Source organism: Pseudarthrobacter sp. ATCC 49987 (genome assembly GCF_009928425.1).
Classification (GTDB): domain Bacteria; phylum Actinomycetota; class Actinomycetes; order Actinomycetales; family Micrococcaceae; genus Arthrobacter.
Window position 1 is genome coordinate 2562265 of sequence record NZ_JAABNS010000001.1, and the last position, 57671, is coordinate 2619935.

Here is a 57671-nt window from a genome sequence, read left to right on the forward strand (position 1 = left end):
GACGCCGCCCGCCTGCCGATCCCGGGATCCGAGCTCACCCACGTGTACCGCACGCTGGAAGATGTCTGGGCCATCAACAAGGCCATCGCGGAACTGACGGAGAAGCTGGGCCGCAAGGTCAACGCCGTCACCATCGGCGGCGGGCTGCTGGGCCTCGAGTCCGCGGCCGGCACGGAACAGCTCGGCGCCACGCCGATCGTCATCAACGGTTCCCCCTGGCTCATGAACACCCAGCTGGACGAGGGCGCCGGGCAGGCCCTCGGCCGCCTGATCGAGGCCAAGGGCTTCACCGTCCACGGCGGGGTCTTCCCTTCCGAAGTCCTCTCCGACGACGGCGGCCAGGTCACCGGCGTGCTGATGGCTGACGGGCGCATCATCGACGCCGACCTGGTGATCGTCGCGATCGGCGTGAAGCCCCGCGACGAGCTGTTCCGCACCGCCAACGGCACGGCGGTTGCAGGCACAGGGACTGCAGGCACAGCACCGCTGGACACAGCGCTGTTCCAGCTCGGCCCGCGCGGCGGCGTCGTGATCTCCGACGGCTGCGAAACGCAGGTCCCCGGCATCTGGGCGATCGGCGAGGTCGCCAACTTCGGCGGCATGTGCCTGGGCCTCGTGGCCCCTGCCAACACCATGGCGGAGATCGTCGCGGACCGGCTGCACGGCGGCGACGCAACCTTCCCGGGCTTCGACACCGCCACCAAGCTCAAGCTCTCCGGCGTCGACGTCGCCAGCTTCGGCGACGCGTTCGCCCGGACCGAGCACGCCCTGGAAATCGTCTACGCCGACCCGGCCCGCGGTGTCTACCAGAAGATCGTCACCACGGACGATGCCAAGACCCTGCTCGGCGGCATCTTTGTCGGGGACGCCACCCCGTACACGTCCCTGCGCCCCATGCTGGGCCGCGAACTCGCCGCCGAACCCGGCGCCTACCTCACCGCGGCCGGCGGCGGCGACGCCGGGGACGAAGTCTTGGAGACCCAACTTCCGGACGACGCCATCCTGTGTTCCTGCAACAACGTGACGGCCGGAACCATTCGCGACACCGTCAATGGCTGCGGGGCCTGCGACGGCAACGCGCCCGTCCAGGAGCTCGGCGAACTCAAGGGCTGCACCCGCGCGGGCACCAGCTGCGGTTCCTGCGTGCCGATGCTTAAGAAGCTGCTGGAGACCGAACTCACCAAGTCCGGCGTCGAGGTCTCGAAGGCACTGTGCGAGCACATCGAACTGTCCCGCCAGGAACTCTTCGAGACCATCCGCGTCCTGGAACTGGCCTCCTTCGAGGAGATCATGGCCAAGTACGGCACCGGCGACGGCTGCGACATCTGCAAGCCGACCATCGCCAACATCCTGGCCAGCCAGAACAGCGCCTACGTCCTCGACGCCGGCCGCGGCACCCTGCAGGACACCAACGACCGAGCCCTGGCCAACATGCAGAAGGACGGCACCTATTCGGTGGTCCCGCGCATCGCCGGCGGCGAGATCACCCCGAGGAAGCTCGGTGTGATCGCCGCGGTCGCGGAACAGTACGGCCTCTACACCAAAATCACCGGCGGCCAGCGGATTGACATGTTCGGTGCCCGGCTGGAGCAGCTGCCCGAAATCTGGAAGCTGCTGGTGGATGCCGGGTTCGAATCGGGCCAGGCCTACGGCAAGAGCCTGCGCACCGTGAAGTCCTGCGTCGGCTCCACGTGGTGCCGCTTCGGGGTCCAGGACTCGGTGGCCATGGCCATCCAGCTTGAACTGCGGTACCGCGGCCTCCGCAGCCCGCACAAACTGAAAATGGGCGTCTCCGGGTGTGCCCGCGAATGCGCCGAGGCCCGGGGCAAGGACGTCGGCGTCATCGCCACCGCGGACGGCTGGAACCTGTACGTCGGCGGCAACGGCGGAGCCACCCCGGCCCACGCCCAGCTGCTGGCCAAGGACCTGGACGACGAAACCCTCATCAAGTACATCGACCGCTACTTTATGTACTACATCCGCACCGCGGACCGCCTGCAGCGCACCGCGCGCTGGCAGGAGGAGCTCGACGGCGGCATCAAGCACGTCGAGGACGTGGTGGTGCACGACACCCTGGGCATCGCCGCGGACCTCGAGGCCGCCATGGCCAGGCACGTGGACACCTACCAGGACGAATGGGCGGACACCCTCAAGGATCCCGAGCGCCTCCGCCGCTTCCGGTCCTTCGTCAACGCCCCGGGCCAGTTGGACGATTCCATCACCTTCGTCCCCGACGAGCGCGGCCAGATGCGCCCCGCCACCGCAGAAGAAAAGGCCCAGCAGCCAGTCCTGATCGGTTCTTCCATCCCGGTCCGTGCCACCACCCCGGAACTGCTTGACGAGAACGAGGTATAGCCATGCAGCTCAACATTGAACTCACCGGTCGCGAGGTCCTCGTCACCGGCTCGGACGCCGCAGCGCGCCAGGCAGTCCGCCGCTACGTGGCGGCCGGCGCCGTCGTATCCCGGCTCAGCACCCCCGGCGGCTCGCGGCACGACGGCCCCCTGCCGGAGCGCCCCTTCCTGGTCGCCGCGGTCGACGACGGCCAGCCCGGCTGGGAGGCGCTGCTGGACCGCTGCCGGGACACCGGCATTCCGGTCGCGGCGGAACCCGCCGCCGGGCCTGCCGGCCACGTCACCCTGGTCGGCGGCGGCCCCGGAACCACCGAGCTGCTGACCGTCGCGGCGGTCAAGGCCCTGCGGGATGCCGACGTCATCTTCTACGACCGGCTGGCCCCGTGCCAGGAACTGCCCGCGCTGAGCACGGCCGAGCTGGTGGATGTGGGCAAGCGCCCCGGCCACCACCCGGTCAGCCAGTCCGGCATCGAGGAACTCATGGTGGAAGCGGCCCTGTCCGGAAAGAACGTGGTGCGGCTCAAGGGCGGCGACCCGTACGTGTTCGGCCGCGGCGGCGAGGAAGTGGCCGCCTGCGTGAAGGCCGGCGTCCCCGTCCGGGTGATCTCCGGCGTGACTAGCGCCATCTCCGTCCCTGCCGCAGCCGGTATCCCGGTCACACACCGCGAGGTCAGCCACATGTTCACCGTGGTCTCCGGCCACGCCCCGCTGACCGAGAAGGAACACACCCACCTCGCGGGACTGGGCGGGACCATTGTGGTGCTGATGGGCATCGGCACCCTGCACCAGCTCGCCGCCGGCCTCCGCCGGGCGGGAATGCGCGCGGACATGCCGATGGCCGTCGTCGAACGCGGTTACCTCCCCGGCCAGCGGACCACCATCGCCGAGCTGGGCACCATCACGACGGCGGCTGCTGACTGCACCAACCCGGCCGTGCTGGTGATCGGCGACGTCGTCCGTGTGGCCGAGGCCAATCGCGGCTGCGCGGAGGCGGAAGCCGAGCTGGACCGCCTGGCCGCGTCCCTGATGGGAGCGTGAGAGCCGTGAGCGCACTCAACGCCATCGCCCCGGCCGGGGCGCCCGGTGCCGGCCCCGGCTCCGGCCCCGACCCCGCGCCGGACACCGCGCCGGACACTGTGGCGGAGGCTGTCGAGCTGCCGCTGGAGGGTTTCCGGATCGGCGTGACCTCGCACCGCCGCTCCCAGGACCTGATCGAAGCCCTGGAGCGGCGCGGCGCCGAGGTGCTGCATGCACCGGCGCTGAAGATCGCCCCCGTGCAGGAGGACGTGAGCCTGATCGAGGACACCCGGGCCATCATCGCCGCCCGCCCCGAACTGTGCATCGCCACCACCGCCTACGGCATGCGGCGCTGGTGCGAGGCCGCGGACACCTTCGGCATCGGCGAGCAGCTGCTGGAAACCCTCGGCGCCACCCGCATGTTCGTCCGCGGGCCCAAGGCCCGCGGCGCCGTCCGCGCGGCCGGGCTGGCCGACGTCGGGATCAGCAGCGACGAAACCACCGCCACGCTGGTGGACATGCTCCTGGCCGAGGGGGTACGCGGCAAGACCGTCGCCGTGCAGCTGCACGGCTACACCGACGTCCGCCAGCTCGAACGCCTCCGGATGTCCGGCGCCACGGTCCTGACCGTCACCCCGTACCGGTGGGTCAAGCCCGACGGCGAGGACCGGCTGCCGCGGCTGATCGAGGCCGCCTGTAGCGGCAACCTGGATGTCCTGACCTTTACCAGCGCCCCCGCGGTGGATGCCATGTGGAGCACGGCGCACGAGATGGGCCTGTACAAGCAGCTCGTGGAGAGCCTCAAGACCACCGTGTCCACCGCCGTCGTCGGCCCCATCACGGCGCAGCCGCTCATCGATGCCGGACTGCAGCCGCTGGTCCCGGACCGGTTCCGGATGGGCGCCCTCATCCGGCTGGTGGTGGAGCACCTTGCCCTCAACCACGTCCGCCGCCTGGACACCGTGTCGGGCCGGGTGGAACTCCGCGGCCGTTCGCTGCGGATCGACGGCGAGCCCATCGAACTGGCTCCCGCCCCCCTGCTGCTGCTGCGGGCGCTGATGGGCGCCGGCGGCACGGTGCTCTCCCGTGAGTCGCTGTCCGAACTGCTGGAACTCCGCGGTTCCGTGCATGCCCTGGACATGACGGTCAGCAGGCTGCGCTCCGCCCTGCCGGACGGCCGGCTCGTGGAAACCGTGGTGAAGCGCGGCTACCGGATCCGCGTGTGACGCACGCCATTACCGGCCGGTAAACATTGGCGAACGGCCGGCGAAAATCCGGCAACACCGGGGAAACACGCCGGAAAGATCGCCCGCCTACGCTGGGTTCCATCAAGCAGTCAGGCCACACCACCGGCCACCAGCGAAAGGGCCTCACCATGTCCGCCACCTCCACCGTTCCAGCCGGTTCCCAGGCCCGCCCCCGGATCGTCATCGCCGGAGCCGGCCCGGCCGCGCAGGCCCTCGTCCGCCAGCTCACCCGGACAACGTTCGCCGGCGGCATCACCGTGCTCAGCAACCGTGATGACGCCCCCGAGGAGCTGCTCGAACTCGCCGCCCTCCCCCAGGTTTCCGTGCGCTTCGGCCAGCCGGCCAGCTACATCGACCCGGACAGCCGCTATGTCACGACGTCGGACGGTCTGGAATTCAGCTACGACCAGCTGGTCATCGCGACCGGTTCCTCCCCCGCCGGTGCGCCGCTGGCAGGGCAAGGCCGGTGCCTGAGCTACTCCACTATCGACGACGCCGCCCGGCTGGGCGAAGCCGTCAAGGATGTCACGCGCGTCCTTGGCCGGCGGCCGCTGGGCATCCTGGTCGGCACCGGGACCGCCGCGGGCCAGGCCGAGGCAGTGCTGCGCGCCCGCGGCGTCCGTCCCATCCGCACCACGCAGCGGCCGGCCTCCGTCGTTCCCACCCTGGCCGGTTCCACACTCACGGCCGCCGGGATTGTGTTCGAGGACGGCTCCAGCATGGCCGGGGACCTGGTGGTCCTGGCCGAGGAACCGATTGCCCGCGACGCCCTCGCGGTCAGCGCCGGGCTGAAGACCGCCCGCCAGGGCGGAATCGTCATCGGCCGCGACTTCCGAACCTCCGTCCCGGGCATCTGGGCTATCGGGGACGCTGCCGTGTTCGACGGCGTCCGGCTGGGTCTGCTCGTGGCCGCCTCCTCCGCTGCCTCGGCCTGCGCGTCCCAGCTGCTCCAGGCCGGACTGGCGGAGCCCCTCGCGGAGGCTGCCTGAACACTTGCCGGGCCCCTTATCGGACGCCCTCCGGAAGGAGGCCCGTTGTGGCAAGATGGACACCTGAGAAGCCACGAAGGGACCCCATGAGCAACGTAGCCGCCGCGACTGCCGGAAGCACCACCCCCGCCAATATTGCCTCCTACATCGACCACACCCTGCTCAAGCCGGAAGCAAGCGAGGCCGAGGTCCTCAAGGTCTGTGCCGAGGCCGCCGAGTACCGGTTCAAGTCTGTGTGCGTCAACCCGGTTTGGGTCAAGACGGTCAAGAAGGCACTGAAGGGAACCGCGGTGCTGACGTGCTCCGTCGTCGGTTTCCCGCTGGGCGCCACCCCGAGCGACGTCAAGGCCTTTGAGGCCCGCGGCGCAGTGCTGGACGGTGCCGAGGAAGTCGACATGGTGATCAACATCGCCGCGGCCCGGGCCAACGACAAGGGAGCCCTCGTCGATGACATCACGGCCGTCGCCGACGCCGTGCACGAAGGCGGCGCGATCCTGAAGGTCATCATCGAAACCGCGTTGCTCAACGACGCCCAGAAGGTCCTCGCCTGCGAGGCCGCTGTGGAGGCGGGCGCCGATTTCGTGAAGACCTCCACCGGCTTCAACGGCGGCGGCGCCACTGCCGGGGACGTCGCGCTGATGCGCCGCACGGTGGGTCCTGACCTCGGTGTCAAGGCCTCGGGCGGGGTGCGTTCGCTCGCGGATGCACAGGCTATGATTGCTGCAGGTGCAACACGTATTGGCGCCAGCTCCGGGATCGCGATCGTCAAGGGTGAACAGGGTTCGTCCGCGTACTGATCCGATCCGGCAGCCGCCACAGTTTTGAGCCCCACGGGGCCGAGGAGGAACGAATGTCCAGCAATACCGTCAAGACCCAGCAGACGCCGCAGAACGAGAACAGCCTCGGCTCCAGCATCATCTTGTTCGTCCCGATGATGGTCCTCTTCGGCGCTTCCCTCTACTCGCTGAGCTTCCTGACCCTGGGCAACCCGTGGCCGATGGCCGCCTGCCTGGTCCTGTTCGCCCTGGCATTCTGGATTCCCCAGACCATCACCGGCCGCTCGGATTCCGCCGGCGAAAGCTGAAGCACCGCCCAACTTAAATGACTGAAGCTCCGGATTTCCGGAGCTTCAGTCATTTAACCGGGTCCTTCGCCGCAGCGCCGCAGGCCCCGGCGCTATGCGGCGGCCAGCAACCCGAACAGGCTCCGCACCAGCCCGGTCCCCAGCGCGACGGCGGCCGGCCAGTGCACCTCGGCCAGGGCCAGTGCCGCGCCGAACATGCCGATCATGGCGTAGGCACTGACCGGGATCAGCACGAACCATTCCCGCCGTGAGCCAGCGCGGCCCAGCAGCGGGATGGAGAACGCCCCGTTGGCCCTCCAGACGTTCCTGAGCAGCGGCAGTTTCCGCAGGAACTTCGGCGGCTTGATCACCACCGGCCAGAGCAGCGGCACTCCGCCGGTGGTGATCATGTCCCCCACGATGTGCACCATTACGCCGGTCAGCATCGACACCGGCAGCCACGTCCACTGGTGCGGCGCGAACCAGGTCACCAGCCCGGCCATGGTGAGGGCGAAGACCCAGTTGCTGATCCAGCCGTACTTCGGGAAGAGCTTCAGCGCCTTGGCGGCGATGTTAATCATGAACATGCACAGCAGCCCGGCGCCTACCGACAGCAGGCCCCAGTCGGTCTGCAGCTGGAGCTGCCCGGCCAGCGCCGCGAGCAGCACGAAGAACGCCGCGCCGAGCAGCGAATGGGTCCCCTGCCGGTGCCCGCCGGAGACGTTTTCGATGCCGACTGCAATCACGTTCGACAGCGGCGGCAGCGAGTGCGCCACTGTGCTGGAACGGTGGTCCCAGTCGCAGACCAGTGCTGTGCCCGCCGTCGCCATCCCGCCGATCACAATCCCGGTCGCGTCCAGCGGGTACCAGCCCAGCGCGTACGGGCCCGTTGACGCAACAGCCACCCACGCCGCGGCTCCCGACGCGGCGTGGTGTCCTCCCATCACCGGCTAACGCCCCGTCGGTGAGGCAGACAGCGGGGCGTCGGAGAAGATGTTGCGGATGACGCCGTTGGCCCATTCGAGGATCTCGGCGTCCTGCAGGTCGCGGCCGCCGATCCGGGCGGTCTTCGGTTTCGGGATGAGCACCGCGTCCAGGGCGGGCTTGGACTGCGATCCGGGATACATCCGGGTGAGCCGCATGAGCTTGGACTCCGGCAGCTGCGCCGGGGAGAACTTGATGAAGTTGCCCTGCAGGGCGACGTCGGACAGTCCGGCTTCGCGGGCGCCCACCCGGAAGCGGGCGACGTCGATCAGGTTCGTCGCCGGCAGCGGCAGCTCACCGTAGCGGTCCACGAGCTCGGCGAGGACCTCGTCGATCGCCTCGTAGGTGATGGCCGAGGCGAGCTTCCGGTACGCCTCCAGGCGCAGCCTTTCGCCCGGCACGTAGTCGTGCGGCAGGTGCGCGTTGACCGGCAGCTCGATCTTCATCTCCGCGGCCTTCTCCTCGGCCTCGCCCCGGTATTCGGCCACGGCCTCGCCGACCAGCCGGATGTAGAGGTCGAAGCCGACGCCCTGGATGTGGCCTGACTGCTCCCCGCCGAGCAGGTTGCCGGCGCCGCGGATCTCGAGGTCCTTCATGGCCAGCTGCATGCCCGCACCGAGCTCGTTGTGGGTGGCGACGGCCTTGAGCCGCTCCAGCGCCACCTCGCCCAGCGGCTTTTCGGACGGATAGAGGAAGTAGGCGTAGGCGCGTTCGCGGCCGCGGCCCACCCGTCCGCGCAGCTGGTGCAGCTGGGAGAGCCCGTATTTGTCCGCGCCGTCCACGATCAGCGTGTTGGCGTTGGAGATGTCCAGGCCGGTCTCGATGATGGTGGTGCAGACCAGCACGTCGAAGCGCTTCTCCCAGAAGTCCACGATGATCTGCTCGAGCCGGCTCTCGGACATCTGCCCGTGCGCCACCTCCACCCGGGCCTCCGGGACCAGCTCGCGGATCTTCGCCGCGGTGCGGTCGATCGTGGACACCCGGTTATGCACGAAGAACACCTGGCCTTCGCGCATGAGCTCGCGGCGGATCGCCGCGGAGGTCTGCTTGTCGGTGTACGGGCCGACGTAGGTCAGCACGGGGTGGCGTTCCTCCGGCGGGGTGGCCAACGTGGAGGTCTCGCGGATGCCGGTCAACGACATTTCCAGGGTCCGGGGAATCGGGGTGGCGCTCATGGCCAGGACGTCGACATTGGTGCGCATCTTCTTGAGCGCCTCTTTGTGTTCGACGCCGAAGCGCTGCTCCTCGTCCACGATCACCAGGCCGAGGTCCTTGAACGCGAAGTCCTTGGACAGGAGCCGGTGGGTGCCGATCACGACGTCGACGGAACCTGCCTTGACCCCTTCGGCCGTCTCCTTGGCTTCCTTGGCGGCCTGGAAGCGGGACAGCGGCTTGACCACCAGCGGGAAGCCGGAAAACCGCTCGGTGAACGTTTCATAGTGCTGCTGGGCGAGCAGCGTCGTGGGCACCAGCACGGCGACCTGCTTGCCGTCCTGGACGGCTTTGAAGGCCGCCCGCACCGCGATCTCGGTCTTGCCGTAGCCCACGTCGCCGGAGATCAGCCGGTCCATCGGGATCTCCCGCTCCATGTCCGCCTTGACCTCGTTGATGGTGGTCAGCTGGTCCGGGGTCTCCACGTACGGGAACGCTTCCTCGAGCTCGCGCTGCCAGGGGGTGTCCGGGCCGAAGGCGTAGCCGCGGGAAGCCATCCGGGCCGAGTACAGCCGGATCAGCTCGCCGGCGATTTCCTTGACGGCCTTGCGGGCCTTGGACTTGGTGCTGGCCCAGTCCGCGCCGCCCATCTTGCTCAGCGCCGGGGTATCCCCGCCGACGTAGCGGGTGACCTGGTCCAGCTGGTCCGTGGGCACGAAGAGCCGGTCACCCGGGGCGCCGCGTTTCGACGGCGCGTACTCGAGCACGAGGTATTCGCGCACGCCGTCGCCCCCACCGGCGACCTTACGTTGGATGAGCTCCACGAACCGGCCAATGCCGTGCTGTTCGTGCACCACGGAGTCGCCGGCCACGAGCTGCAGCGGATCGACGGCGTTGCGCCGCTTGGACGGCATCCGGCGCATGTCCTTGGTGGATCCCGCGGAGGTCCGGCCCAACAGGTCCGCCTCGGTCAGGAGCGCGAGTTTGAGCGGTTCCAGGACAAAACCGCGTCCGACGGCGGCCGTCGTCACCTCGATCAGCCCGGCCTGGGGGTCGTCGTTGAGGGAGTCGACCCGGGCGCACGGGATGTCGTTGTCGTGGAACAGCTCGGCAAGCCGCTGGGCCGGGCCGGGACCTTCGGTGACGACGACGATCCGCCACTGCTCCCTGACATGGGAGCCGATGAAGGCCATCATCTCGGCGACGTCGCCCTGGTAGCCGCGGGGTTCGCGGGCATGCAGGTTGAGGACGTCGACGTCGGGAAGCAGCTCCTCGTCGGTGGCCAGCGACGTGATCGACCACCAGGACACCTCGTGAGCGAGGGCGGCGGAGCGGGTTTCGGTGAGGGAACGGAAGCTGGCCGAGTGCAGCGCTTCGGACGCCGCGGAACTCAAGTCGAGCGGCGCGGTGCCGCCGTCGGACGCCGTGGACCACGCCGCCTCGAGGAATTCCTCATTTGTGGCGGCGAGGTCGTGGGCGCGGGTCCGGACCTTTTCCGGTTCGATGACCACGGCCATCGAGCCGGCCGGGAACTGGTCCAGGAACGGCACCATGGAGTCCACCAGCACCGGGGCAAGGGACTCCATGCCCTCGACGGCGATGCCGCCGGCGATCTTTTCCAGCATGTCCGCGGCGGCCGGCAGTTCTGATTTCAGCGTCGCGGCGCGGGACATCACGGAGGGTGTGATGAGGATTTCGCGGCACGGCGGGGCGTGCAGTTCGGTGGGGTGGTGCACCCCCGGCGCGCTCAGCGAGCGCTGGTCTGCGACGGCGAACCAGCGCATCTGGTCCACTTCATCGCCGAAGAACTCGACCCGGATGGGGTGGTCCTCGGTCGGCGGGAAGACATCGAGCATCCCGCCGCGGACGGCGAACTCACCGCGGCGCGTGACCATGTCCACGCGGGCGTAGGCGGCGTCGGCGAGGCTTCTGACAACGTTGCTGAACGGTGCCTCCTGGCCCACCTTCAAAGTGACCGGGACCAGCTCACCGAGTCCGGCGACGATGGGCTGGACGACGGCGCGGACAGGAGCGACGACGACGCGGAGGGCGCCGCTGGCGGAAGTTTCGGGGTGGGCGAGCCGGCGCAGCACCGACAGGCGCCGGCCCACCGTGTCCGAGCGCGGCGAAAGGCGTTCGTGCGGGAGTGTTTCCCAGCTGGGGAATTCGGCGACGGCGTCGGCCGGCAGGAAGGCGCGCAGCGCCTCGGTCAGGTCCTCGGCTTCACGGCCGGTGGCGGTGATGGCCAGGACGACCGGCGCTCGGCCGTTGCCGTCCGCCGGGGTGTCCGCCGTGGTGTCCGCTGTATTATCCGCTGTATTGTCCGCTAGCGCGGCGAGCCCGTCCGCCATTTCCGCGAGCAACGCCGAGCGCAGGCCGGCGGGCGCGCTGATCTGATAGTCCTCGCTGCGGTCTGCGAAACCGCGGGAGGCTTCGGCGCGGACGCGGGCGTAGTTCCGGTCTTCGGCGAGGACGCGGCGCAGACCGGTGAGAGAGGGGCCGTTGAGGCTCATGGGCTGAAGCTCCTGAAGGGATCACGGGGATGCAGGCAACACGAATAGCCGGAATTCGCGAGAATCCCGGGTACCCCAAGCCTACCGCGCAGCCCGGAGGCCTCCGGATCGCCTGTCGGGACACCGACCTGCCGGCGCCAACGGGCGCCGGACTAGGCTGGCAGGATACGCGGCCGTCCAGACGGCCTGGCGCTCCGAATGCCTCATAGACGACAAGGAGTCACCATGACCGGCACGCCCGAAACCCCGCAGACCAAGCCCGCGCAGACTGTCACGCCGAAGACGGTGCTGGTGACCGGCACGCCCGAAACCCCGCAGACCAAGCCCGCGCAGACTGTCACGCCGAAGACGGTGCTGGTGACCGGCGCGACCGGCTACATCGGCGGCCGTCTGGTCCCCCGGCTGCTGGAGGCCGGTCACATGGTGAAGGTCCTGGTCCGGACGCCGGCCAAGATCGCCGGCGTCCCGTGGCTGGCCGACGTCGAAGTTGTCCAGAGCAGCCTTGACGACGGCGATGCCCTGCGCGCGGCACTGGACGGCGTCGATGTCCTGTACTACCTGGTCCATTCCATGGCGGCCGGGTCGGGCTTCGAATCCAAGGAAAAGGCGATGGCGCAGACCGCGGCGCGGGCCGCGGCCGAGGCCGGCGTGGACAGGATCGTCTACCTGGGCGGCCTGCACCCCGCCAACGCCGAGCTCTCCACCCACATGAGGTCCCGCGAGGCCGTGGGCAAGGTGTTCCTCGACAGCCCGGTCGACGCCATCGTTTTCCAGGCGGGCGTCGTGATCGGCTCCGGTTCGGCGTCGTTCGAGATGATCCGGCACCTGTCCGAGACGCTTCCCCTGATGCCGGCCCCCAGCTGGGTGCGCAACAAGATCGAGGCGATTGCGGTCCGCGACGTGCTGCATTACCTCGTCGCAGCGGCAGCGCTCGAAAGCCCGACCAACCGCACCTTCGACATCGGCTGCCGCCAGGTCCTCAGCTACGCGGGCATGATGCAGGAATACGCCGCGGAGGCCGGGCTCCCGCACCGGGTGGTGCTGGCGCTCCCCATTCCCGCGCCCAAACTCGCGGGCATGTGGGTCGCCTTGACCACGCCGATTCCGCTGTCGATGTCCCTGCCGCTCGTGGAGTCCCTCCAGCACGATGCTGTCTCCCGGGAACACGACATCGACGCGTACATCCCCCCGCCGGAAGGAGGACTCACCCCCTACCGGAGGGCAGTCGCCCTCGCCCTGGGCAAGGAGCGCGACGGCCAGGTGGAAACCACGTGGGCCAGTGCGGGCGCCGACGCCGATCCGCTTCCCTCCGATCCCGAGTGGGCCGGCCACCGCGTGTACCTCGACGAACGCAGCTACTCCAGCGACGTGGACCCGAAGCACGTCTGGACCATTATCGAGGGAATCGGCGGGCAGAACGGCTGGTATTCCATGCCCCTGGCCTGGCGCGTCCGCGGCTTGCTGGACAAGCTCACCGGCGGAGCCGGGCTGCTGCGCGGCCGGCGGCACCCGCACCGGCTGGCCGAGGGCGAAGTCGTGGACTGGTGGCGGGCGGAGCGGATCGATCGCGGCTGGCTGCTCCGGCTGCGCGCCGAAATGCGGGCGCCGGGCCGGGCATGGCTGGAGCTGTCGGTCGAGCCGGAGGGAACCGGGAGCCGGTACCGCCAGCGGGCAATCTTCTTCCCGAAAGGTCTCAGCGGGCGCCTCTACTGGCTGGCGGTGCTGCCGTTCCACAGCCTGATCTTTCCTGCCATGTCGCGGAATATCACGGCAGCGGCCAAGGCCCTCCAGGACCAGGAATCGGAGCCGGCCGGGCACACCGCGTAGGATGTTTGGAGCCCGAAACGACCAGTTCCACCCCCACGGAGGACCCCCAATGGCATTGAGTGCATCCACCAACCTTCCGCACAGCGTTGACCGCGTCACCGCGGTTTTCGTGAACGAGGACTTCCTGCGCCACACGAGTGAACTCGTCGGCGGCACCCTGGAGTCCTTCGCCGTCGACGGCGACACGGCAGGCGCCTTCAGCACCACCACCGTGCGGACCATCCCGACCACCCGGATGCCGGACATTGCCCGGAAGTTCGTCGGCGAAAGCCTGAAGGTGACGCAGCTCGAGACCTGGGACGCTCCCGCAGCCGACGGCTCCCGGCTGAGCAACATCACCATGAAGGTCTCCGGCGCGCCCCTGGATGTCAACGCTGTCCAGCGCCTCGTCTCCGACGGCGGCAGCACCCGGATCGAACTGGAAGGCACCGTCACATCCTCGGTGCCGTTCCTGGGCGGCAAGATCGCCGAGGCGGCCGAGCCGATGGTGGGCAAGGCCCTGAACATCCAGTCCACCCAGGCCCAGGCCTGGCTCGAAAGCCACTAGCCCATGGCGCTTCCGGCAGTCCTGGCCGTCGTCCTGATCGTGGCCGGCCTCTGGTCCCTTGCCGTCTGGCCGCAGTTCCTGCGCCGGGTCATGAAGGATCCGAGGTCCCGCGACACCAACGGCAAAGCCACCCGCTTCCTCACCGTCCACGTCGTCCTGGTCAGCATCTCCATGCTGCTCGGGGCGGCGACGGCGGCCATCGGGATTGCTGGCCTGCTCGGCTGAAGCCGCGTGCCCGGCCCGCGCGGGGCATGAGCGTCATGCCCCGCGCCGGCGTTCTACGGTTCCAGGGATTCAACGGTTCCAGGGGTGCTACGGGATCTGGGGTTCCGGCGTGCTGGGCGCCAGCGCCTGGGCAAGGGCATCTTCTGCCGCAACCCAGGAGATCATGGCGCACTTGACCCGGGCGGCGTACTTGGAAACGCCCTCGAAGGCCGACGCATCGCCAAGGATTTCGGGATCCGCCGCCATTTTTCCCCGGGACCGCAGGACCTCGCGGAAATTGTCGATGACCGCCGTGAAGCTGCCGACGTCCATCCCCTCGGCGAGGTCGGTGAGCACCGAGGCCGACGCCATTGAGATCGAACACCCTGCCCCGTCCCAGCGCAACTGGGTGACCTTCCCGTCGGACACCGCCACCCGCACGGTGATCTCATCCCCGCAGACGGGATTGAGCTGGTGGGACTGACCGGTCGACGCGCCTGCCGGAACCGGCGCCTCGGCCAGTCCGCTCCCGGTTCGCAATTTCGCGTGTTCCAGGATGATCTGCTGGTACAGCTGTTCAAGGCTCATGCGGAAATATCCTTAGGCTCCAAAGTAGGCACGGACCCCGGCGACAGCCGCGAGGAAAGCGTCCACATCAGACGTGGTGTTGTACAGGTAGGTGCTGGCCCGGGTGCTGGCCGTCAGTCCCAGGCGGCGGTGCAGCGGCTGGGCGCAGTGATGGCCGACCCGGACCGCGATGCCCCTGCTGTCCAGGAACTGTCCGACGTCGTGCGCGTGCACGCCGGCGACGTCGAACGACGCGAGGCCGATCCGCTCCTGTCCGGGCGCCGGCCCGAGGACCCGGACGCCGGGAATCGACGCGAGGCCCTCGACGAGGCGCTGCCCCAGCAAGGACTCCCAGGCGTGGACGCGGCCCATCCCCGTCTCGGTAAGGTAGTTCGCCGCGGCTGCGAGTGCGATGGCCTGGGAAACTTTCTGGGTCCCCGCTTCGAAGCGCTGCGGGGCCGGCAGGAACGCGGCGCGCTCCATCGTCACGGTGGTGATCATCGATCCCCCGGTCAGGAACGGCGGCAGCGCGTTCAGCAACTCGGACCGGCCATACAGCACGCCGATGCCGGTAGGGCCCAGCATCTTGTGTCCCGAGAGGACCGCGAAGTCGACGCCAAGGTCCCGCACGTCCAGCGGCAGGTGCGGTGCGGACTGGCAGGCGTCCAGCACTGTCAGGGCACCCGCCTCCCGGGCCATCGCCACCAGGGTCTTGACCGGGTTGATGGTGCCCAGGACATTCGAGGCGTGACTGAAAGCGAGGACCCTGGTGGCCGGGTTGATGATGCGGGCGGCCGCGTCGAGATCCAGCCCGCCGGCGTCGTCGACCGGGATGAACCGCAGGGTGGCACCGGTCCGCTCGGCGAGCTGCTGCCACGGGATGAGGTTCGCGTGGTGCTCCATCTCGGTGACCACAATCTCGTCGCCGGCGCCTAGGGCGAATCGTGCCGCCTCAGCTGCGGCGCCCGGCAGGGACGCGTTCAGGAACCCGTAGCTGAGCAGGTTCAGGCCCTCGGTGGCGTTCGACGTCCAGATGATCTCGTCGGCCCCGGCCCCCAGGAACGCAGCCAGGGTTTCGCGGGCGTCCTCGAAGGATTCCGTGGCTTCCACGGCCAAAAGGTGGGCCCCGCGGTGCACGGCGGCGTTCCGCTGCTCATAGAACTCCTGCTCGGCCTCGATGACGCTGAGCGGATTCTGCGACGTGGCCCCGGAGTCCAGATAGATCAGGGGGTGCCCGCCCATGGACCTCGAGAGGATGGGGAAGTCATTGCGGATCCGCAACACCTCGTCGTCGGTCAGTGCAGGCAAGAGCAGGGCCTGGGACTCTGACGTGGGCACAAGAGCCACGCTGGCCTCCTCGGATCGGGTCGAATGGACTACTACCCATCATCCCACGGAACGGCACGCCCCTGATCGGCGGGTGGTTCTGCGGACGGCTCTGGGCTATCCAATGTTTTCCGGTGTTTCCCCGTGTTTCCCGGTGTTTCCCCGTGTTTCCCGGTGTTTCCCCGTGTTTCCCGGTGTTTCCCCGTGTTTCCCGGTGTTTCCCCGTGTTTCCCCGTGTTTCCCGCTGGGAGGGCCTCAGGGCCGGGGTGAATCGCCGCCCGTGTCGATGAGGTCGACCCGCCGGCTGACGCCCAGTTTGGCGAAGACCCGGTAGAGGTGTCCTTCCACGGTCCGCTGGGACACGCAGAGCCTGCTGGCGATCTCGGCGTTGGTGGCTCCGCCGGACACGAGGTCGAGGATTTCGGTTTCCCGGGCGGTGAGTTCCGCATCCTGCTCGGGACGGACAAGGTCAATGTGGGCCGCCATTCCGGCAGCAGTCATCCGGTTCTGGATCTTGCGCTGGACGGCCAGCAGTTTCCGTTTGTCCGTGGTTTCGGCCAGGCACCGCTCCGCCTGTTGGGCCGCCTCGAGCGCCAGTAACACATAGCCGGCACGCAGCGCCCGGTCACTGATCCTGACCAGTTCGGCGTCGTCAGCCTGCAGCACCGCGAGTGCATAATCGTGCAGCATACTGGCCTCCCGTCCCTCGACCGCGAGGCTGCTGCGGGCAAGACCGTCCGCGGCCCCGGTGTCCCCGTGGCGCAAGGCCAGTCGTCTGATGTCCGTCTCAATCCCCCGCAATCCCTGCCGTTTGGCCTCCGCGGCCAGGCCGGCGAGCCTCTTGCTGACCTCCCCGCCGCCCGGTGCCCCGCCGGCCGCGGTGGAGTACGCGTCAGCGAGCAGGGGCAGCGCCCCCGGCCCGCGGTACCGCGAAAGCCGGAATGCCGCCGCGTGCTCCTCGGCCTCCCCCGTGTGGCCCACCACGGAGTTGGCGTACGCGGCGACCGAATGGGCGAAGGGCAGCAACTCCCAGGGATCGGCGATGGTGAGTTCCTCGACGCCGAGAACGAGTTCGGCAATGCCTTCGGGCATGCGCCCCTGGCGGACACGGGCGAGTCCTCTCATCAAGTGCAGGATGCCGCCGCTGAGCAGCAGCCTCGAGGGGAAGTCAGCCTCGTACTCATCGAGGGCCGAGGCGAGCGCCTCCCACTCCCCCGCCCAGTTCAGGCTCAGGCTGTAGCGCACCAGGAGGTCTTCGTAGACGAGGGGCAACGCCTGGCTGGCGCTGCGCGCCCCGTGCCAGGCCTCGCGGGCCAGCCCCAGGCCTTCCGCCACCTTGCCTTTGGCACAGAGCAACTCGGCGAGCAGTGACTCCGCCGGAATCTTAATGTCGTGCCGATCCCCGGCGGCCACAACCAGCTGGCTCAGACCGCCCTCACGGTCCTCGGTGCCGCCGCGGGGCTGGCTCCCGAGGGGCTCCGCCGCCACGGCGATCGCGGCAACATCCAACCACGACGGCCCCGTTGCGGCCGGTGCTGCTCCGCCGGCGGGAACACCCGGGCCGGCGGGTGCGGCGCCGCCTGCCAGCGGCTTTGCCGGCCCCCTCAGGCGGGCGGACAACAGGGCCGCCAGGTACCGGGCGTCCTGGTTCGGGACAGGTCCCGCGAGCTGCAGGAACTGTGCGGACTGCTGGCGGTCCCCCAGCAGATACCGCGAATATGCCATTTGCAACCGTGCCTCCGGAATCATCGCATCCTCGGAAACCGCGGCCGCGGTCCTCAACGCTGTCTGCGCGTCGAGGCCAACGTTGGCGATGCTGGCCGCCTTGAGGAGCTGGTCCGCCGGCACTGCGGCTCCGCAGTCCAGCGCCCACCGGACCCGGTTCAGGAAGGCTTCGGGAGGCACCGACGCTCCCGGGGGCAGTGAGACAAAACTGGCACGCAATCCGGCGCTTCGACCCGCCGGAACCCAACGGCGGATGATCTCACCGATCAGGGGACTCGCTGGCCGGACGGTCCGGTCGGTGCCCCGGGACACTCTGATGATCCCGGCCCTTTCCAGGGCGTCGACAGCCTTGGGGCCACCGAATCCCAAGAGCTGGCCGAGCGGAAGCGGCCCCGCGAGGGCCACTATCGCGGCAGCTGTCCTCTCCTCCGGTGACATGGACCGCAGTTCGTGACCGATCAGATCAGCCACCGGGACATCGGACAAGCCGGGAGGCGAGATGAGGAACCAGATTCCATGGCGCAGCCCCAGGGCCCCCGTGTTCCGGGCGTGCTCAATCAGGGACAGCAGCATAAACGGGTTGCCGGCGGAGGCATCTGCGAACACCGCACTCGCCCAGGGCGAGACGTCGGCGCGGAGCACCTGCTCGCAGAGCTGATGCACCTCGGCACGGGTGAGCGGCTCCAGGTCGAATTTGGTCAGGATTCCGTCATCCCAAAGCGCCAGGAATTCCTCCGGGATCAACAAACCCGGCCGGCAGGTCGCCAGGACACTGGCCGCACCGGTGGCGACGGCTTGCGCTACAAGCTGCGTCGTCCCGCGGTCCAGGCACTGGGCGTCATCGATCACAAAAAGCGGCTTGCTGGGTTCGGACTTGATGCTGTCCGTCACGGCCTTCACGACCGCGGAAAATGAATCCAGGTCGTGGGCGGGCAGCTGGCCGAGATAGGGCGAAAGCGCGCCGAACGGCACGGCAGACAATGCCGGCGTTGCCGCGAGCCGGATCACGGCTGTGTGCGGGCGGAGTTCGCGGATGACCGCCCTGGAAATGGCCGTCTTTCCCGTGCCCGGGTTGCCGACGACGAGTGCGCCGGACATCCCGTCGTCGCGCAGGCATCTGACGATATCCTTGACGACGCCGGACCGGCCAACCAGCGTGGCGGACTCAGTCAGACTTTCCACCCGCAGCCCTCCCTGCGGCGGTTCCCGGACGTCCCGGGCCGCCCGGAGGAAGGGGGGCCCGGTCGGTTAGCCGAGGCGGGCGTGTTCCACTGGTCCGGAGATGACATCTTTGAGTTCCGACCTGCTCGCGACGTGGAGCTTCGCATATACCTGGTAGAGATGTCCCTCAACGGTACGGACGGAAACGTGCATCTCGTCAGCGATCTTCCGGTTGGACGTACCTGCGGCTGCCCGGACCGCCACCTCGGATTCCCGTGCTGTCAACGTCGCGTTCAAAAGTGAGAGCACGCCATTTCTTGGGTTGCCGAACCGGTCCTCCAGGGACTGCTGCGTGCGCTGGGCCATCCTGAGGGAGATGCGGTTGCCGGCGTCGTTGGCACAACTGACCGCTTTCCTGGTCACATCCCTGGCGAAAACTGCATTGCCGGCCGCATCGGCGTCCTTGGACGTTGCCAGCAGTTCCTCGCTGTCGGCGTCCTTCAGCCCTTCCGCAAGCCGGGAGCACAGGCCGGCGAACTGCCCGGTGACCTGGCCCGCGAGATCGCTGAGCTTCTGGCTTGCCTGACGGTCACCCAGCCGGGCCACCGCTGAGAGGAACTGGAGGCCGGTAGCAAGCGCCGAGGCCTCGGTGTCCATGTCGGCTTCCAGCTTCAGTGCGCGCAGGGCCTCAGTCTTTTGGCCGATTTCCGCCTTGGCAGAGAGTTCAAAGTACCGTGTGATGCGGTTCACCAGCCACGGTGCCCGGCGCTGCAGCTCCTCGATTTCCACCAGCAGGGCACCCGCTTTTTCCTCATCGCCCTGGAGCGCGAATGCATAGGCACAGGCTGCGGTTGCGAGTCCGGCAACTGCATCCGGATCGTTTACCCTCAGCTGCCAAACCCCGGACTCCAGGCGTTGAAGTGCCCTCGTGAGGTGGCCACGGTGGAGGTCGACGATTCCCTGTCCGATCTCGAACATCCCGCCGAGCCTGGCCTGCTCGTCCCACGACTCCGAGGTGCCCGCGAGGAAGTCTGCGGCTTCCCGGTACTTGGCCGACAGGAGCAGGAGCAGCAGGAACCGACCCCGGATTTCCCGGATCGAACCGTCGGACAGGTCAAGCGTGCCGGCGGCCAGAATGACTTGCCTCCCGAGTCCGACCGCACCCAGGATGTCGCCGGTGACCGCCTTCGCCTCACTCACAAGGCTCGCGGCCATGACCTTTGCTTCGCTGCCCAAGTCCGTGGCATCCACATTCTGGAAAATTTGCAGGACATCACCGTACCGGCCTTCGAAGGCGGCCAGCTCGGCATAAGCCAGGCGGACACGCTCACCAACCATCGTCAGCCCAGCCCCGGGGTCCCCTGACGCCGTCAGCCGCAGTTCAATCTCCTGCAGCCGGGCCAGTGCGCTTGCCGCCGCTGCCGGGCTGCGCCTGTCCAGCTCGGCCCACAGCAGTTGAAGGGGGGCCCACTCATCCAGGGCAAGTCCATCGCCGGCGCGCAGTTCAACGTCAGCCAGGACACGGCGTGCTGCTTCGTCATTGTGCAAGGACATATGCGCTCTGGCAGATTCGACGGCCACTTCGGCGAGCTTCTCCTTGCCCGCGATTTCCCGGGTGAATCTGAGGGCGGACTGCGGATCGGATGCTTTGTTCGCGAGGCGGGCCGCGGCCAGGGCCAGCCCGGGCTCCACGTCTTCCCCGCAGTCCAAAGCCCACGCCACTGCGGTGGATCCCGTGAACGCGTCGAGGTCCTGGTCCTGGAGAACAGCACCCAACCGGCGGCGAAGCTCTGCACTGCGGCCGGGCGGAACCACACTGGCAACGATTCCGGCCGTGACCGGGTTGGCGATGCTCACCATGGGCGGATGGTCATGGCTGACGTGGATCAGCCCGCGCTCCTGGAGCGTATCGATGTCCTGCGCCTTGGACACGCTCATGAGGGTCTGCAGCGGCAGCGCTCCGGCGAGCGACAAAAGCTCAAAAACATCGCGCTGGCCAGGGCTGAGCCGGTTCAGGCGGGCCTTGAGAACATCCCTGATTTCACCGGCCAGAGCCACCGGTTTCTCCCCCAAAACCCAGGAATCCTCGTGGCGGACAATCGTGCCGAGCTTGATCTGCTCCCGGGCCAGGGAGTGCAGGAAGAGCGGATTGCCGCCGCTGGCGTTCCAGAGGGCACGTGCCGCTGTGTGGGAAAAGTGTCCGCCGTACTCATGGGCAAGGCTGTCCGCCGTTTCGCTGAAATCGAAGGGCCCAAGATCCACCCTGCGCAGCAGGTCGTCCTTCCAGAGCCCCATGATGTCGCTCCCCAGATTAGGCAGGTCAACGCACGCTGCGAGCAACAGGACGTGTCCACCGGCGCAGAGCTGGGCAACCATCATGGTGGAGAGCTCATCGAGGTCATGTGCATTGTCGACAAAGAGGACGACGCTGCGGCCCTGGGCCCGGTTGTGAAGCAATTGGGTCAAGCCACGCAGCACCATCAGTGGGTGCTCAAGGTGGGATGCATCAAGTTCGTTGAGCAGTACGCTGAGCGCCCCGTAAGGAAGTTTGGAGGAAATGGAGCTGCCCCGGACCTGAACCACCAGGTAGTCTTCACCGAGCTTCTCGAGGGCCCGCTGGGCAACAAAGGACTTTCCTGCCCCGTGTTCCCCAACAATCACGGCCCCGCAGCCCGATCCCGAGGTCAGGGCCGCTACCACCTCCGCAACGGTCTTGTGGCGTGTGTAGTGCTTCTCGGGCCGCCCCTTCCCCGGACGTTGGGCGGCTGACATCACATCTGTTCTGCCGCTGCCCGCAGGCAGACCGGCTTCTTGCTGATACATGAGAGAGACCTTCGCAATCAAAGTTATGACTACCGATAGGTCCAACTTATTGATATAGGGAATTTTCGGGATGCGTATGCGCTACTCGATTACGGGCGTAGGGGCCAGCCCTGGGCTACGTAGTTGTACTCATAATCTTCCGGCCGTTCCGCGCCTCAAACCAAGTAGTTCGACTCGAAGTTCCAGCCCGACGGGGACCCTTTTTCACGGGTGTCTCGGTGCAGCAGCAGGTCCGGAGGCCGCCGCGCCTGGGCTGCCAAGTGCCACCGCAGGGCCCCACAGTGCGGGCGCAATGCCACGCTGGGGCTTCACAGTTCTGGCACGGCCGCCCGGCTATCGGGCGGCCGAGCCAGGACTGGGGCCACGGAAAACTTAGGGAGCCGACGGCGGCTGGGGGGAGGAACCTCGGTCTCAGAAGGTTCCGACGCCGTCGGCTCCGTCAAAGGGGTTCACGCACTCGGCGGGAACCATTCGGGAGACCGTTTCGGAGATAATTCAATGTCTGTTGCACCAGAGTGGACCATCGTTCCCCACGCCGGCGATCCTGGCAGCGTCTTCGAATTGCCTGGACCGCTTCCGCGTTGATGGCTCCACGTTCAAAAGTCCTTTGCTCGGAGTCCCTGATTCAGTCTCCTGGTTCAGAGTCCTTGTTCAGAGTCCTTTGTTCCTGGTGCTGACTACAATCTAGCGAACCCGACGGCACCCGCACACCGGTAGTCCGTACTCGAATTCGTGACGGGTTCCGACGAAACCGGGATAGAGGGTACTTGCCACGGCAGCCGGCTTCCGACAGTTGTGCGTCCCGGCTACGCGGTCCCCATACCCGGGCGGCGTGGTGCCTACTTGCCGGCCCCCCGGAGTTACGCACGCCCGAAGGGGAAAAGGCAGTGTTGCCTTCACCCGTGCAGAAGTCAGGGGCCGGAGGACCGGAAGAACCGGCTGCCCGTGGAACGCCCGGGCGGAGGCTAGGAGGAGGAGACTCCCGGCAGCTGATCGCGGCCCTTGACGTTCAGCTTGGCGTAGCTGCGGTAAAGGTGGCCTTCAACTGTCCGGATGGAAACCTGCAGCTCGGCGGCAATCTGGCGGTCGCTGAGGCCGCGGACCGCCAGCGCCACGATGTCGCGCTCGCGGCGGGTCAGCAGGCCGAGGGCGTCAGCTTCAGCTTCCTGTTCCTGGCCGGCGAGGCTGTCTGCCCGGTCCAGGCACCGCTTCCGCTGGGACAGCGCCATACGCTCGCGCAGGGTGTCACCGGCCGCCCGGTACCCGTTCGCAGCGGCATCATAGGCAAGTGCCGCGAAGCCCCACAGCTCGGCGTCTTCGCAGCTCTTGCCTGCTTCCAGATGGTCGGTGGCGAGGTCCGTCCTGATCGCCGCCGCATAGTGACAGATAGCGGCCGGCCTGGGGCCTTCCAGCGCGGGCTGCAGTTCGAGGAGCCGGACAGCCGCGTCGCGGTCTCCCAAAGCCAGGCAGAAGGCAAGCGAATCAAATTCCAGGCCCGCGGTGGAACCGTCCCCTTGGGGCCGGCCCAGCGCGCGGAGCTCGTCGACGGCCCCCGGGTAATTGCCGAGGCGCGCTTTTCCGTACGTGACTGCCATCTGCGAGAGGACGCGCAGGTAGCGTGAGACCGCCCGGGGCGCGGCTTCGTAGTCGGCGAGGAACGCCGCGGCCTTGTCTTTGGCACCGACGTCAGCGGCGGCGGCGAACCCCATCGAGGAGACCAGGGCGAAGAGCTGTTGGGGATCCGCGAGCCGCAGTGACTCCAGTGCCGCGCTGAGGGTGTTCAGGGACTGGGCGGCCTTGCCCTGGTAGAACAGGATGATGCCGTGCGCGGCGTGGACTCCCCCGCCGAACGAGATGAGGTTGGGCCCTTGCCCGGCGCCGACTCCGGCCAGGAGCTTTTCGGCGGCTTCCCAGTCGCCCCCGTGGATCACGGCAGCTGCTGCCCGCGCCACCAGGAATTCCGCGAGGAAATACAGTTCGTAGTGTCCTGAGCCCGCGGTTTCCAGGGCCTCGGAGACAGCGGCGAAGGACTGGACTGCCTTGCCCTGCACCAGGAGCCGCTCCGATGTCAGTGCCAGCCTGAACGCTGCTTCTAGGGTATTGGCCGGGGGGACGGCCTCGCCGTCGGCTTCCGTGCCGGCACCCTCCGGGTACTCCCCTGCCAGGGCGTACACCATGGCATGCATGGTGTCGTGTCGCTCCCTGGTGGCCTTGAGGATGCCATCGGCGTCGTCCGGGTTTTCCCTGCCCAGCCGCTCCCCTGCCTCCAGGAGGGCCCCGGCGCGGTCCATGATGTCCGCTGGCGAGTGGCCGAGAGCGGCCTGGACCGCAGCCCACATCAGGGTTCCCGTCAGGAGCACTGCCACGCTGAGTCCCTTGGCGAAGTCGGGCTCCAGGATGTCCCGGGCGGCCGCATAGTCCGAGGTGTTGAAGTAGGTCCGCGCTGTCACGGCCCGCGCTGCCACCTGCAGTTCAGGGTCCTTGACCAGTGCGGCGGCCTTGCGGGCCAGCTCGTCCTCATACAGCCGGCTGGCCAGGACGGCTGCCCGCAGCAGCTGCCGGTCCTCGATCTCCGCTCCGCATTCCATTGACCAGCTCACCTGACGCAGGAGGCCTTCTGCCGACGTCGGTTCGCTGTCCAAGCGCCGCAGGAGGCTCTGCCGGAGCTGGAGGCTGCGTGCCGGGGAAATCAGGTTGCGCAGCGTGTCGCCGTAGATGGAGTGCCACAGCCGCAATTGGGGGTGTGGCGCAGGCGTGACGCGGATCATCTCGTGTTCGATGAGTGCCGCCACCGGGTCCTCGCCCACCGTGGACTCAATGACGTCGCGGGACACCGGCTCCGACAGGGCGATCAGGTTCAGGGCCTGGCGTTCTGCCGGTGAACGCCGGAGCAGCTGCCGCCGCACGACGTCCGTCAAGCGGTCGCCGTGGCTGTTAAGCGGGCGCGCGAGCAGCCAGACCCCGTTGCGTTGCAGCAGCGTGCCGTCGCTCTTCGCGTCCGCGATGAGACCGTTGAGCAGGAGCGGATTGCCTTCGGAAACCTCCCAGAGGGTTTCGGCGACGCTCGGCAGGACCTGCGGCCCCAGCGTGCCTTCGAGTATCTCGTTTGTCTGATGCTGGCTCAGGGGCCGGAGGTCGAGGCGTTCGGCGATTCCCTCAAACCACAGCTGCAGCAGCGGTTCCGGCAAGCCAGGCCGGGTGGCCGAGGCCACGAGCAGCTTCGCCCAGCCGGCGGCGGCGAGTTCCACCAGGATCCCGGCGGTCGACTCGTCAAGGTCATGGGCATCGTCCACGACCAGCAGCAGGGGCTTCTGGGAGGCGCTGCGCTCGTCTTCGAGCCTCGCCCAGAAAGTCCTGAGCACGGCCAGCTGCGAAGTGGCTTCCTGCACGGGCAGCCCGACAATAAAGGGACCCAGCACGCCGTAGGGCACATTCGACAGGGACGGGCTGCCGTGGATGCGGACGGGCGTCACGGCTGTCTGCAGTTCGGCCACCACGGCTTCGAGGAGGGTGGATTTGCCGATCCCGCTGTCGCCGAGCAGGAGGACGGCGACGTGGTTGCTCCCTTGGATGGCTTCAACCGCCGAACGCAGGTCCTCCTTTCGCCCGGTCAGGACCGTGGATGCCTCCGCAGCGTCGGGGGCGGTTGCGCGCTTCCTAGATGAGTCCAAGCAGATCACTTCGCGAAGAAACTCCCAGCTTGGTGAACACCTGGTAGAGGTGTCCTTCCACTGTTCTGACAGAAATGCCGATGGCCAAGGCAATGTCCTTGTTCGAAACGCCGTTGCCGGCGAGGGCGGCAATCTGCCGCTCCCTGTCCGTGAGCAGCGGCCCCTTGTTCCTTGGCATGATCGGCAGGGCCGGCAATGAGACCGCGAGGCTCTCAAGGATGGCGTGTGCGGCGCTGGCCTTGCCGCTGAGCCCCGCAGCCTTGGCGAAGTCGAAGGCGAGGGCAGCGCACCTGGCCTGGACGGCGTCGAGTTCCATGGCCGCGGCCTGGCCGGCGGCCTCCAGCATGATGGCGGCGTCCTTCTTGCGGCTGCCCACCGCGATGGTCCGGGACAGCTCCGCGAGGGCCCCCTGCCGGAACGCCGCGATCTCCTCCAGGAACTCGAAATCCTTGGTGGTGCCGTTGACCGTCGCCCCGAGCATGGAGATTCCGGCCAGGGTATACCGGCCGGCCCGGTAGTGTTCCTCGGCCGCGCGCACCAGCCGGTCCTTCGCCTCCGGATCTCCCAGCCAGCGTGAGGCCATGTCCATGCAGAAGTCTGCAGAAGTTCGGATCGCGAAGCGTGCGGGGCCATCCGCTGACCGGGCCCGGTCCAAGTAGACGGAGGCCTGCACGGAGTTCCCGGTCTGGGCGTAGGCGAAGGCGGTGGCTGCGTAGGCCTGCCGCAACGAGTGAAGGCTCGCGCGGACTTCCAGCTGCGCGATCGCGGCAAGGAGCGGGTCGAGGGCCATGTAGCCGCGGCCCGCGTAGACATAGGCGAGTCCGACGGCCAGGTCAGTGGGCGCGCTGCCGGAGTGCAGTCCGTGGCCGGCCCGGCCGCTCGCGTCCTTGAGCATGTCGATGCTTTGGCGCCATTGTCCGGACAACAGCAGCACGTTGAAAGATCGCCAGGCAAAGTTTTCCCGGATCCGCGGTACGTTCGACCATTCCCCCAGCTGGCCGCCGATCTCGCGCATCAGCTTCCGGGCCTGGACTTCCTTGCCCGTCATGCACAGGGCTTCCATCAGGATGATTGCGGATCTGAGCCGGTGCACGGCGTTGATGTCGTCCACTTCCGCGCTCGCCGCCACGCTGAGCCGGGCCATCATTGGCTCATAGTCACCGACAAAGGAGAGGAAGTTGAATTCGCAGAGGTCCAGGCACAGTCCGGCGCGGGTCAGCTCCTGCGCCGATGCATCGGGCTGGCCGGCTTTGAGTTCTTCAAGCCGCAGCCGGGCCTGCCCGATCAGCTCAGGGACCTGGGCCGTGCGGTCCTTGAGCCAGGACATGCAGTCCACCTTCGCGGCTATCAGTTCCGCATACGCTTCGGCACCCAGCGAGCGGAGCTGGGCCTCCGAGACATCGTCCAGGGCGGCCATGGCCTGCAGGGGCAGCCCGAGTTGAAGGTAGGCGGCGGACTTCTGCAGCTGCCCCTCGGTCCATTCCGGATCCTCCGGGTTCAGGCTGCCGGCGCATTTGAGCGCGAACTTCGGGTCGAAGAGTTTAACGGCGGCGCCGGCGGCCGCCACGGCGTGGGCGGGTGCCAGGGGTGCGTCGCAGTCGTGGGTCCATGCCGCATAGGCCAGCAGGTCCTCCACGGTGAGCTCGTTCAGCTCATCCTGCTGGTGACCGGGCACCTTGTCCCGCAGTTCCAGCCTGCGCTCGACACTGAGCCAGTTGCGGACGGTGTCGCCCAGATAGCGGTCGCCGAGCGAGACAAGGTGGCGGTCCGTCCGGTCGACGACGATCTGGCCGGCGTCCTCCATGTCCGCGATGACGCCGGGGCTGTACATCCGTGCGAGCCGGGCCAACGGCAGGGTCCGGGCACAGGACAGCACCTCGATGAGTTCCCGTGCCACCGGCGTTTCGCGGGCGTACCGGGCCCGGACGATGTCTTCCAGCGCGGTGCGGCCGTCCAGAACCACCTCGTCCACCAGGGTCCAAACGGAGCCGGCGAGCACGAGGTTGCCGCGTTCGATCTGTTCCGAGACCACGGCCTGCAGCAGGGTCGGGCTGCCGCCGACAAGTTGGTGCAGCTGGCTCGCCAGTGCGCTCGATACCCTGTGGCCGAGGGCTGCCTTGAGCACTTCGAGGGTTTCGACCTCCGTGAGGTTGGCAAGCCGGACTTCGGCCAGCTGCCCGGAGGTGATGAGCCAGTAAAAGTCCGGCGGAAGGTCCGTGGTCCGCTGGGCAGTGGCGACGAGCCGCGCTGTCCGGGTCTGCACCAGGTTGAGCAGGACGCCCGTGCTCAATTCGTCCAGGGCACCGGCGTTGTCCAGCAGGATGACGCACTTGCGTCCGGCGGCGTCGTCGCGGATCAGGGAGGTAATACCGTGCAGGATGGCCGTCGGCGAGCCTAGTGAGCTTTGCGGCAGGCGGGCCAGGGTGAAAGCCAGGCAGCCGTAGGGGGTGGCCGAGCCCGGCCCGGAACTGCGGAGCTGGAGGGTGTAGACGTCGGGCCCGAAACCCGCGATCACCGTGCGTCCCACCTGGGTCTTGCCCACCCCGCGGTCGCCGGTGATGACCACACCCATGCGGTCTTCGGCCAGCAGGGCACTGCGAACCCGGTCGGCGTCGGCATTGCGCGCGAGACCGGACCACCTGTGCCGGTCCAGCGGACCGGTTACAGGTTCTTCTTCGGCGGGTGCCAATGTAGTGGAAACATTCCCCCAGCCCAGCGATTCCCTCGACATCTAGTTTCCTTCGTACCGCTTTGCGGACAGCAAACCTGAGACCGTCCGCCTAGAAGTAGCGTATCCCTATCCCCCGACATGAGAGTAGAGCGATCATATAGGCATTTCTGGAAGCTTGGAAGCAATTCGGGTCGGCGACGGCGCGATACCCCGTGGTCCGCTGCTGACGTGCCGGGGCGGGTCCGGCTAGGGCGTCTTCGCCGGGTGGAACTGCTGCTGGGCCGCGAGCAGGCCGTCACGGACCAGGGCTTCCACGGCGTCGGCCGCTGTATCGATCAGGAAGGGCAGTTCCTTCTTCTCCGGGCCGGAAAAGTCCTTCAGCACAAAGTCCGCAGTGTCCATTCTGCCCGGAGGGCGGCCCACGCCGACCCGGACGCGCAGGTAGTCCTTGGTGGCGAGGGCCTTGGAGATGTCCCGCAGCCCGTTGTGGCCGCCTTCGCCGCCGCCCAGCTTCAGCTTCACCGTGTTGAAGGGAATGTCGATCTCGTCGTGCACTGCGATGACGTGGCCGGGATCGATGTCATAGAACTTGGCCAGCGCCGAGACCGGGCCGCCGGAGACGTTCATGTAGCTCAGCGGCTTGGCCAGCACTACCCGGGGGCCGCCGATGCCGAGGCGGCCTTCCAGGACCTGGGCCCGGGACTTGTGGGACTTGAAGCCGCTCCCGATCCGGGAAGCGAGTTCGTCGAGGACCATCTGTCCGACGTTGTGCCGGTTGTGGGCGTACTCAGCCCCCGGGTTTCCAAGGCCTGCGATCAACCAGGTGTCAGTCATGGGTCAGTCCTTCGGTATGGCCTTCGGCAAGGCGGGCCGGTTCCGGGCAGCGCGGGGCTGGCGTTGCCCGGCGGAGACGACGGCGGCCGGGCCCCAAGGGGACCCGGCCACCGGAGGAATCGTGGGTGCTACTCGGCTGCGACCGAGGAGCCTTCAGTGGTGTCGGCCGATGCCTCTTCCTCGGAGACCTCAGTGGCCTCGGAGATGTGCACGACGAGGGACTCGGCGTCGGCGAGCAGGACGGAGCCCTTCGGCAGAACGAGGTCCGAAGCGTGGATGTGCTCGCCGGCGGTGCGGCCCTCGATGCTGACCTCGATGGCGGTCGGCAGGTGGGTTGCCTCAGCCTCGAGGGAAACGACGGTCATTTCCTGGTTGTACACGTTGCCCGGAGCCAGTTCGCCGGTGAGGTGCACAGGAACGTCGACGGTGACCTTTTCGCCGGTGCGGACGGTCAGGAGGTCGAGGTGCTCGATGATCTGCTTGATCGGGTCGCGCTGGATGTCCTTGACGAGGGCCAGGTGCTGTTCGCCGTTGATGTCCAGGGTCAGCAGGGCGTTGGCCTTGCGGACTGCCAGGGTGGTGGCCTTCGCCGGCAGGGTAATGTGGATCGGCTCGGCGCCGTGGCCGTAAATGACGGCAGGAATCAGATTGGCCATGCGGGCGCGGCGGGCGAAGCCCTTGCCGAATTCGGTGCGTACTTCTGCTGCGAGCTTCTGCTCAGCCATGGGTATCTCCTGTGTGGACTAGCGGTGGTCAGCAAGGGCGGAGGTCTGTTTGCGACCTTCAACGCCGGGTGGCCGTGAGGCCGCCCTTCCGAAGGGAGATTCAGACCCAGTCGATAACGGAGACCAGCACTCCGGTAACCGACTAATTTCCGCTTCAATACGGATAGTTCGGAATACCGGCGCTCTCCCTCGCCAAGGTTTCGGTACAAGGCTACCAGTGCGGGGCCGCAATCATGAAAACGGCCCCGTACTGGCGGACAGCTGAGCGGGCTCAGCTGCAGGGTTGATCGGGTTAGGCGTTGCCGTCAAACAGGCTGGTGACGGAGCCGTCGTCGAACACTTCGCGGATGGCGCGGGCGATCAGCGGAGCGATGGACAGCACGGTGAGCTGCGGGAAGCGCTTGCTGGCGTCGATCGGCAGGGTATTGGTGACGACAACCTCGCGGGCGCCGGACTCGGACAGCCGCTGGGCCGCAGGGTCGGAGAAGACGGCGTGCGTTGCCGCGATGATGACATCCTTGGCGCCGGCGTTCTTGAGCACCTGGACCGCGCCGGAAATGGTTCCCCCGGTGTCGATCATGTCATCGATCAGCACGCAGGTGCGGCCCTCGATCTGGCCCACGACTGTCTTGGAGATGGCCTGGTTCGGGACGGTGAGGTCGCGGCTCTTGTGCACGAAGGCCAGCGGCGCGCCGCCGAGGCGTTCGGCCCACTGTTCGGCGACCCGGACACGGCCGGTGTCCGGGGAAACCACCGTGATGTCGTCAGCGCCGACGCGGGTACGGATGTAGTCCGCCAGCAGCGGGATGGCCATGAGGTGGTCCACGGGGCCGTCGAAGAAGCCCTGGATCTGCGAGGTGTGCAGGTCCACGCTCATAATGCGGTCGGCGCCGGCGGTCTTGTAGAGATCGGCGATGAGGCGCGCGGAGATGGGCTCGCGGCCGCGGCCCTTCTTGTCCTGGCGCGCGTAGGGGTAGAACGGCGAAACGACCGTGATCCGCTTGGCGGAGGCCCGCTTGAGCGAATCGATCATGATCAGCTGTTCCATCAGCCAGTTGTTCAACGGGGCGGGGTGCGCCTGGATGACGAAGGCATCGGTGCCCCGCACGCTTTCGCCGGCCCGGACGTAGATCTCGCCGTTGGCGAAGTCGTAGGCGTCCAGGGGCAGCAGCTCGGTCCCGAGTTCCTTGGCGATCTCCTTCGCCAGCTCCGGATGCGCGCGCCCAGCGGCAAGCACCAGCTTCTTCTCGCCGCGTGCCGTAATTTCGCTCATTATTGCTAGCCCTCTTCTGTAGATGCCGGAGTACTGGAGGAAGTCGTGGTGGCGCCGGCGGCCTGGGCCAGGGACGCGGAAATCGAGTCCGGGCGGTTCGCAAGGACCCAGCCCTCGGCGTTCTGCTGCTTGGCGACCGAGAGGACCAGGGCCCCGGGCGGCACGTCGCGGCGGATCACGGCGCCGGCGCCGCTGTAGGCGCCGTCGCCCACCCGGACGGGCGCGACGAAGACGGTGTTGGAGCCGGTACGGACGCCTGAGCCGATGACCGTGCGGTGCTTCTTCTCGCCGTCGTAGTTCGCAGTGATGTTGCCGCAGCCGATGTTGGTGTCCTCGCCGATCTCGGCGTCGCCGGCGTAGCCGAGGTGGGAAAGCTTCGATCCCCGGCCGATGGTGACGTTCTTGGTCTCGTAGAAGGCGCCGATCTTGCCGGTCTCGCCCAGGACGGTGCCGGGGCGCAGGTAGGTAAACGGGCCGACGCTCGCCCGGGCCCCAATGGTTGAGCCGGAACCGTGCGTGCGGATCACCGTGGCGCCTTCCCCCACCTGGACATCGGTGAGGGTCGTGTCGGGGCCGACGACGGCGTCCCGCGCCACCGCGGTGGTGCCGTGGAGCTGGATGTTGGGCAGCAGCCGGACGTCCTCGTCGAGGATGACGGTGGCATCGATCCAGGTGGTTGCCGGGTCGACGACGGTGACGCCGGCGCGCATCCAGGCCTCGACCGTGCGCCGGTTGAGTTCGGCGCCCAGTGCCGAGAGCTGGACCCGGTCGTTGGCGCCCTCGACCTGCCAGCGGTCTTCGGTCACGACGGCGGCGACGCGGCCACCGGCGGCCCGGGCCAGGCCCAGCACGTCGGTGAGGTATTTTTCGCCCTGGGCGTTGTCGGTGGTGACGTGGGCCAGCGAGTCGCGGAGCACGGCGGCGTCGAAGGCATAGATGCCGGAGTTGATCTCGCGGATCCCGCGTTCGGCGTCCGTGGCGTCCTTGTGCTCGCGGATGCCCTGGACAGTTCCGTCTTCTGCCCGCAGGATGCGGCCGTAGCCGGCGGCGTCGTCCAGGACGGCGGTGAGGACGGTGACGGCGTTATGGCCGGCCTCGTGGCTGGCGACGAGTTCGGCGAGGAGCTGGCCGGTGAGCAAGGGGACGTCGCCGTAGGTGACGACGACCGTGCCGCTGAGCCGGCCGTCGGGGTGAAGCGCGTCGAGGGCCTCCAGGGCGGCCTCAACGGCCCGGCCGGTGCCGGGCACCTCGTCCTGGTCGACGATCAGGGCAGACGGGTCGACGGCGGCGATGTGGGCGGCCACGAGGTCCCGTTCATGCCGGACGACGAGGGCCAGCTCCTGCGGTCGGATGGTGCGCGCGGCGTGCAGCGCGTGGCCAACGAGGGAGCGGCCGCCGATCTCGTGGAGGATTTTGGGGGTACGGGACTTCATCCGTGTACCGGCCCCTGCAGCTAGGACGATGACGGCGGCTGGGCCGGTCTTCTCGGGGCTCACGTACGGGCTCTCCTTGCTCAGCGGCTTAGCTCATGCCCCTGCTTGGTGGATCTGGGTGTCCGGCGGCCGGGGCCAGCTGGTGCACCTCGGTTGCCGGATCCGCGCGGTGTGGGCGGACCAGACTCCGGTCGCGGCGCCAGATTCATCCTACTGGACTCACGCCGGGCCGCGCCCGGCGGCGCCGATTCCCGGCCCCGCGATGCGCAACAGTTCCGCCCATAGGACTCGAACCTATACTCCACGGCTCCAAAGGCCGGGGTGCTGCCATTACACCAGGGCGGACCATGCCCAGGCGTTGAGCCTGTGGCACGAGAGTCAATTCTGCCATACTGCGTTGCCCCCAAGTGTTGGCGCCATGCCCGTGGCCCGGCCGCAGCCCTCCTGGCGGATGTTCTGGGGCATGATGGAGCTGTGACCAACAGCGCAGGGGTATCCGGAGGGGCGGAGGGCCGCAGCGGCCGGCCCGTCCGGTCTGCCGATTACGTACCCCGGGTCCGGATGACGGGGCCCCAGCGCCGCAGCCAGCTCATCGGCATCGGCCGGGGACTCTTCGCGCTCCGCGGACTGGACGGGACCACCATCGAGGAGATCGCCGCTGCCGCGGGCGTCTCCAAACCCGTGATCTACGAGCACTTCGGCTCCAAGGAGGGCCTGTACACGCAGGTCGTTGAGTTCGAGTTCCGGATCCTGCTGGGTTCCATCAACGACGCGCTGTCCGAGGAAGCGAAGCCGCGCGTCCTGGTCGAGCGCGCAGCCCTGGCGCTGCTGAGCTACATCGAGGACCGCGCGGACGGCTTCCGGATCCTTATGCGCGATGCTCCGCCGACCCAGCCCGAGGGGGCGTTTTCCACCCTGCTTTCCCACGTCACGGCCCGTGTGGAGTACATCCTGGCCGACGAGTTCGCGCGCCGCGGCTTCACATCGGCCGACGGCGCCATGTACGCGCAGATGCTGGTCGGCATGGTCGCGATGACGGGCCAGTGGTGGCAGGACAGCCGGACCCCGGACAAGCGCGAGGTCGCCGCCCACCTGGTCAACCTTGCCTGGAATGGCCTCACGGGCCTCCAAAAGGACCCCGAACTCCGCAGCGACGACTAGCCGGACTTCGCATGCCGGGGCACCGGGGCGGGCCCGGAGTTCTGAGCCCTGCGCGGGACATGCCCTCCCCTGGCCCCCAAGAATGGACATAGTGCCACCATGCCCATCCCTGGCCTGCACCAAGGGGCATGTCCGAAGGGTTTTGAGTGGGCCGAGGGACATGTCCAGCCTGGGCCAGGACCCCAGGGACATGACGAAGCCCCGCCGGCGACGAAGCAACCGAACCAACCTAGCGCCCCGCGGGACATGCCCTCCCTTGGCCCCAAGAATGGACATAGTGCCACCCTGCCCATCCCTGGCCTGCACCAAGGGGCATGTCCAGAGGGTTTGCATGTCCGAAGGGTTTTGCCTGTCCCGCGGCGACCTGCCCGGACGCCTACTCCCCCAGCACCTCGAGCGCGGCGAGCCATTCGAGTTCGAGGGCTTCGCGTTCGACTGCGAGGTCCTTGAGTTTCTTGTTAAGTCCGGCGAGTTGGCCGACGGCGGCGGGGTCGGCGGCCGTTGCAGTCATCTGGGCGTGGATCTTGTCTTCCTGCTGCTTGAGCTTGCCCAGCTGGCGGTCGATCCGGTTCTTGGCCTTGCGGGCGTCCCGCTTTTCGCCCTCCGACGGACCGGCTGCCGCGGGTGCAGAGGCGCCGCTGGCAGCGGTCACCGGGTTGCCGCCGCCGGTGATGGTGGAGCCGGCCAGCGCCGCTTCACGCAGTTCCAGGTACTGGTCAACGCCGCGCGGCAGGGCGCGGATCTTGCCGTCGCCGAGCAGCGCCATCTGGTGGTCCGTAACGCGTTCCAGCAGGTAGCGGTCGTGGCTGACGACGACGAGTGTGCCCGGCCAGCCGTCCAGCACGTCTTCGACGGCGGCCAGGGTGTCGGTGTCGAGGTCGTTGGTGGGCTCATCGAGCATCAGCACGTTGGGCTCGCCCACGAGCAGCCGGAGGAGCTGGAGGCGCCGGCGTTCGCCACCGGAGAGGTCCTTGACCGGGGTCCACTGCTTCTCGTTGGTGAAGCCAAGCTGCTCCACGAGCTGGCCGGCGGTGAATTCCTTGCCGCCGACGTTGAAGGAACGCTTCTCCCGCTCAATCACTTCGATGACGCGCAGATCCGAAACGTCGTCGAGCTCCTTGACCTCCTGGGTCAGGACCGCGGTGACCACCGTCTTGCCGCGCTTGACCTTGCCGGACGTGGGCTGGATCTCGCCGTTGAGGAGCTTCAGCAGGGTGGTCTTGCCGGCGCCGTTGACGCCCACCAGGCCGAGCCGCTCCCCGGGGGCGAGCCGCAGGGTGATGTTGTCGAAGAGTTTCTGGCCGGGTTCGCCGCCCAGGAAGTCGAGGGAGACGTTCTCGAGGTCCAGGACGTCCTTGCCGAGCCGGGCCGTGGCCATCTTGCTCAGCGCCGTCGAGTCGCGGGGTTCGGGGACGTCGGCGATCAGGGCGTTGGCAGCCTCGATCCGGAATTTGGGCTTGGCGGTGCGGGCCGGGGCGCCGCGCCGGAGCCAGGCGAGCTCCTTCTTCACGAGCATCTGGCGCTTGCTTTCCACCACGGATGCTGAGCGGTCACGTTCGGCGCGGGCCAGCACATAGGCCGCGTAGCCGCCGTCGAAGGGGTCCATGATGCCGTCGTGGATTTCCCAGGTCTTGGTGCAGACTTCGTCGAGGAACCAGCGGTCGTGGGTGACCACGAGGAAGGCGCCCTGGTTGGGCCGCCAGCGGGTCTTCAAGTGCCGGGACAGCCACGCAACGCCTTCGACGTCGAGGTGGTTGGTGGGCTCGTCGAGCATGATGACGTCGTGGTCCTCGATCAGCAGCTTGGCCAGCGCCACACGGCGCTTCTGGCCGCCGGAGAGTGCGTGCACGTTGGCGTGCCAGTCGACGTCGGAGACGAGTCCGCCCATGACTTCGCGGATCTGCGGGTTGCGGGCCCATTCGTAGTCGGCCTGATCCCCGACGATCGCGGCGCCGACGGTGAGGTCACCGTCGAGCACGTCGCTCTGGTCCAGGTAGCCGATGTTGACTTCGCTGCGTTTGGTCACCCGGCCGGAGTCCGGGGTGGAGCGCATGGCCAGCAGCCGCATGAGGGTCGACTTGCCGTCGCCGTTGCGGCCCACCATGCCGATCCGGTCGCCCTCTTCAAGGCCGAGGGTAATGCCGTCGAGGACGGTGCGGGTTGCATACGAGACCGTGAGGTTCTCGCCGCCGAGCAGGTGTGCCACTGGGAACTGCTTTCCTAGAGAAGAATAATGTCGAGCAAATCTGGTCCGGCTGGATTGACCCAAGCCCGGTACGTCGTGCGGAGGACGACGACAATCCTATTAAAGGAGCGTATCGGAGATGATGCGCGCCCCGTGAACCGGGCCGTGCACCGCCAGGGCGTCGAGGCCATGGTGCCGCAGGTCGTTGGCCAGTCCCTCAGCCGCTGCCGGGCTGTGCGACAGCAGCGCGACCGTGGGGCCGGAGCCGGAGACAATTCCGGCGATCGCCCCCAGGGATTCACCGAGTCCGAGGGTGTCCCGGAGGCTGGGGGCCAGCTCAATCGAGGCGCGCTGGAGATCGTTGACCAGCACCCGGCTCAGGGCATCGGCATCGCCTGCCCGCAGGGCCTGGAGGATCATCGGGTCCACCGCCGTGGGTTCCTCGATGACCGCTCCTTCGGCCGAGCGCAGCCGGTCCAGGGTCCGGTACACCTCCGGGGTGGGCAGGCCGAAGTCCGCGGCCACGAGGACCCAGTCGGTCTGCGCCTTGACCAGGGCCGGCGAGAGTTCGTCGCCCAGGCCGAGCCCGACGGCGGTTCCGCCGAGCAGGGAGAACGGCACGTCGGCACCGAGTTCGGCGGCCAGCTGGGCCAGCTCGTCGCGCGACAGGCCGCTGTTCCACAGCGCGTCACAGGCCAGCAGGGTGGCCGCCGCGTCGGCCGAGCCGCCGCCCATGCCTCCGGCCACGGGAACCCGCTTCGTGATTTCGAGGTGGACGCCGGTGGAGTGCTCCGAGACGTCGGCCATGATGGCCGCGGCCTTGTAGGCCAGATTGCGCTCATCGAGGGGAATGTCGACGCCGTCGAGGTCCAGGGTGCTTGCCGGGCTGATGCTGACCGTGATGTCCCCGGTGTCCGTGCTGGTGGCGGCGACTTCCTCGTAGAGGGATACCGCAAGGTAGACGCTGGCCACGGAGTGGTAGCCGTCCGCACGCAGGGGCCCGACATCCAGTGAGACGTTTACTTTGCCGGGAGCCTTGACCCGGACAGTCCTCGCGGCAAAGCGCCCTCTCACTGCGTTCATGGCTCCACGCTATGGCATGGCGGGGTCAGGCTCCAAGCACAGTCGCGGACCTGCCTCACGTTTCCCGGGCTGCCGCGGAGGTCATTGAGCCGGGCGCTCGCGCGCCTCCGCGATCCGGGAAAACGCCGCGACGTCGATTACTTCGCCGCGGGCGGTGGGGTCGACACCGGCGGCACGAAGGCACCGCTCGGCCTCCGCTGCGCTGCCTGCCCAGCCGGCCAGTGCGGCGCGCAGGGTCTTGCGGCGCTGGGCGAAGGCGGCGTCGATGACGGCGAACACCTGTTCCCGGGTGGCCGTGGTGACGGGTGGTTCCCGGCGGGTGAAGGCCACGAGGCCGGAGTGGATCTTGGGGGCCGGCCAGAAGACGTTCATGCCGATGACGCCGGCCTTGCGCATGCTGCTGTACCAGGCCCCTTTGACCGAGGGCACGCCGTAGGTTTTGGACCCGGGCCCGGCGGCCAGCCGGTCGGCCACCTCGTCCTGGACCATCACCAGGCCGTGGCGGAGGCTCGGGAAGTGCTGAAGCAGGTGCAGGACCACCGGGACGGCGACGTTGTAGGGCAGGTTCGCCACGAGCGCGGTGGGCTCCACGGGGAGCTCGGTGACCCGCATGGCGTCGGCGAGGACCAGATGGAAATTCCCGACGGCGTCCGGCCGCCACTGGGCGACCGTGGCAGGGAGTTTGCCAGCGAGGACCGGATCGATCTCGACGGCGACGACCGAGCGGGCGGCGTCCAGCAGGCCCAGGGTGAGGGATCCCAGCCCGGGCCCGACCTCCAGGACTGTCTCGTCCGGGTGGATGTCCGCGGCCGCCACGATCCTGCGGATGGTGTTGCCATCAATGACGAAGTTCTGACCGAGGGTCTTGGTGGGGCGGACGCCGATCTCTTCGGCCAGCCTGCGGATGTCCGAGGCGCCCATGAGGGGTGCGGGGGCGCCCGCCGGCGTGCTGGTTGGCGTGCTGGTTGGCGCATTGCCTGGCGCGGAGGGGGTCGGTTCAGTCACCTTGGTATCCTATCCCGTTGCCCGCCCCGGGCATGGCGAAGGCCGGGTCCGAAGAACCGGACCCGGCCCGTGCCGGACTTCCGCTGCCGTGGTCAGCCGCTGCGGAACCCGCGCTGATTCATGCCCGTCAGCCGGAGCCAAGGCCCCGGCCCGGCGCCACTAGCTTGAGGCGGCCCAGCCGCAGCCCCAGGGCCGCAGTCCGGCCTTGGCATAGTAAGTGTTAGCGACAGCGATCTGCTGGGCCTTGCTTGCTAGGCTGGCATTCGGGGCATATGCTCCGCCGCCGTTGGCCAGCCAGGACTGAATATCGAACTGCAGGCCGCCGTAGTAGCCGTTGCCGGAGTTGATGGACCAGTTGCCGGTCGACTCGCACTGCGCGATTTTGTCCCACATGGCTTCGTTCATCATGGCGGGGGCCGCGGCGCCGGTGTTTGCGGCGGCGGCTTGGGCTGCAGGCTTAGGTTTGGTGCCGACAGTGACCTTTTCGGTGACCGGCTGCGTGCTGACGGACTGGGACACCAGGGTGCGGGAGGCCTCGCGGCCGTCGATCAGGACCAGCTTAAAGCTCTTGTTGATGGTGCCGGCCACGCCCGCCTGGGTCACCTTCTTTTCACCCTTGGCCATCCCGGCGTCCTCCGAGGTGAGGGTTTCGAACGGCACGGACTCGGTGGCATCTGCCGTCTTGCTGACGTCCACCCGGGAAACCTTGATCACCATGTCATTGACCACGGGCGCGTTGCCCGGCTGCGAAACGCGGTCGCTCGCGGCCAGGGAGATGCCGGCGTCGGAGAGGAGCTGGGACACATTGGCGGCAGTCGTCGTGGTCTTGTCGGCTTTGCCGTCAGCGACGATGCTCACGGTCTTCGGCGTTGAGATGGACACGAAGGAACCGGAGACCGCGAGCTGCGCGTCTTTCGGAACAGACAGCTCGGAGGAACTGGCGACGCCGAGTTCCGTCACGAGGCCTTCGACGGTGGGTGAGGTGGTGCTGATGGTCCGCTCGGCGCCGTCCAGGCTGACCTTGACGGCCTTGGCGAGGTTGACGTTGATGACGGTGCCGTCCTGTACATGGGAGTCCGCAGCAGGCGTGACCCGGTCGGAAGACTGGAGTTCAAGGCTGGCGCCCTTGACGACCTGACCGACAGTGCCGCCGAAGGTCTGGACGGAACTCACTTTGCCGTCGACGTTGAGGGTGACTGTCTTGTTGTTGCCGACGAAGGCGACGAGCCCCAGCACCAGGGCGACGAGCACCACGAGCTGCGTGCCGACCTTGACGAAGCTGAACTTGCCATCCGATGTAAAGAACTTGACCACGATTGCCCGTATCTTTTGGACCATCCGGGCACGGGGAAAAGTGCACAGTCCCACCCGCCGCAGACAGCCCGGAGGCGGCACCGGAAACGGTGCGGTGTGTCCGCGGCAGCTGTGTGCACCGCCACACTCACAAACGAGAGCGCGCCCATGGTTCGTTGGCCACGATGCGCGCCCTGCAGGAGTGAAACTATCCGAAGGCCTTCCCCGACCCCGGCTAATAGTTGTCCACTGTAACCGGAGCGTTATAAACCGTCCAACAAATTGTGCATACCGAGTATCTACCCCACGGGGTTTGTTTTCGTCACATCAGTCCCAGGATCCGTAGGCCTGCACGGTATTTCCGGCAATCCGGGAACACAGTTCCGAGAGCTCCCATCCAGTCAATTCGGCCATGGCCCGGACGGTGTACGGGACCAGATAGCTGGCGTTGGGACGGCCCCGGTGAGGGTGCGGGGTGAGGAACGGGGCATCGGTTTCGACGAGGATCCGCTCTGGCTCCGCGATGGCCACCGCGGCCCGGAGGTTTGCGGCGTTCTTGAAGGTCAGCGTCCCGGCGAAGGACATAAACCAGCCCTCGCTGTTGCAGATCCGGGCCAGGTCCTCGCCGCCGGAGAAGCAGTGGAACACCACGCGCTCGGGGGCGCCTTCCTCCCGCAGCACCTGCACCACGTCATCGTGGGCGTCACGGTCATGGATTTGCAGTGTCAGCCCAAGGCGTTTGGCGATATCGATGTGTCGGCGGAAGGAGTAGCGCTGGTGGGCCAGCCCCTCGCCCTCGGTGCGGAAGAAGTCCAGGCCCGTCTCGCCGATGGCCCTGATCCGCGGGTGCGCCGCGAGGGCTTCAATCTCGGCCAGGGCCGCCTCCAGTTCGCCCCGGGCGGCGTAGTCCGGCGCGTCATTGGGGTGGAGGGCGACGGCGCCGAGCAGCCGCGGGTCCAGCTCGACCGCCTGCACGGTGAACCTGGACGATTCGAGGTCGCACCCCACCTGCACGGCACCCTGCACCCCGACCGCTTCGGCGGCGTCCAGGGCGTCGGTGATGCTGACCTTCAGCTCGTTGTGGGTGAAATCCAGGTGGGTGTGGTTGTCCATGACCGGCACGGGAAGCGGTTCCGGCGCCGGCGGATATCCCTGCCTGCCGGTGCCATCGCTGCCGGGCGCACGGAACGGGACGGGGGTAAGGGGGGTACTCATCTTTCAACCTTATCGGCGGTCCCCCGGCCGGATGAACCGGCCCCGCGCAGGAGTTAACCTGACCGCGCTACCAGCCGGCCGGAGGCCGGGCGGAGATTTCCCCGGAACTCTCTGTCAGGCCCGGCAGTTGTGTTAGTACTCTGGTCTAAAGACTGGCTGCCGCACCACGGAAAAACCAGCAGCCAGGAGCAGAGAGGCTAGGAATCAACGGTCAGGAACACAGGCATACACCCGACGAGTGGCCCGGCAGGCTCCATACCGATCCGACCCGGGAACCACCAGGGCTGAAAGGCTACCGATGGACTACCACCGCATCTCCCTAGGCCAAGCACTCCCCGAGGAGCCGGACCTCAGGGACGACTCCGCCGCGGCTGGGCTCCCGGCTGCGCTGCGCCCGGCCTCAGCCCCCGCGGCGATGGATGCGGAGGCGTTCCGCTCCGCCAGCGAGCGGATCCTGACCGCCATCAACACCGTGATCGACGGGAAGGCGGAAGCGGCCAAGCTGGCACTGACCGTGCTGCTGGCCCAGGGCCACCTGCTCCTCGAGGATGTCCCCGGGGTCGGCAAGACCCTGCTCGCGAAGACGCTGGCCCGCACCATCGACTGTTCGGTGAGCCGCATTCAGTTCACCCCTGATTTGCTCCCGTCCGACGTCACCGGCGTGTCCATTTACAACCAGGCGTCGAGGTCCTTTGAGTTCCGGCCCGGAGCCGTGTTCGCCAACATCGTCATCGGCGACGAAATCAACCGCGCCTCCGCCAAGACGCAGTCTGCCCTGCTCGAATGCATGGAGGAACACCAGGTCACCGTGGACGGCAAGTCCTACAGGCTCGACGAGCCGTTTATGGTGGTGGCCACGCAGAACCCGATCGAAATGGAGGGGACCTACCCGCTCCCGGAGGCGCAGCGGGACCGCTTTATGGCCCGGATCTCGATGGGCTACCCGGACAAGGAAGCCGAGATGGAGATGCTGGAAACCCACCAGGCCACATCCCCCCTGGCCAAGGTCACCGCCGTCGTCACCGCCGCCGAGGTCGCGTCCATGATTGCCACGGTGCGGCAGGTGTACGTCTCCCAGTCGATCAAGGAATACACCGTGTCCCTGGGCCGCGCCACGCGCGAAAGCGGGATGCTCCGGCTCGGTGCCAGCCCCCGTTCCATGCTCCAGCTGCTACGCGCGGCCAAAGCCACGGCGGCCCTGGAAGGCCGCGATTTTGTGCTGCCCGACGACATCGTCAGCGTGGCTGAATCCGTTCTGGCCCACCGGATCATCCTGGACCGCAGAGCCGCGAGCACTGGCGAGACTGCCCAGAGCGTGATCCGTACCCTCCTGGCGAAGGTCCCGGTCAGCCCGGACCTGGCGGCCGCCCCGGCTGCCACGCTGCCGAACCGCCGCTAGGGGTGGCCCGGCCGTGGCGCTGAAAGACCGGTTCCCGAGGCACATCTTCACGACCCGCGGCTGGGGACTGCTGGGGGCGGGCGCGGTGTTCCTGCTGGCAGCCCAGGTGATGGGGCGCCGGGACCTGCTGGCGCTGGCCATCCTGCTGTTCGTCCTGCCCTTGCTCTCGCTGGCCGGAACGCGCCTACTCAAGCCCAACTTCAGTGTCTACCGGGAGTTCACCCCTGCCAGCGTCGAAACGGCGGCCACGGCCACGGTCCGCCTGGCCGTGGCCCGGACCGGCGTCGGCGCCGGCCACGCGCTCATGGAGGAGCACCTTCCCGCCCGGTTCGGCGAATCCCCTGTTTTCCGGTTCCCGGCCCGTTCGGCCATGGGCGGGACCAGCCGCTACGAATATCACCTGCGCTCCGGGAAACGGGGCCAGTTCCTGATCGGACCGGTCACGGCCGAGTTCAGCGACCCCTTCGGGCTGTCCCTGCACCGCCACGCCATCGACGACGGCGACATCCTCACCGTGACGCCCGCCGCCGTCGAGCTTCCAGTTACCGGGCTGGCCGGCGCCAGGGGGCACGACGGCGTCACTGCCACGCGCATCCGGGCCAACCCGAGCGACGACGACGTCATGACCCGGGAATACCGCCACGGTGATCCGATGCGCCGTGTGCACTGGGCGGCCACGGCACGGCACGGGGAACTGATGGTCCGCCAGGAGGAGTCCGTCACCACGCCGGAAGCGACCATCATCCTGGACCAGCGGCTGTCGGCCTTCACCCGCGGCGCCTTTTCGGCCGGCTCGAATTCGCACGCCCGCCACCCGTTCGGCAGCCCACGCGGGACGGACCGCGGGACGCTTCACCGCGGCGTTCCCCCCGCGGATGGCCACGAACCCCTGACCAGCGAAGCCTTCGAGTGGGCCGTGACGGCCGCCGTGTCCATCGCCGCCCACCTCGCCGAGCGCAACTATGCGTTGCGTTTCCTCGACGCCGCGGGCGAGCCCGCCTTCCAGCACTCGCCGTCCGCCCCCGAGCCGGACGCGGAAGAGTACCTCGGCGCACCGGGGCTGCAGTCCGTCGCCGAAAGCCTGGCCGCGATCCAGCTCGCCAGCCCCCACCACAACCGCCGGGACGCCAGGGAGGCTGCCGCCCCCGGGACTCCTGGCCGGCGGCATCCCTCAGGCGCGGGCGCCGGTCCGCAGCCGTTCGATGACCGGCTCATGGACAAGCTGGCCGCCCACAGGATGCGCGGGCCCGTCCTGGCTATCCTCGGAAATCTCACGCCGGCCGAAGCCCGGGCGCTCTCCCCGGCTGCCGGCTTCGCGGCAAATGCGTTTGCCCTGGTGACCACGGAGCGGGCCGCCCAACCCGACGAAGTGCTCGAAGCCCTCCGGCTCGGCGGCTGGCGGGCCGTGGCCGTCTCCCCCTCGACGCCGCTGCCCGCAGCGTGGACCGCATTCGACGACGGCGGCACCGCACCACTGGCAGCCGCCGCCGATGTCCGGCGCGGAACGGGGGTCCGGCGATGACACTGACGCCCCAGCGAAGCGCCGCCGGCGCCGGACAGTCCGGGGCAGGTGCACGGCGCGGCCCGGACACCGGCCCGGGTGTCCCCCCGGGGAAACCGAAGGTACGGACGAAGGTGGGCGCACAGCCGTGGCTGATGGCCTTCGCGGTGGCACTCGCCGTCGCCGGTGCAGCCCTGAGCCTCAACGGAGTGCTGCGGGGATGGGCGTGGTACTCCCCCGTACTCTCGACGGTCCTCACGGTGGCGTTCACCCTGGCCGGTCTGCGCGCCCTCCGGTGGCGCAGCGTCTTCGTAACGGCTGGTGCGCTGGCGGCACTGGTGCTGATCCTGACATTTACCTTCTTCCGTCCGCAGAGCATCGTGGGATTCATTCCCTCCGGCGCCACCATGACGCAGCTGGGCCGGTACTTGCGCCGGGCCAGTGAGACTGTCCTCGCGGAAAGCGCGCCCGTGGCACCGAATGCCGGCATCGTCCTGCTGGTCTGCGCCGCCCTGGGGCTGATGGTGATCCTGGTCGATGCCCTCGCCTATCCTTTGGCATTGCCGGCGACGAGCGGCGTCGGGATCCTCGCCATCCTCATCGTTCCCGCCATGATCAAGCCGCAGAGCGTGGGCGCGCTGGGTTTCGCGGCGGCTGCCGCCGGCTACCTGATGATCCTCGGCTGCAGCCACTGGTTCGCGCCCGACGCTCGGACCGGGGCAGACACAGTACGCAACCCGGGCCAGTTCCGCCGCGGCGCGCTGACAGGCGCCGTAGCGCTGACCGTTACCCTCCTGCTCCAGCTGGTGATCCCGGGCTTCGACCAGGGAACGTTCCCGCAGGGCTCCCGGCTGAATCCCTTCGGCCCGGCCTCGGGGCTCAACCCGATGATCAGCCTGGGCAACAGCCTGCGCAGCCCCGCCGGTGCGGGCCGGATTACCTTTGCGACGAACGCGCCGAGCACCCCATACCTTCGCTCCGTGACCGTGGACAGTTTCAACGGGGACAACTGGGCGCCCGATGATCGCGATGATACCCGCCGGCTGGGCACGGGGAGGATGGAATCGGGCCTCGAGTCCGCCGCGACCGAAGTCCGGGTGGTCACCGCGGTCAACACCGGCCAGTTCACAAGTCCGTATCTGCCGGTGCCCTACGCGCCGGAGGCGGTCAACGGCCTTACCGGCCGCTGGAGCTGGGACCCGGCCACACTGAGCATCAAGGGCGTCGACACCAACTCCCGCGACCAGCAGTACGTCGCGCTCTCTGTTGCCCCCCAGCTCACCCCGGACCTGCTGGCACAGGCCACAGGGCCGGTGCAGGGTGTGGCCGAACAATTCATCCGGCCGCCGGACAACGTCCCGGAGATCGTGCGCACCACCGCCGGGGCCGTGACCGCCGGAAGCGCCACTCCCTACGCCCGGGCCATGGCCATCCAGCGGTACCTGCGCTCCGTCGATTTCACCTATTCGTTGCAGTCCCCGGTACAGGGAGGCTATGACGGCAACGGGTTGTCTGTGCTGGCGGACTTCCTGACCCAGAAGAGCGGATACTGCGTTCATTTCGCCTCGGCGATGGCCGTGATGGCGCGGCTGGAAGGCATCCCCAGCCGCATTGCCATCGGTTACGCCCCGGGCCGGCCCACCGGCTCCACGGTGTCGATCGGGGGCCAGGGCGCCCTGCCGGAGTACGAGGTAGATGCCCGTGACGCCCACGCGTGGCCTGAACTGTATTTCCAGGGGTTGGGCTGGGTCCCCTTCGAACCCACTCCGTCGCGCGGTGTGGTTCCGCCCTACGCCACGGAATCCGCAGCCCCCAGCGGCGCCAGCACGAATGAGAACAATGACGGACTCATTCCGAGCATCCGCCCCAACCCCTCCCCCGCGCCCAGCGTGGCGCCGCTGCCGCTCCCGGGAGCTGCCGCCCCGGCGGACACGGCAAGTCGGCTGCGGTCCGTGCTGTACGGCACCGGCGCACTGCTGCTCCTGGGGCTCCTGCTGGCGTCGCCGCACCTGGCACGCAGCGCAGTCCGCCGCCGCCGGCTGAACGGTTCCCGAGGCCGGAGTGCGGCAGCGTTGCAGGCCTGGGCGGAACTGCGCGACCTCACCATGGATTACGGCGTGGCGGCGCGGACCAGCGAGACTCCACGGCATTACTCCGAAAGGCTGCGCTCCTCGGGGGCCCTGGGCGAACCGCAGGGCATGGACGCGGACAGCCACAAGGCCGTCAGGGCCTTGACTGCGGACTTCGAACGCCGGCAATACGGTCCTCCGGCCGGGCCCGACGCCGACCGTTCCCCCGGCACGGTCAGCCCCGGAACATCGGCGGCACCGCTGATCTCGGCGGTCCGCAGTTCGCTGCGCGCCCATGCCGGACCGCTCCGGCGGTTCCGTGCGGAGTGGCTGCCGTCCTCCATCCTCGCTGTCTGGCGGCATGCGGCCAGGGCGCCGTTCCGCGCCGCCCGCCGCGCAGCACAGAGCACCCGGCGCGGCGTCGCAAGGGCCTGGTCAAGGGCCCGCGAAACGCTGCGCCGGGTGCGTAGGCTGCGCCGGAGCTGAGGCCGCCCCCGGTAAGCCGGGGGGTGTTACTGGCCGGCGTAGGGGTCGGCGATGCCGATGTACTGGGTGTAGAGGTATTCCTCGATGCCTTCGAGTCCGCCTTCCCGGCCCAGGCCTGACTGCTTGACCCCGCCGAAGGGGGCGGCGGCGTTGGAGACGACGCCGGCGTTCAGGCCCAGCATGCCGGTTTCGAGGCGTTCGCCCATCCGGATGCCCCGGTTGAGGTCCTTCGTGAAGACGTAGGCGACAAGTCCGTACTCGGTGTTGTTCGCCAGCCGGACGGCCTCGTCCTCGGTGTCGAACGTGATGATCGGCGCGACGGGTCCGAAGATCTCCTCGGACAGGATCCGGGTGCCCTCGGTGACTCCCTTGAGGATGGTGGGCTGGTAGAAGTAGCCCGGGCCCTCGACGGCGGCGCCGCCGATTACCGCGACCGCACCGGCGGCGACGGCATCGGAGACCAGTTCCTGGACTTTGTCCCGGCTCTTCGCATCGATCAGCGGGCCCACCTTGGACTCCGCCTCGGTGCCGCGGGCCGTGGTCATCTCCGCCATCTTCGCGGCGAACTTCTCCGCGAATTCATCCGCGACGGATTCGTGCACAATGAACCGGTTCGCGGCTGTGCAGGCCTCGCCCATGTTGCGTAGCTTCGCGAGCATCGCCCCGGTGACCGCGGCATCGACGTCGGCATCCGCGAACACGACGAAGGGGGCATTGCCGCCCAGTTCCATCGAGGTCCGCAGCACGTTTTCGGAGGCATCGGCGAGCAGCCGGCGGCCGACCTCGGTGGATCCCGTGAAGGAAAGCTTCCGGAGCCGGGAATCCTTGATCAGCGGACCCGTGGTCGCCCCGGCGGTGGACGTCGGAATGACATTCAGGACCCCGGCCGGCAGCCCGGCCTCCATCATCACGGCCGCGAACAGCTGCGAGGTCAGCGGCGTCAGGTTCGCGGACTTCAGCACCATGGTGCAGCCCGCGGCGACGGCGGGGGCGACCTTGCGGGTCGCCATGGCCAGCGGGAAGTTCCACGGCGTGATCAGCAGGCACGGGCCCACCGGCTTCTTCGTCACCAGCAGCCGGGACTTCCCGTCCGGGGAAACCGAATACCGGCCGAACGCCCGGACGGCTTCCTCGGAGAACCAGCGCAGGAACTCGGCGCCGTACGTGACCTCGCCCCGGGCCTCGGCCAGCGGCTTGCCCATCTCCAGCGTCATCAGCAGCGCGAAGTCCTCGGCCCGTGCGGTGACCAGGTCAAACGCCCGGCGCAGGATCTCCCCGCGTTCCCGGGCCGGGACCTTCGCCCAGGACTCCTGCGCAGCGGCGGCCGCGTCCAGGGCGGCAGCCCCGTCCTCGGGCCCGGCATCGGCAATGCTCAACAGGACCTTGCCGGTCGAGGGATCCTCCACGTCGAAGGACTTGCCGGACGCGGCCGGGCGCCACTGGCCGCCGATCAGGAGGCCGGTCGGTACAGACGCCAGCAGGGCGCTCTCGCGCTCCGCGGTAACAATGGGCTGGGCAGTTACAGTCACGGTTGACTCCCTCGTCAGCGATTCGGGGTGGATGGGATCGGGTTCAGCGCCGTTCATAAGACCGTCTCAGCGCGCTGGATTTACTGCCACGGTACTGCTGTGCTCTCGGGGCTGTCTACGCATGTCCGCACTACGCCGGGCGGGCTTCGCTGTGCAGCTGCACAGCGCCGTTCCGGCCGGCGGCGGGCGGGACTACCGGGCTGCGAGCACCGCGGAATAGAGTTCGCGCTTGCTGACCTTGGCGTCCTCCGCCACGGCCGCGACAGCTTCCTTGAGCCGGATTCCCTGGGCTATGAGCGCGTTGACGTCGGCCACGTGGTCCTCCGGCGTGCCCGGCTCCCGCTCCGGGGCGCCGCCCACAACGACGGCGATCTCGCCGCGCACCTCGTTGGTCTCGGCCCACTCCAGCAGTTCGCGCAGGGTGCCCCGGATGACTTCCTCGTACGTCTTCGTCAGTTCCCGGCAGATGGCGGCACGACGGTCCGCGCCGAACCGCTCACGCAGCGCACGGAGCATCGGTTCGAGCCGGTGCGGGGCCTCGAAAAAGACCATGGTGCGCCGCTCGGCGTCGAGATCCGCAAGGCGGGAGGCGCGTTCTCCGGCTTTCCGGGGCAGGAAGCCCTCGAAGCAGAAACGGTCGGTCGGCAAACCGGAGAGCGCGAGCGCGGTGAGCACCGCGGACGGCCCGGGTGCTGCGGTGACCGTCAATCCGGCGGCCACGCCCCCTTCGACCAGGCGGAAGCCGGGGTCCGAGACGGACGGCATGCCGGCGTCGGTCACCATCACGAGGGTCTTGCCGGAGCGCACCTGCTCCAGGAGTTCACCGGTCTTGGCGGCCTCGTTGTGCTCGTGGTAGCTGATGATCCGGCCGGCAACAGTGATCCCCAGGTTCTGGACCAGCCGGTGCAGCCGGCGGGTGTCCTCGGCGGCGACGATGTCCGCCGTCGTCAGCAGCTCGACCAGACGGTACGTGGCGTCCCCGACGTTGCCGATCGGGGTTGCCGCCAGCACGATCCGGCCGGGTCCGCCGCTTTGCGCAGCCGGCGCCGTGCCCGGCTCCGTTGCCTGCTCCGTCGCCTGCTCCGTCCCTTGGATTACGCCAGGCCCGGCACCGGCACCCTCTTCGACATCGTCCGCAGGGACCAGGTTGTCGCCGGGAAGGTTCGGGGAAGTGCTCAGTTTTGGGTCCACACGACCAGCCTACTGCCGGCACGGGGCCCCTGCAGACTGGCCGGACCCACGAACCGGGGCGGCGCCGGGGCCGATGGCCCGGCCGCAAAAGGTAGCATGGGCATCGTGACGCAGACCCCCACGCGGACTGTCGACGCCGGTTCCCCCGGATCGGCGCCCCCAGCCCCCAGCACCGGACGCAACCTGGAGGGGCACCGCTGGGTCAGCCGGCCGGCGGAGGCGTTTACCGCCGAAGCCCTCAAGGACCGCCTGATCGGCGGCATCCGGAGCTGGCGGGACTACCCGCCCTCGCTCCGGCTGTGGTTCTGGCTCATTCCGGTCATCACCGCGGCCCTCGGCGGCGTCCTGCGCTTCGTCCGGCTGGATACGCCCCGCAACCTGGTCTTCGACGAGACCTACTACGTCAAGGACGGCTACTCCTTACTGGTCAGCGGCTACGAGCGGGCGTGGCCGGACAAAGCCAACGATTCCTTTATCGCCGGCAATCCCGGGGTGCTGCTGGACACTCCCGAATATGTCGTCCACCCGCCGGTCGGGAAGTGGATGATCGCGGCCGGGATGTGGCTTTTCGGCGCGGACAATCCCTTCGGCTGGCGGTTCGGGGCGGCCCTGACCGGTACGCTGTCCATTTTCCTGCTGGCCCTCATCGCCCAGAAACTCTTCCGCTCGCTGACCCTCGGGGCAGTGGCCGGGGTGCTGCTGGCGGTGGACGGACACCATCTGGTGATGTCCCGGACCTCGCTGCTGGATATCTTCATGATGTTCTGGATCCTTGCCGCGTTCGGGGCCCTGCTGATGGACCGCGACGACGGCCGCCGCCGGCTTGCCGGGCGGCTCGGCCGGCAGGCCGCCGCCTCCCCGGACGGACGGCCCAGCCTGCTGCAGCTGGCGTCGGGCCCCTGGCTGGGGATCCGCTGGTGGCGGCTCGCGGCCGGGGTGTGCCTGGGATTGGCGGTCGGTACCAAATGGTCCGCGCTGTTCTTCCTCGCCGGTTTCGGGCTGCTGACGGTCTTCTGGGACCTGAGCGCCCGCCGGATCGCTGGAATCCACGGCTGGATCAGCGGCGGGATCCTCAAGGACGGGATCCCCGCCTTCCTCAGCATCGTGCCGGTGGCTGCACTGGTGTACACCGCCACCTGGACGGGGTGGTTCCGGTCCAAGGACGCGTACTTCCGGAACTGGGCTGAAACCGTCCCTTCGGCGGAGTGGGGCTGGCTGCCCAATGCTGTCCGGTCCCTGGCGCATTACCACCTGGAGGCCTACAAGTTCCACCAGGGGCTCAGCGCGGACCACCCGTACGAGGCCAGCGCCTGGAGCTGGCTGGTGCTCGGGCGGCCCACTTCCTTCTTCTACGAATCCCCCAAGCAGGGCAGCCCGGGGTGCGATACCACCAGCTGCACAACGGCGATCCTCTCCGTGGGCAACCCCCTCATCTGGTGGGGCGCCGCCGTTTGCCTGGGCGTACTGCTCTTCTGGTGGGCCGGACGGCGTGACTGGCGCGCCGGGGCCGTCCTCGCGGCCGTGGCAGCCGGCTACCTCCCGTGGTTCCTGTACCCGGAACGCACCATGTTCTACTTCTACGCCGTGTCCTTCGAGCCCTTCCTGGTACTGGCCCTCGTGTACTGCCTGGGCCTTGTACTGGGGCAGCGGGCGGATCCGTTGTGGCGGCGGCGTTCCGGGCTCTACCTCGTGGCGATCTTTGTGGTCACGGCCGTCGCCGTCTCGGCCTTCTTTTATCCGGTCTGGACCGCCGAGACCATCACCTACCAGGATTGGCGGTTCCGGATGTGGATGCCGTCCTGGATCTAGGGCAGGATTGCAGGGGACGTCCACCGGCACGAGTCGGACGCGGAACGGAGGAACGGCTGTGAGAGAAGCAAGCACCGGGCTGCTCGTCGACCTCGACCCGGGCAGCAACGTGACCGACCTGCTGCTCGAGCAGCACGCCAAGGATCCCGTGCATGCGCTGTACTCCCGCAAAGGACCGGCCGGCTGGGCCGACGTCTCCGCACAGCAGTTCCTGGACCAGGTCCGGGCCTTGGCCAAGGGCCTGATCGCCGGCGGCATCACTCCCGGCGAAACTGTCGCGGTCATGTCCGGCACCCGGTATGAGTGGACCGTGGTCGACTTTGCCATCTGGTTCGCCGGCGGCGTGCCCGTTCCCATCTACGAAACGTCCTCCCCCAGCCAGATCGAATGGATCCTGCATGACTCGGGGGCCCGACGGATCTTCGCGGAGAACGAGGCAAAGGCGGCCCTTGTCCGCCAGGTGCTGGACAGCTCCGGGGTGCTCGGCGACACCGTGCTCCCCGTGGTGCGGATGGACTACGACGGCGCCGCCCCCAACCTCGCCAGCCTCGCCGCGGCAGGCAGCGGAGTCAGCGACGCCGAGCTCGAACGCCACCGGTCCGCGGCCGGACTCACGGACGTCGCCTCGCTCGTCTACACCTCCGGCACCACAGGCCGGCCCAAGGGCTGCGAAATCACCCACGGGAACTTCGCCCTGGTCGCCCGCAACATCGTGCCCTTCTTGCCCGAGATCCTGATGCAGCCCCGCACCCGGACCCTCATGTTCCTCCCGCTGGCCCACGTCCTCGCCCGCGCCGTCCAGGTGATCTGCCTGAGCGCCGGGACCACTTTGGGCCACACGGCCAGCGCCAAGGAACTGCTGGAGGACCTGGCCAGCTTCAAACCCACCTTCCTGCTCGTCGTGCCCCGGATCTTCGAAAAGGTCTACGCCGGCGCCGCCCACAAGGCGGCCCTCGCCGGGAAGGAACGCCTGTTCGAGTCGGCAGCCGCCGTCGCGATCGACTACTCAAAGGCCCTTGACTCCGCCGCCCGGGGTGACGGGAGCGGCCCGGGGCTGGTGACCCGCGCCAAGCACGCCCTCTTCGACCGGCTGCTGTATCCCAAGCTCCGGCAGGCCTTCGGCGGCCAGCTGGGCTACGCGGTCTCAGGGGCCAGCCCGTTGAGTCCGCACGACGCGCACTTCTTCCGCGGCGCCGGCATCCCCGTCCTCGAAGGCTACGGACTCACCGAAACCACGGCACCGTGCACGGCCAACACTCCGGCGCGGACCAAGGTTGGCACGGTCGGCATCCCGGTGCCCGGCACCACCATCCGGGTTGCCGAGGACGGCGAAATCCTGGTCAAGGGCATCGGCGTCTTCAAGGGCTACCACAACAACGCCGCGGCCAATGCGGCGGCGTTCGTGGACGGGTTCTTCCGCACCGGCGACCTCGGCTCCCTCGACGCGGACGGCTTCCTGACCATCACGGGCCGGAAAAAGGATCTGCTGGTCACCGCCGGCGGCAAGAACGTCGCACCCGGGCCGCTGGAGGAAAAGATCCGCGAGCACGAACTGGTCCTCCAGGCCGTGGTGATCGGGGACGGCAGGCCGTTCGTGTCAGCCCTGATTAACCTGGACCCGGAGGGCCTGGAGAACTGGTGCGCCTCGCACGGGATTCCGGCGATGAGCCCCGCCGAGGCCCGGGGCAGTGACCTGGTCCGGGTTGCCCTGCAGCGGGCCGTGGACGACGCGAACGCCCTCGTTTCCAAGGCCGAGTCCATCCGCACGTTCGTGGTGCTGGACGCCGACTTCACGGTGGAGTCCGGGCACCTGACGCCGTCGCTCAAGCTCAAGAGGGCCGCCGTCGTGCGCGACTTCGAGGCGCAGATCAACCGCATCTACGGCTGACACCGCGGCATCTCCGGCGGGGATGCACGGAAGCGGCCAGCACCGTGGGTGCCGGCCGCTTCCGGTTGCCTGTCCGTCGCCGGTGTCCCGGGCGGATTCAGCGCCGTGATCCGGCGCCGTGATCCGGGCTTGCTAAACGGTGCTGGACTGCCCCCGCGTGGGGGTGTCCTGTGTGCCGGTGTCAGTCGTCCCGGTCGCTGATGTTCCGGTCCCGGCCGCGCCGGGGCGCCCCGGGGCAGTGGAACGCGGGGCGGAGCTGCCGGCGGCTGAATCCGTGGCGGCCGCATCATCGGCGGCCGGCTCATCTTCGGCGCCTGCATCGGCCTTGCTGGCCTTGTCCCGGCGGAAGAGCGAGCGCCTGGCGGGTGCGTCACCGGGAACAGCGTCTGTGGTGGCGTCAGTTTCGGTGGTGTCCTCGCCGGCCGGGTCCTCTTTCGCTGCGTTGCGCTTCGGCAGCCCGCGCCTCTTGCGCGTTGGCCAAGTCAGGATCAAGGTGGCGAGCGAGGCGACCAGCACCAGGCCGGCAATGGCAATACCGCCGTCCACCCAGAACTGGGCGGGGAAGAGCCGGATCAGGGTGTCCTGCAGGGAGAACGTCCAGGTGCCGTTGGCGAAGAAAACGCTGTGGAACTGGGCGAAGAACTGTTCCCAGCCCAGCACACCCAGTACGCCGAGGCCGATGATGATAACGAGCGTGATGATGGAGCCCGCGAACAGGCCGCGACGGACTCCGCCGGAACTGCGGCGCCGCAGGTAGATCACGGCGATGAGGCTCAGGAGGATCAGCAGGACGCCGGCGCCGAAGGCGGACAGGATCACGACCTTGACGTCGGCCATGTGGCTGACCTCGCCGTCCTTGAACAGTTTGTCTCCCCCGCGGTGGACGAGTTCGCCCAGGTATCGCGGTCCTGCCCAGTTGCTGAGGTAGTCGACGGCATAGGATCCGTAGGTCATGCGGTCGTCCGTGCTGAAGCCGTAGCCGTCGCCCGGGAAGCCCGGCCGGTTGTACTCGACCCAGAGGAACAGCGGGCTGGCGATGGCCCGGATGGCCAGCACCAGCAAAATAACGGGGAAGCACACGGCGAGCAGGACCTGCATCACGCGCGGGGCGACGGGCTTGGCGTTTGCCGCGTGTTCCCGCTCGGCGTTCCGGCGCTGCACCTCTTCCTCCGGTGGCCGGACCTGCAGCGCGGACGTTGGCAGCGGCTCGCTGAAGTGGCTGCCGTTGCCCCGGGGTGCCGGTTCGACGGCGGCTTCGGCAGCCTTGCGGTCGGCGCGGCTGCCGGCCTGGCGCCACGCCGGCGTCGTGTCCGGCGACGTCGGCGTGGTGGTGTCCTGCGCGGTTGAGTCCGTCGTCGTGGCCGGAGCAGCGCCGGCAGCCGTCGCGGGTGAGTGGTCGGAAGGGGCAGCGGAACGCTTCTCCGCCGGGTTCGGCTTCATCCAGTCGAAGGCGGGTTCGTCAGCATCATCGGCCGGATCCAGCTGCGGATCCTGTCGGTTCGGAGGGGTGGGACTTGAGTCAGTCACTGCAGCTTCGCTTCCGTAGGCGGCCACGCCGCCGGCCCGGGGCCCGGCAACGCTACATATCTGCCTCCGAGCCTACCGCCCGAGCCGCGGGGTGGGCGAGATGCCACCCCGAAGCGGGCCGGGATTCAGGCGGTGGGATTCGGGCGGCATCCCGGTGCGGCCGGCCCCGCCCTGCGGTCATCGTTTGGCGTACTGCGCCCACGGGATGTTCCAGTCGCCGAAACCTTCGAGCGGTTCCACGGCCGGCGCTCCGGTGTTGAGGGTCTGGACGACGTCGCCGGTCTTCATGTTGTTGAAGAACCAGGCCGCGTCGGCCGGGAGCAGCCCGACGCAGCCGTGCGAGACGTTGTACTTGCCCACGGCACCCCACGCAGATTCGAGGGCCTGGTGGACGTAGACACCGGAGCTGGTCAGGCGGTTGGCGTATTCCACGGTCAGGGGCGGGTAGTAGCCCTTGTCGCCGGGTTTGAGGCCGATGCTGCCGGCGTTGAACTTGGAGTGGCGTTCCTGCTCCATGATGACGGCGAAGCCCGTTGGAGAGAGCCACTCAGCGTCTCCCAGCGTGACCGGTGCTGTCTTGACCAGCTGGCCGTCGAAGTACACGTTCATGGTCTTGGTGATGTCATCTACGACTGCGAGGCGCTGCGGTCCCACCTTGAAGGAGGCCTTCGTGTCGGAGTTGCCGATCATCTTGTTGCCGAAGTCGACGCCGAAGAGCTTCAGGTCCACGGTGATCTCGCTGTTGGCAGCCCAGAATGCTTCGGGCCGGATCCGGACGCGCCGGTCCGAGTACCAGCGCCACGCCACGGCCTGGCCGGAGGAAGCCGTGACCGTGACGGCCTTCTCCATGGCCTCCTTGTTCAGCACCGGTTCGCTGAAGACAATCTCGATAGGCTGGCCGGCCCCGACAGTCGTGCCGTTGAGCGGATACACGGCGGCGTCGGCCTCGTTGGCCTTGGCGACAGTCGCGAAGGTCTGGGCCTTCTTCGTCTCCCGGCCGGCCTGGTCGACAATCGTAAAGCTGTACTTGTACTTCGTATCGAAATCGAGGGGATCTCCGGCGGTCCAGGTGGAGCCGTCCGGACTCGTGGTTCCGGGGACGCGGCCGCCGCCGGAGGCACGCTCGAGAACGACGTCCTTCACCGTGCCGTTGACGGCCTTGACCGAAGCCGGTGCGGCGGGGTTGACGGCCTTGGCCCCGTCGGTCGGGGTCACACCCAGTTCCACGGCCTTCACCACCGGGGCCGCGAGGCCCGCGACGTTCCGCATCGGGGAAGCTGCCTCTGAAGGCATTTCAGCGTCGGCCCGGCCGGGCGCCGTCGCGATGCCGATTCCGCCGGCGCCGACGGCGGCGCAGAGTGCCAGCACAGCCAGCATCTTCCCGCTTCTCCTGCGGCCCTTGCCTCCGGGTTCCCGCCGGGACCCGGGTTTGCGGCGTCGGCGCCGCGCGCCAAGGTCCGTTGTCATCTCGTCCATGTCCTGTCCCCCAAATAAAAGTCTTACCGCGGTTCGCGGAGCTGCCCGCGGGCCTCAGTTGGCGTACTGCGCCCAGGGGATGTTCCAGTCCCCGTAGCCGTCGTCCACAGCGGCGAAGTCGCCGTCGGTGTTGACCACCTGGACCACGTCACCGGTAGTCATGTTCTCGAAGACCCATTTCGCACCGTCCGGCCCCAGCCCGATGCAGCCGTGGGAGAGGTTGGCGACGCCAAGATACGGCATGGCGGAGTCCGTGGCCTGGTGGATGAACTCCCCGCTCGGGGTCAGGCGCGTGGCGTAGTTGACGTCGAGCTGGCCGTAGTAGGCCGGGTCGCCGGGCTTGAGCCCGATGGTGGAGGCATCCATATGCTCCACGCGGTACTTCTCCATGAACACGAGGTACCCGCGGGCCGAAGGGAACCGGGTGTCGCCCATGGTCGCCGGCCACTGTCCGACCTGCTGGCCGTTGATACTGGCCGTGAACGTGTGCGCGGTCGCGTTCGCGACGGCGACCTTCTTGTCGCCGATGTGGACGGTGACCTTTTTGTTGAAGTTGCCGATCTGCCCGTTCCCGAGGTCGACCCCGAAGAGCTGCATGTCCATGGTGATGGTGCTGTTCGCGGTCCAGAAACTCTCCGGACGGTACCGGACCATGGTGTTGCTGAACCAGTGGAAGTCGCCCGGCTGCCCGGAGGTGGAGCTGATCTTGATGGCCTTCTCGACGGCGTCCCGGTTCAGGACAGGCTCGCTGAAAGTGATCTGCAGCGGCTGCGCCACTCCCACCTTCATGCCGTCCAGCGGGTAGATGGCGGCGTCGGCTTCGTTGGCGGTGGAGACTGTGGTGAAAGTCCGTGTGGTGTTCTCCTTGCGGCCGGCGGCGTCCACCACGGAGAAAGTGTAGCTGTAGCGGGTGTTGAACTTCAGCGGTGCAGTCGCCGTCCAGCTGGAGGCATCCGCGCTGAGGGTCCCCTCCACGGCGTCCCCGGAACCGCTGGTGAGCGACACGCGGTCGATGCGGCCGTTCTTGACCTTCAGGGTCACGGGCGCGGCCGGGTTGACCTGCTTGGCCTCATTCGCCGGGACGACGTCCAGCTGCGCAGGCGCCACCACGGGGAAGGCGAGTCCCGGCTTCGATCGCTCCGGCGAGGCGGCCTCGGAGGCGAAGGAAGCATGGGCCAATCCTGGTCCCGCCGCGAACACCCCGCCGACCGCGGCGAGGGCGCAGACCGCTCCGAGGACGGCAAGCTTGCGGCCGGTGCTCCGGCTTCTCGGGGCGTTCACAATACTCAGGTCCTTCCAGAAGTTACCTTGAAAGCATAAGGGAAATTCCGGTGGGACCCGCCGTCGGCCCCGCCACGATCAGGTTACGAAGAGGGCCCCCGACGGCAGTCCGGAGCCCTCGTGGCAGTCACCCGCCGGTGCTGGGCCGTGGTGGCGCAGGTGTGGTGCGGCGGCCGGCGCGTCCTAGTAGCGGTAGTGGTCCGGCTTGTACGGGCCGGAAACCTCAAGGTCCAGGTACTGGGCCTGCTCCTTCGAAAGCTCGGTCAGTTCGACGCCAAGGGCATCGAGGTGCAGCCGGGCGACCTTCTCGTCAAGGATCTTCGGCAGCACGTAGACCTGCTTTTCGTACTCCCGCTCCCCTTCCGGCTGGTCGCGCTTGGTGAAGAGCTCGATCTGCGCGATCGTCTGGTTGGCGAAGGAGTTGCTCATTACGAAGGACGGGTGGCCGGTGGCGTTGCCGAGATTCAGCAGACGGCCTTCGGACAGGACGATGATGGAGCGCTCTTCCGCGGTCCCGGCGTCGAGCACCCACTCGTGCACCTGGGGCTTGATCTCGACCTTCTTGATGCCCGGGATCCGGGCCAGTCCGGCCATGTCGATCTCGTTGTCGAAGTGGCCGATGTTGCCCACGATCGCCTTGTCACGCATCCCTGCCATGTGCTCGGCCATGATGACGTCCTTGTTGCCCGTCGTGGTGATGAAGATGTGGCCCTCGCTGAGGACGGATTCCAGTTTCGCGACCTGGTAGCCGTCCATTGCTGCCTGGAGGGCGCAGATGGGGTCGATTTCGGTTACGATGACGCGCGAGCCCTGGCCACGGAAGGCCTCCGCCGCGCCCTTGCCGACGTCGCCGTAGCCGCAGACGACGGCGACCTTGCCGCCCATCAGGACGTCGGTGGCGCGGTTGATGCCGTCGGGCAGGGAGTGGCGGATGCCGTATTTATTGTCGAACTTGCTCTTGGTGACGGAGTCGTTGACGTTGATGGCCGGGAACAGCAGCTTGCCCTGCTCCGCGAGCTGGTAGAGGCGGTGCACACCGGTGGTGGTCTCCTCAGTGACGCCGAGCAGGCGGGAGCCGATCCGGGTCCACTTCTGCGGATCCGCCTGCAATGAGGCACGCAGCACGTCGAGGAAGACGCGGCCTTCCTCGGACTCGTCCTCTGCGGTGGCCGGGACAGCGCCGAGCGCCTCGACGTCGGTGCCCTTGTGGACCAGCATGGTGGCGTCGCCGCCGTCGTCGAGGATCATGTTCGGGCCGAGGTCCGGGTTGCTGTCCGCGCCCGGCCAGGTCAGGATCTGCTCCGCGGTCCACCAGTATTCCTCGAGGGTCTCGCCTTTCCAGGCGAACACGGGAACACCCTGGGGGTCCTCAACCGTGCCGTTGCCGACCACTACGGCGGCAGCGGCTTCGTCCTGGGTGGAGAAAATGTTGCAGGAGGCCCAGCGGACCTCGGCGCCGAGTGCCGT

Annotated in this window: 38 protein-coding genes and 1 tRNA gene (2 of these 39 only partly in view); 15 read left to right on the plus strand and 24 right to left on the minus strand. The window is 68.1% G+C overall.

The window, feature by feature from the left end; translation table 11 throughout:
- The 6 genes from nirB to GXK59_RS12000 form a co-directional block, all read left to right on the plus strand.
- Positions 1 to 2355, plus strand: partial view of a nitrite reductase large subunit NirB gene (gene nirB, locus GXK59_RS11975; RefSeq protein ID WP_160667041.1) — the 3' portion only. 375 nt of this gene lie to the left of the window's left edge; only the last 2355 of its 2730 coding nucleotides appear in the window; the start codon falls outside the window, past its left edge; it ends in the stop codon at positions 2353 to 2355.
- 2 nt (positions 2356 to 2357) lie between these two features.
- Positions 2358 to 3392 carry a uroporphyrinogen-III C-methyltransferase gene (gene cobA / locus GXK59_RS11980; RefSeq protein WP_160667043.1) on the plus strand — a complete coding sequence of 345 codons (1035 nt, stop codon included), beginning with the start codon at positions 2358 to 2360 and terminating at the stop codon, positions 3390 to 3392.
- 98 nt (positions 3393 to 3490) lie between these two features.
- Complete coding sequence (locus GXK59_RS11985) at positions 3491 to 4597, plus strand: uroporphyrinogen-III synthase (RefSeq protein ID WP_160669128.1); 1107 nt, start codon at positions 3491 to 3493, stop codon at positions 4595 to 4597.
- A gap of 149 nt (positions 4598 to 4746) precedes the next feature.
- Complete coding sequence (locus GXK59_RS11990; protein ID WP_160667045.1) at positions 4747 to 5607, plus strand: FAD-dependent oxidoreductase; 861 nt, start codon at positions 4747 to 4749, stop codon at positions 5605 to 5607.
- An 86-nt stretch (positions 5608 to 5693) separates the two neighbouring features.
- A complete protein-coding gene (gene deoC / locus GXK59_RS11995) occupies positions 5694 to 6404 on the plus strand; it encodes a deoxyribose-phosphate aldolase (protein ID WP_160667047.1) in 711 nt (236 codons plus the stop codon).
- Positions 6405 to 6457: 53 nt separating this feature from the next.
- The gene (locus GXK59_RS12000) at positions 6458 to 6691 is read left to right on the plus strand and encodes a hypothetical protein (RefSeq protein ID WP_160667048.1); all 234 of its coding nucleotides are present in this window, start codon (positions 6458 to 6460) and stop codon (positions 6689 to 6691) included.
- Between the two features lie 92 nt (positions 6692 to 6783).
- On the opposite strand, the gene GXK59_RS12005 is transcribed toward GXK59_RS12000, so the two are convergent.
- The gene (locus tag GXK59_RS12005) at positions 6784 to 7614 is read right to left on the minus strand and encodes a metal-dependent hydrolase (protein ID WP_160667050.1); all 831 of its coding nucleotides are present in this window, start codon (positions 7612 to 7614) and stop codon (positions 6784 to 6786) included.
- Between the two features lie 6 nt (positions 7615 to 7620).
- A complete protein-coding gene (gene mfd, locus GXK59_RS12010; RefSeq protein ID WP_160667052.1) occupies positions 7621 to 11319 on the minus strand; it encodes a transcription-repair coupling factor in 3699 nt (1232 codons plus the stop codon).
- Between the two features lie 225 nt (positions 11320 to 11544).
- Here mfd and GXK59_RS12015 point away from each other — a divergent pair, with 225 nt between their 5' ends.
- Genes GXK59_RS12015 through GXK59_RS12025 form a run of 3 tightly spaced genes read left to right on the plus strand, consistent with a single transcriptional unit; the run spans position 11545 to position 13918 of the window.
- Positions 11545 to 13146 carry an SDR family oxidoreductase gene (locus GXK59_RS12015; protein ID WP_160667054.1) on the plus strand — a complete coding sequence of 534 codons (1602 nt, stop codon included), beginning with the start codon at positions 11545 to 11547 and terminating at the stop codon, positions 13144 to 13146.
- A 49-nt stretch (positions 13147 to 13195) separates the two neighbouring features.
- Complete coding sequence (locus GXK59_RS12020) at positions 13196 to 13693, plus strand: DUF2505 domain-containing protein (RefSeq protein ID WP_160667056.1); 498 nt, start codon at positions 13196 to 13198, stop codon at positions 13691 to 13693.
- Positions 13694 to 13696: 3 nt separating this feature from the next.
- Complete coding sequence (locus GXK59_RS12025) at positions 13697 to 13918, plus strand: SCO4848 family membrane protein (RefSeq protein WP_160667058.1); 222 nt, start codon at positions 13697 to 13699, stop codon at positions 13916 to 13918.
- 87 nt (positions 13919 to 14005) lie between these two features.
- Here GXK59_RS12025 and sufU read toward each other — a convergent pair whose 3' ends face one another.
- The 11 genes from sufU to GXK59_RS12080 form a co-directional block, all read right to left on the minus strand.
- Entirely contained in the window at positions 14006 to 14485 is a 480-nt protein-coding gene (sufU, locus tag GXK59_RS12030) for a Fe-S cluster assembly sulfur transfer protein SufU (RefSeq protein ID WP_160667060.1), read from the minus strand.
- A 12-nt stretch (positions 14486 to 14497) separates the two neighbouring features.
- Complete coding sequence (locus GXK59_RS12035) at positions 14498 to 15811, minus strand: SufS family cysteine desulfurase (RefSeq protein WP_272927720.1); 1314 nt, start codon at positions 15809 to 15811, stop codon at positions 14498 to 14500.
- 234 nt (positions 15812 to 16045) lie between these two features.
- A complete protein-coding gene (locus GXK59_RS12040) occupies positions 16046 to 18697 on the minus strand; it encodes a helix-turn-helix transcriptional regulator (protein WP_160667062.1) in 2652 nt (883 codons plus the stop codon).
- 66 nt (positions 18698 to 18763) lie between these two features.
- Complete coding sequence (locus tag GXK59_RS12045) at positions 18764 to 21499, minus strand: LuxR C-terminal-related transcriptional regulator (RefSeq protein ID WP_160667064.1); 2736 nt, start codon at positions 21497 to 21499, stop codon at positions 18764 to 18766.
- Positions 21500 to 22464: 965 nt separating this feature from the next.
- Positions 22465 to 25170, minus strand: a complete 2706-nt coding sequence (locus GXK59_RS12050; RefSeq protein ID WP_160667066.1) for a LuxR C-terminal-related transcriptional regulator — start codon at positions 25168 to 25170, stop codon at positions 22465 to 22467.
- Positions 25157 to 27901 carry a helix-turn-helix transcriptional regulator gene (locus GXK59_RS12055; RefSeq protein WP_160667068.1) on the minus strand — a complete coding sequence of 915 codons (2745 nt, stop codon included), beginning with the start codon at positions 27899 to 27901 and terminating at the stop codon, positions 25157 to 25159. Before GXK59_RS12055 ends, GXK59_RS12050 begins: the two co-directional genes overlap by 14 nt.
- A gap of 186 nt (positions 27902 to 28087) precedes the next feature.
- Positions 28088 to 28675, minus strand: coding sequence for an aminoacyl-tRNA hydrolase (gene pth, locus GXK59_RS12060; protein WP_160667070.1), 588 nt, complete (start codon positions 28673 to 28675; stop codon positions 28088 to 28090).
- Positions 28676 to 28803: 128 nt separating this feature from the next.
- Positions 28804 to 29400, minus strand: a complete 597-nt coding sequence (locus GXK59_RS12065; protein WP_024367292.1) for a 50S ribosomal protein L25/general stress protein Ctc — start codon at positions 29398 to 29400, stop codon at positions 28804 to 28806.
- 292 nt (positions 29401 to 29692) lie between these two features.
- The gene (locus tag GXK59_RS12070) at positions 29693 to 30673 is read right to left on the minus strand and encodes a ribose-phosphate diphosphokinase (protein WP_024367293.1); all 981 of its coding nucleotides are present in this window, start codon (positions 30671 to 30673) and stop codon (positions 29693 to 29695) included.
- 5 nt (positions 30674 to 30678) lie between these two features.
- A complete protein-coding gene (glmU, locus tag GXK59_RS12075; protein ID WP_160667072.1) occupies positions 30679 to 32169 on the minus strand; it encodes a bifunctional UDP-N-acetylglucosamine diphosphorylase/glucosamine-1-phosphate N-acetyltransferase GlmU in 1491 nt (496 codons plus the stop codon).
- 210 nt (positions 32170 to 32379) lie between these two features.
- A tRNA-Gln gene (locus GXK59_RS12080) sits at positions 32380 to 32451 on the minus strand.
- Between the two features lie 216 nt (positions 32452 to 32667).
- Between GXK59_RS12080 and GXK59_RS12085 the strand changes: the two genes are divergently transcribed.
- Positions 32668 to 33267: a TetR/AcrR family transcriptional regulator gene (locus GXK59_RS12085; RefSeq protein WP_160669130.1), complete on the plus strand. Its 600-nt coding sequence runs from the start codon at positions 32668 to 32670 to the stop codon at positions 33265 to 33267.
- Positions 33268 to 33643: 376 nt separating this feature from the next.
- Here GXK59_RS12085 and GXK59_RS12090 read toward each other — a convergent pair whose 3' ends face one another.
- From GXK59_RS12090 to GXK59_RS12110, 5 genes are all read right to left on the minus strand, one after another.
- Positions 33644 to 35473, minus strand: coding sequence for an ABC-F family ATP-binding cassette domain-containing protein (locus GXK59_RS12090; RefSeq protein WP_160667074.1), 1830 nt, complete (start codon positions 35471 to 35473; stop codon positions 33644 to 33646).
- Positions 35474 to 35572: 99 nt separating this feature from the next.
- The gene (locus GXK59_RS12095) at positions 35573 to 36535 is read right to left on the minus strand and encodes a 4-(cytidine 5'-diphospho)-2-C-methyl-D-erythritol kinase (RefSeq protein ID WP_160667076.1); all 963 of its coding nucleotides are present in this window, start codon (positions 36533 to 36535) and stop codon (positions 35573 to 35575) included.
- Positions 36536 to 36616: 81 nt separating this feature from the next.
- Complete coding sequence (gene rsmA / locus GXK59_RS12100) at positions 36617 to 37540, minus strand: 16S rRNA (adenine(1518)-N(6)/adenine(1519)-N(6))-dimethyltransferase RsmA (protein WP_443094284.1); 924 nt, start codon at positions 37538 to 37540, stop codon at positions 36617 to 36619.
- Positions 37541 to 37699: 159 nt separating this feature from the next.
- The gene (locus tag GXK59_RS12105) at positions 37700 to 38878 is read right to left on the minus strand and encodes a resuscitation-promoting factor (RefSeq protein WP_237393872.1); all 1179 of its coding nucleotides are present in this window, start codon (positions 38876 to 38878) and stop codon (positions 37700 to 37702) included.
- Positions 38879 to 39160: 282 nt separating this feature from the next.
- Complete coding sequence (locus GXK59_RS12110; protein ID WP_160667078.1) at positions 39161 to 40048, minus strand: TatD family hydrolase; 888 nt, start codon at positions 40046 to 40048, stop codon at positions 39161 to 39163.
- 298 nt (positions 40049 to 40346) lie between these two features.
- Between GXK59_RS12110 and GXK59_RS12115 the strand changes: the two genes are divergently transcribed.
- Genes GXK59_RS12115 through GXK59_RS12125 form a run of 3 tightly spaced genes read left to right on the plus strand, consistent with a single transcriptional unit; the run spans position 40347 to position 45503 of the window.
- Entirely contained in the window at positions 40347 to 41447 is a 1101-nt protein-coding gene (locus tag GXK59_RS12115; RefSeq protein WP_160667080.1) for an AAA family ATPase, read from the plus strand.
- A gap of 13 nt (positions 41448 to 41460) precedes the next feature.
- Entirely contained in the window at positions 41461 to 42969 is a 1509-nt protein-coding gene (locus GXK59_RS12120; protein ID WP_160667082.1) for a DUF58 domain-containing protein, read from the plus strand.
- Entirely contained in the window at positions 42966 to 45503 is a 2538-nt protein-coding gene (locus tag GXK59_RS12125) for a transglutaminase family protein (protein WP_160667084.1), read from the plus strand. Before GXK59_RS12120 ends, GXK59_RS12125 begins: the two co-directional genes overlap by 4 nt.
- Positions 45504 to 45529: 26 nt before the next feature.
- Here the strand turns inward: GXK59_RS12125 and GXK59_RS12130 are convergent, their stop codons facing one another.
- Both GXK59_RS12130 and rsmI read right to left on the minus strand, forming a co-directional pair.
- Complete coding sequence (locus GXK59_RS12130; protein WP_160667086.1) at positions 45530 to 47032, minus strand: NAD-dependent succinate-semialdehyde dehydrogenase; 1503 nt, start codon at positions 47030 to 47032, stop codon at positions 45530 to 45532.
- Between the two features lie 192 nt (positions 47033 to 47224).
- Positions 47225 to 48046 carry a 16S rRNA (cytidine(1402)-2'-O)-methyltransferase gene (gene rsmI / locus GXK59_RS12135; RefSeq protein ID WP_237394008.1) on the minus strand — a complete coding sequence of 274 codons (822 nt, stop codon included), beginning with the start codon at positions 48044 to 48046 and terminating at the stop codon, positions 47225 to 47227.
- Between the two features lie 273 nt (positions 48047 to 48319).
- Between rsmI and GXK59_RS12140 the strand changes: the two genes are divergently transcribed.
- Together GXK59_RS12140 and GXK59_RS12145 are read left to right on the plus strand one after the other, a co-directional pair.
- Complete coding sequence (locus tag GXK59_RS12140) at positions 48320 to 50032, plus strand: dolichyl-phosphate-mannose--protein mannosyltransferase (protein ID WP_160667088.1); 1713 nt, start codon at positions 48320 to 48322, stop codon at positions 50030 to 50032.
- Between the two features lie 58 nt (positions 50033 to 50090).
- Complete coding sequence (locus GXK59_RS12145) at positions 50091 to 51920, plus strand: AMP-dependent synthetase/ligase (protein WP_160667090.1); 1830 nt, start codon at positions 50091 to 50093, stop codon at positions 51918 to 51920.
- Positions 51921 to 52052: 132 nt separating this feature from the next.
- On the opposite strand, the gene GXK59_RS12150 is transcribed toward GXK59_RS12145, so the two are convergent.
- The 4 genes from GXK59_RS12150 to ahcY form a co-directional block, all read right to left on the minus strand.
- Complete coding sequence (locus GXK59_RS12150) at positions 52053 to 53447, minus strand: TIGR01906 family membrane protein (RefSeq protein ID WP_443094285.1); 1395 nt, start codon at positions 53445 to 53447, stop codon at positions 52053 to 52055.
- Between the two features lie 177 nt (positions 53448 to 53624).
- On the minus strand, positions 53625 to 54824 hold the full coding sequence (locus GXK59_RS12155; RefSeq protein WP_237394009.1) for a L,D-transpeptidase: 1200 nt from the start codon (positions 54822 to 54824) through the stop codon (positions 53625 to 53627).
- A 153-nt stretch (positions 54825 to 54977) separates the two neighbouring features.
- Complete coding sequence (locus tag GXK59_RS12160; protein WP_160669136.1) at positions 54978 to 56213, minus strand: L,D-transpeptidase family protein; 1236 nt, start codon at positions 56211 to 56213, stop codon at positions 54978 to 54980.
- Between the two features lie 174 nt (positions 56214 to 56387).
- On the minus strand, positions 56388 to 57671 hold the 3' portion of the coding sequence (ahcY, locus tag GXK59_RS12165) for an adenosylhomocysteinase (RefSeq protein ID WP_160667092.1). Its footprint extends 195 nt past the window's final position; only the last 1284 of its 1479 coding nucleotides appear in the window; its start codon lies off the right edge, out of view; it ends in the stop codon at positions 56388 to 56390.

Excerpts from the sequence above, each read along its gene's own strand:
- cobA (WP_160667043.1), top strand. The coding sequence starts at position 2,358 with ATGCAGCTCAACATTGAACTCACCGGTCGCGAGGTCCTCGTCACCGGC.
- GXK59_RS11990 (WP_160667045.1), top strand. The coding sequence starts at position 4,747 with ATGTCCGCCACCTCCACCGTTCCAGCCGGTTCCCAGGCCCGCCCCCGG.
- deoC (WP_160667047.1), top strand. The coding sequence starts at position 5,694 with ATGAGCAACGTAGCCGCCGCGACTGCCGGAAGCACCACCCCCGCCAAT.
- GXK59_RS12000 (WP_160667048.1), top strand. The coding sequence starts at position 6,458 with ATGTCCAGCAATACCGTCAAGACCCAGCAGACGCCGCAGAACGAGAAC.
- GXK59_RS12005 (WP_160667050.1), bottom strand. The coding sequence starts at position 7,614 with ATGGGAGGACACCACGCCGCGTCGGGAGCCGCGGCGTGGGTGGCTGTT.
- mfd (WP_160667052.1), bottom strand. The coding sequence starts at position 11,319 with ATGAGCCTCAACGGCCCCTCTCTCACCGGTCTGCGCCGCGTCCTCGCC.
- GXK59_RS12015 (WP_160667054.1), top strand. The coding sequence starts at position 11,545 with ATGACCGGCACGCCCGAAACCCCGCAGACCAAGCCCGCGCAGACTGTC.
- GXK59_RS12020 (WP_160667056.1), top strand. The coding sequence starts at position 13,196 with ATGGCATTGAGTGCATCCACCAACCTTCCGCACAGCGTTGACCGCGTC.
- GXK59_RS12025 (WP_160667058.1), top strand. The coding sequence starts at position 13,697 with ATGGCGCTTCCGGCAGTCCTGGCCGTCGTCCTGATCGTGGCCGGCCTC.
- sufU (WP_160667060.1), bottom strand. The coding sequence starts at position 14,485 with ATGAGCCTTGAACAGCTGTACCAGCAGATCATCCTGGAACACGCGAAA.
- GXK59_RS12045 (WP_160667064.1), bottom strand. The coding sequence starts at position 21,499 with ATGTATCAGCAAGAAGCCGGTCTGCCTGCGGGCAGCGGCAGAACAGAT.
- GXK59_RS12055 (WP_160667068.1), bottom strand. The coding sequence starts at position 27,901 with ATGTCGAGGGAATCGCTGGGCTGGGGGAATGTTTCCACTACATTGGCA.
- pth (WP_160667070.1), bottom strand. The coding sequence starts at position 28,675 with ATGACTGACACCTGGTTGATCGCAGGCCTTGGAAACCCGGGGGCTGAG.
- GXK59_RS12065 (WP_024367292.1), bottom strand. The coding sequence starts at position 29,400 with ATGGCTGAGCAGAAGCTCGCAGCAGAAGTACGCACCGAATTCGGCAAG.
- GXK59_RS12070 (WP_024367293.1), bottom strand. The coding sequence starts at position 30,673 with ATGAGCGAAATTACGGCACGCGGCGAGAAGAAGCTGGTGCTTGCCGCT.
- GXK59_RS12085 (WP_160669130.1), top strand. The coding sequence starts at position 32,668 with ATGACGGGGCCCCAGCGCCGCAGCCAGCTCATCGGCATCGGCCGGGGA.
- GXK59_RS12095 (WP_160667076.1), bottom strand. The coding sequence starts at position 36,535 with ATGAACGCAGTGAGAGGGCGCTTTGCCGCGAGGACTGTCCGGGTCAAG.
- GXK59_RS12105 (WP_237393872.1), bottom strand. The coding sequence starts at position 38,878 with ATGGTCCAAAAGATACGGGCAATCGTGGTCAAGTTCTTTACATCGGAT.
- GXK59_RS12110 (WP_160667078.1), bottom strand. The coding sequence starts at position 40,048 with ATGAGTACCCCCCTTACCCCCGTCCCGTTCCGTGCGCCCGGCAGCGAT.
- GXK59_RS12115 (WP_160667080.1), top strand. The coding sequence starts at position 40,347 with ATGGACTACCACCGCATCTCCCTAGGCCAAGCACTCCCCGAGGAGCCG.
- GXK59_RS12125 (WP_160667084.1), top strand. The coding sequence starts at position 42,966 with ATGACACTGACGCCCCAGCGAAGCGCCGCCGGCGCCGGACAGTCCGGG.
- GXK59_RS12140 (WP_160667088.1), top strand. The coding sequence starts at position 48,320 with ATGGGCATCGTGACGCAGACCCCCACGCGGACTGTCGACGCCGGTTCC.
- GXK59_RS12155 (WP_237394009.1), bottom strand. The coding sequence starts at position 54,824 with ATGCTGGCTGTGCTGGCACTCTGCGCCGCCGTCGGCGCCGGCGGAATC.